The organism is Streptomyces bohaiensis, from assembly GCF_012033785.1.
Taxonomy (GTDB): domain Bacteria; phylum Actinomycetota; class Actinomycetes; order Streptomycetales; family Streptomycetaceae; genus Streptomyces; species Streptomyces bohaiensis.
The window spans coordinates 1-47,967 of the sequence record NZ_JAAVJC010000011.1 but is presented as its reverse complement, the minus strand read 5'-3'; the positions used below and the strand labels follow the sequence as shown (position 1 = coordinate 47,967).

Sequence of the window (47,967 nt, the reverse complement as noted above, 5' to 3'; positions counted from 1 at the left end):
GCACGGCGCCGCGCCGCCCGGACACCCCCGGCGCACCGACCGGAGCCGACCCGGCCGTGCGCCCAGCCCCAGGAGACCCATGACCCAGGAGATGGACGCGGGCACCTACGAGGTGCTCCGGGACCGCATGAAGTCCGCGGCGGCCGACCTCGCCGGCCGCGCCCGCAGCCTCAACGACGACCGGGTCGAGACGTTCGGCGGCAGCGAACTCGCCCTCCGCACCACCGACCGGATCCGCACCGAGCACAACTGCGTCCCCCGCGACGTCGTGCAGGTCCGCGGTCATCTGCTCGCCGGCTACACCGTCCGGTTCGGCCTCAAGCAGTCCACCGCCGTCAGCGACGTCTTCGGGCTGCACCGCTACCAGCCCGAGGCCGAGGGCGCGCACTTCACCGCCGTGCCCGAGAACGCGGTCCCCGGGCTCCTCGACGACCCCGGGTTCGTCCGCGACTTCGAGACCCTCTTCCGGTACTACCGGCAGGCGCAGCTGCTCCAGCTGCGGACCGTCGGCCAGCTGCTGCTCGCCGTCTTCCAGACCGGCGACCGCGTCAGCGACATCCGGGTCCTGCGCTGGCAGCTCGCCGCCGACGGCACCCCCTCATACCTCGACGCCAAGGGCGAGCGCGACCACGTCTTCCCGCCCTCGCACGACTTCGAGTGGACGCTCACCGGCCGGGAGCACCACACCTCCGGCCAGCACCCCACCGTCGCCATCGACGGCGAACTGTTCGTCGACGCGACCGGCGGCCACCTCACCGTCCGGGTCGAGGACTCCACCGACACCGGGGAGGCGATCCACAGCGAACCGGTCGAGGCGCCGCTGCAGTCCCTCGCCGACGCGGAGATCTCCTACGCCCGCCGCGGCCCGCTGATCCTGCTGAAGGTGCTGCCGTACGGCGAGAGCGACCACCGTCACCTGGTGCACAACACCCGCACCAAGGAGGTCGTGCGACTCGACGGCATCGGCCAGGCCTGCCACAGCCTGCCCGAGGACCAGGGGCTGATCTTCCCCGGCGGCTACTACATCAGCGGCGCACCCGCCGGTGCCGCCGCCCGGACCTTCGACACCGACACCACCGACCTGGAGTACAAGTCCGCCGTCCGCTCGCCCAACGGCGAGGACGTGCTGTACGTCTTCCACGCGCGGGCCGAGGGCCGCACCCTGCTGCTGCCCTACAACCTCATCCGGAAGGAGGTCGCCAACCCGATCTCCTCCCACGGCTACACGCTGTTCGAGGACGGCACCATGGTGGTCTTCCGCGCCGCCGGTGAGGAGGCGACCCGCGTCCACCCGATGCAGGTCTGGCACACCCCGTTCGTCTCCGACGCCCACGCGGCCGCCCAGCCGCAGGGCGACGGCCCGCTCGCCCGCATCGGCAACGCGGAACTGGTCCGAGGCGTCTCCGACGCGCTGACCGTCGCCCGCATGGCCGACGAACTCGCCCCCGGCACCGCCGTCTTCGAGGCCGTCGTCGCCGCCTGCACCCGACTTGCCGAGCAGTACCACTGGCTCGGCGTCGACGGCCTCCACGGTCTCGACCAGCCGCTCGCCACGCTGCGGACCGCCGCCGAGCAGGTCATCGACGAGTACGAGCGCGTCCTCGAACTGCGCCGGCAGGCCCGCGAGGCCACCACCGCGAACGACGCCGAGGTCACCGCCCTCGTCCGCCGCTCCCGCGGCGAGGCCCCGAAGTCCGCCCCGCAGTGGGTGGCGCTCCTCACCGAGCTCCGCCGCGCACAGGGCCGCACCGAGTCGCTGCGCGACATGCGCCACGCCGACCTCGACGCGCTCACCGCCACCGCCGAGCAGCTCTCCGAGGCCCTCGCCGCCACCGGCCGCCGCGCCGTCGCCTTCCTCTCCCGCGCCGACGCCTTCGACGACGCACACGCCGCCGTCGCCGAGCTCGCCGACCGCGCAGCCGCCGCGGAGACCGTCGCGGACGCCGAGCCCGTCGCCGAGGAGATCGCCGAGCAGGCCGACTCGCTGCGGACCGTCACCGACGTCATCGGCGGCCTGCAGATCTCCGACGCCACCGTCCGCACCGGACTGCTGGAACGCATCGGCGAGGTCATGGGGGCGGTCAACCGCGCCCACGCCGTGCTCGACCGCCGCCGTCGCGAACTGCTGGAGACCGAGGGCCGCGCCGAGTTCGCCGCCGAGTACGCCCTCCTCGGCCAGGCCGTCTCCGGCGCCCTCGCCGCCGCCACCACCCCCGAGGAGTGCGACGAGCAGCTCGGCAGGCTGCTGCTCCAGCTGGAGAACCTCGAATCCCGCTTCGGTGCCTTCGACGACTACCTCGCCCAACTCACCGAGCAGCGCGAGGAGATCTACGAGACCTTCTCCGCCCGCAAGCAGGCGCAGCTCGACGAGCGCGCCCGCCACGCGGAACGCCTCACCGAGTCCGCCAACCGCATCCTCTCCACCGTCGAACGCCGCACCGCCTCCCTGGGCAGCCTCGACGAGATCAACGCCTACTTCGCCACCGACCCGCTGGTCGAGCGGGTGCGCGGCGCCGCCGACGAACTCCGCTCCACCGGGGAGACCGTCCGCGCCGAGGAGCTGGAGGGCCGCGTCAAGGCCCTCCGCCAGGAGGCGGGCCGCGCCCTGCGCGACCGCGCCGACCTCTACGGCGCCGACGGCAGCGTCCGCCTCGGCCGCCACCGCTTCGGCGTCAACACCCAGCCGATCGACCTGACGCTGGTCCCCCAGGACGGCGCCCTGGCCTTCGCCGTCACCGGCACCGACTACCGGGCCCGCGTCACCGACCCCGCGTTCGCCGCCACCGCCGAGTTCTGGGACCAGCCGCTGGCCTCGGAGTCACCCGAGGTCTACCGAGCGGAGCACCTCGCCGCGACCGTCCTCGCCGAGGCCGACCCGGCACGGCTCACCACCGCCGCGGCCGACGACCAGCTGATCACCCTGGTACGGGAGTTCGCCGGCGCCGCCTACGACGAGGGCTACGACCGCGGCGTCCACGACCACGACGCCGCCACCATCCTGGCGACCGTGCTCAGGCTCCGCGAGGCCGCCGGGCTGCTGCGCTACACCCCCGAGGCACGGGCCGCCGCCCAACTCACCTGGGCCTTCGGCACGGACACCCACCGCGCCACCGCCTACCGCACCCGCGCCCGCTCCCTCGCCAGGGCCCGCGCCGCGTTCGGGACCACCGCGGCCGTCACCGACCTGGCCGCCGAACTCGGCCGACACATCGCCGACTTCCTCACCGAGGCAGGGCTCCCCACCGCGCTGACCCCGGTCACCGTCGCAGCGGCCGGCGACTACCTCTTCGAGGAACTCGCACTCGGGGGAGAGGACTTCGTCGCCGGAAGCCTGGCACGCGAACTGCTCGGCGACTTCCGCAGCGCCCTCGGCCGCGACGGCAGCGAGGAGTTCACCGCCGACACCAAGGCGCTGGGCGAGGACCTCACAGCCCGCCACCAGCTGGTCGCCGCCTGGCTCGCCGCCTACGCCGAGTCCGCGGGGCGCCCCGTCGAGGACCTCGCCGAGGCCGTCGCCCTGCACCTCTGCGACGGCAGTCTCGTCCACCGGAACCACGACGCGCCCTTGCGCGCCGCGACCACCGGGCTGCTCGGTACCCACCCCCGCGTCCTCGGCGGCGAACTCGACGTGCGGATCGACGAGTTCCTGGCGCGGACCACCGCGTTCCGGACGGTCCGCGTCCCCGCGCACCGCGCCTACACCCGCCAGCGCAACGCGCTGCTGGAGGCGGAGCGCGGGCGGCTGCGCCTGGAGGCCTACCGACCCCAGGTGATGTCCTCCTTCGTCCGCAACCGGCTCATCGACGAGGTCTACCTCCCGCTCATCGGTGACAACCTCGCCAAGCAGCTCGGCACCACCGGCGAGGACCGCCGCACCGACAGCCAGGGCCTGCTCCTGCTGCTCTCCCCGCCCGGCTACGGCAAGACGACGCTCATGGAGTACGTCGCCGCCCGCCTCGGGCTCGTCCTCGTCAAGGTCGACGGGCCTGCGCTGGGGTACGGCACCACCTCCCTGGACCCGGGGGCCCCCCCCCCCCCCCCCCCCCCCCCCCCCCCCCCCCCCCCCCCCGGCGGGAGGTCGAGAAGATCAACTTCGGCCTGGAGATGGGCAACAACGTCTTCCTCTACCTGGACGACATCCAGCACTGCTCGCCCGAGCTGCTCCAGCGCTTCATCCCGCTGTGCGACGCCCAGCGCCGCATCGACGGCGTCCGCGCCGACGGCACCGCCACCACCTTCGACCTGCGCGGCAAGCGGTTCGCCATCTGCATGGCCGGCAACCCCTTCACCGGCGGCGGCACCCGGTTCCGTGTCCCCGACATGCTCGCCAACCGCGCCGACGTCTGGAACCTCGGCGACGTGCTGTCGGGCCGCGAGGAGCAGTTCGCGCTCAGCCACATCGAGAACGCGCTCACCTCCAATCCGGTCCTCGCCCCGCTGGCCGCACGCGAACGCGGCGACGTGGACCTGCTGGTCCGCATGGCCCGCGGCGACGACTCCGTCACCGCCGACCGCCTCTCCCACCCCTACAGCGCCGCCGACCTGGAGCAGATCACCTCGGTCCTCGCCAAGCTGCTCCACATCCAGGGCACCACGCTCAAGGTCAACGCCGCCTACATCCACTCCGCGACCCAGGACGACGCGCACCGCACCGAACCGCCGTTCCTGCTCCAGGGCTCCTACCGCAACACCAACCGCCTGGCCGAGCGCATCGTGCCGGTGATGACCCAGGAGGAGGTGGAGTCCGCCATCGACGACCACTACCTGGCCGAGGCGCAGACCCTCACGCGCGGCGCCGAGGCCAACCTGCTGAAACTGGCCGAGCTCCGTGGGCGGATGAGCGAGGAGCAGCGGCAGCGCTGGACGGAGATCCGGCAGGCGTTCCGCCCCTCCTGACAGGCTGATCCTGTGTCGGGGGGGGGGGGGGGGGGGGCCGGGCTCCGGCCCGACGCGACACAGGAAGGCCCCGGCGGTGGTGGCCCGAGGGGCTCACCGTCCCGCCGGGGCCTCCCCGGGCAGCGGCTGCTGTTCGGCTCAGTCGGCCCGGCTCAGCAGGCGCAGGCTGCCAGTGATCGTGTCGAGTGTCTCCTCGTCCAGCTCGCCCTCCACGTCCGCGTCCAGGATCGCCAGCCACACCTGGACGTCGTGCGAGCTGTCGAGGTACGCGACGGAGACGACCGTGGCGTCGGTGGCGTAGCACTCCGGGTCCTGACCCTCCTTGAGATCGAAGCCGGTCAGCTCGCCCACCGAGATGTGGCCCTCGAACCCGTGGTCGTTGGTGAACGGCTCGGGGTCGCTGATCACCAACTCGCCTGTGAACGTGGGGTCGTAGACCGCGCGCGCGTACTCCAGCGCATTGCTCCGGGCGGCCTCCTCCGTGCCGCTGGAACCCCTGGACCCGGTGATCCCGATGACGCCCCGGGAGGAGTTCGCCCCGCAGACGCCGCCCTCGAACACGGCGCCGCCGCGGACGACGTACAGCAGCTCCTCCTCCTCGCCGTCATCGTTGATGATCACCGGGCGCCACTCGACGTAGCTCTCCGCGTTGACCACCTCCCACTCCTCGCCGGGCGGCACGTCGTAGGCGAGGTCGCGGGCGGGGAGCGCCTGCACCTGCCAGTCGTCGACGACGGGGTCGGCCGGCGGCCCGGTCGAGCCGCGGGGGTCGCTGCCGCGGTCCTCCGCGTCCTCCTCGTCGGTCTCCTCCGGTTCCTCGCCCCCGCCGAGCACGTCCTCCCCGTCGCCCTCGGCACCCCCGTTCTCCTCGTCGTCCCCGCCGGGGGCGGCGACGGCGGGCTCGCCGCCGTCACCACCGGTCAGCAGCACACCGGCGACGGTCGTCCCCGCCACCATCGCCACCGCCGCCACCACGGCCAACGCCATCCTCGTGCCGTGCGACAGCCCGCCACGGCCCTTCCCGGGGGACCCCCCGGGCACCAGCGTCGCGTCCGGCTCCGGACGCCCGGGGTGCTCCGGCCTGCCGTACTGGCCGGCCGGCGGCGGTGTCTGGTTCGGGCCGTCGGTCATGTCCTGCTCCCCCTGGGGATGGCGCGACCGGTGCCGTACCGGGCGCGTGAGTCGTCAGTTCGTGCGGAAGTGCCGGAGGCTGTCGGTGATGGCGGCGAGGGTGTCGTCGTCGAGCGCGTCCTCCACCTCCTGCTCCACCACCGCGAACCACACCTGCGCGTCGGCCGATCCGTCGAGGTAGGCCACGGCGACCACGGCACCGCTGGTCGCGGCGCACTCGGGGTCGGCGTCCTCGGACGGCTCGAAGCCGGTGACGAGACCGGTGGCGATGTGCCCCTCGAAGCCCTGCTCGTTGCTGAAGGGCTCGGCGTCGACGAACGTGTACTCACCGGTGGTGTCGGGGTCGAAGATACCGTTGACGTAGATGTGGGCGACGTGCTCGGCCGCCTGCGCGGTCGAGGTGGCGCCCCGGGCGCCCGTCACGGCCGTCACCGCGCGGCTGTTGTAGCGCCCGCAGGCCTTGTCGTTGAACAGCGCCGTGCCCCGTCCGACGAACTCCGGGGTCGAGAAGCCGTCCTCGTCCTCGGGCTCCTTCGAGCCCCATCCCAGGATCGTGTCGGGGGAGGGGACGTCCCACTCGTCGGAGTCGGGCACGTCGTAGACCACGTCCCGGTCGGCCAGGAACTGCACCTGCCAGCCGTCGCCGGAGACCGGCTCGGGGCCGCCGCCCGTCGGGCCGCGCGGGTCGGCGGGACGCTCCTCGTCGGGCTCGTCCTCGTCCGCGTCGTCCGCCGCGCCGTCGTCCTCGCCGGCGGGCTCCGACCCGTCGGCGTCCGCGTCGTCCGCCCCCGGGCCGGCGGCCACCGGCGGTGGCGGGTCCCCACCGTCGTCCCGGGTCAGCAGGACACCGCCGACGGTGGTCCCCGCGACCATCAGCGTCGCCGCGGCGATCGCCAGCGACATCCTGGTGCGGTGCGACGTCGAGCCGCCGTCCTTCGCCGCGCTCAGCTGCGCGGTGTGCTCGCCGGGTCCGTCCCAGCGGCCGGCCTCCGCGGCGCCGTAGGGCGACCCGGAGACGGGGCCGGGTGCGTCCGGGCCCTGGCCGTGGGGCGGTCCGTCCCCCGCGGGTGGCTGCGGTCCGTGGCTCACAGGTGTTCCTCTCGCCGGCTGGCTGCGTGGTCGACGGCCGGCGGTGGAGACACCGTCGTCCCTCGGGACGCCCCCCGGCGCGTGGCTGAATTCAGACTGCCACGAGACCGACCGTTCGCCCCCGGCAGCCCCCAGGCTGTTCCGGAGCCGTTACTGATCCACGACCTCGGCGCAGCCCGACGGCCGCGCGGGGCGGCCTCGGCGCGGCCGCCCCGCTGCGGGGCCTCACCGGCCGACGTTCTCACCGACCGCCGGCGCCCGTCGGCGCGGCGCCGCCGTCGACCACCCGCCAGCGGCTACCGGTGGCGCAGGGACCGGCCCTCGGCGATCACGGCGAGCAGCGCGAGCCGCCGATCGAGCACCTCGGCCCCGCGTTCCGTGAGATACGCAAGGTCGGCGCCGGTGGACGACATCAGCAGCGAGGTGTCGGCCCGCCTGCCGGTGTCCTCGGGGGCGGTTGTCCAGTCGAGGCTGCGACCTCTGGTCCAGCTGTCCTGGCCCGGGACCGAGGCGCCGACAAGATGCCCGAGGGGAAAGCGGTCGCCCGGGCCCCGGGTGAGCAGCCCGCGGGCGGCCCATACGTTCCTGCCCTCCACGACCGCGCCGTCCGGTGCGTCGATGCGCCAGGTGTGCTTCAGGCGCCGGTGCGACGCCGGAACCCTGGTGACGGTGCCGAGGGTGCTGCCGCGGTCGTCGACCGCGGTGTACGACAGGCTGCCGTCGTCGGCCGCTTCGGGTTCGAGGGCACGGCAGATCGGACGCAGATGGTCGGGATCGGTGAACAGGCCGAAGGCGCCCTCAGCGGGCTCCCCCTCGACCTGCTGATCGACGAACGCGGTGACTTCCCACTTCGGCAGGGTCCCCCGGTCGGTCGTCGCGAAGACCACGGTCGACCCCGGACAGGTCCGAGACACCCCCGGCTCCACCATGAACCCGCCACGGTCCCCGGCCGCGCAGAACTTTCTGATCTCCCGCCAGTCCAGGGTGGCCGGGGCCGGTCCCTTCGAAGGCCTTCTCTTCTTGCCGAACACCCTGATCTCCCTCCGGTGGTGTGCCTCTGCCTCTGGCGGCCGGGGCAGGAGCGGCGCCCGCGCCCTTCCGCCTCCGGCGGCCGTGTCGTGCGATGGACCCGCCGGGTGGTGATCCCGGAGTCCGCGTCAGCTCGAGCCCAGGTGCAGTGACCGTCCCTCCGCGATGACAGCCAGCAGCGCGAGGCGCCGGTCGAGTGTCGCCGGACCCTGGTCCGTGACGCTGGCGAAGTCCGCGCTGCACGACTCCATGACGAACGTCTTGCGGGCGCGCTTGCTGTTGTCCGCCGGATCGATCCAGAAGAGCCTTCGGCCTCGTGGCCCGCCTTCGGTGCCCCCGCCGTCGTCCAAAGCGCCGAAGAGGTGGTTGAGAGGGTTCAAGATCTCGCGAGCCGCAATGTGATGCGCCTGCTTGGTGGCGGCATAGTTCCTGCCATGGATGATCTGACCCGCAGGAGTCTCGATACGCCATGTGTGCTTGAAGGGGCGGTGACTTGGCGGCACCTTGGTCAGGGTGCCTATGGTCCTGCCCTGGTCGTCCGTGGCGGTGTAGACAAGGCTGCCGTCCTTACCGGCGTCGGGCTCGAGAAGCCGGCAGATCGGCCGGAGGTGCTCCGGGTCGGTGAAGACCCCGAACGCGCCGTCCACCTTGTCGCCTTCCACGGGCTGGTCCACAAAACCCACCAGCCCCCACTTCTGGAGATAACCTTTCGGAAGAATTGCCCAGATCGGTGTGAGCCCCGCGCATCGCTGACGCATCTCGGGGCTGATCGCCGTCGAGCCCGCGTACGGAGCCGCTGAGAACCTCCGGATGTCACGCCAGTCCAGAGTGGCCGTCACTGGCCCCTCGTCCTGCTTCTTCTTCTTGCCGAACACCCTCATCCCCCTCCGGTGGTGTGCCTCTGCCTCTGGCGGCCGGGACAGGAGCGCCGCCGGCGCCCTTCCGCCTCCGGCGGCCGTGTTGTGCGGTGGACCCGCCGGGTGGTGATCCCGGCGTCCGCATCACCTCGCGACCAGGTGCAGTGACCGCCCCTCCGCGATGACAGCCAGCAGCGCGAGGCGCCGGTCGAGCGTCGCCGGACCCTGGTCCGTGACGCTGGCGAAGTCCGCGCTGCACGATTGCATGACGAATGTTCTGTTGGCTCGCCTGCTCTCGTCGGTGGGATCGATCCAGAACAGCCTTCGGCCTCGCGGCCCACCGTCGCTGCCAGTGCCCTCGTCCAAGGCGCCGAAAAGGTGGTTGAGTGGATTCAGGATCTCGCGAGCCGCCAGATGGTGCGCCTGCTTGGTGGCGCGAGAGTTCCTGCCGTGAATGACCTGGCCTGCCGGGGTGTCGATACGCCATGTGTGCTTGAAGAGACGGCTACTGGGCGGCACCTTGGTCAGGGTGCCTATCGTCTTGCCCCGGTCGTCCGTAGCGGTGTAGACAAGGCTCCCGTCCTTACCGGCGTCGGGCTCGAGAAGCCGGCAGATCGGCCGGAGGTGCTCCGGGTCGGTGAACAGCCCGAATGCCCCGTCAGCCTTTTCTCCCTCCACCTCCTGGTCAACGAAAGCCACCAACGCCCATTTCAGCGTGTGGCCCTTGGGGGTCTTTGCCCAGACCGGATTCAGGCCCGCGCAGCGATGGTACATATCCGGGCTGATGCCGTACGAGGCGCCGAAAGGGGCCGCGGTGAACCTCCGGATGTCGCGCCAGTCCAGAGTGGCCGTCAGCGGCCCCTCGTCCTGCTTCTTCTTGCCGAACACCGCGTCCCCTCCCCGCAGCGACTCTCCGGGGAGCCCTGCCTCTCGCCGCCCTCCGACCGGAGGGCGAATCGGCTCGGCGAACATACCCCGGGTCGCGCCGCCACCGGTGGCCGCCCAGGGAGGTGCTCACACCGGAGGCGTCGGTGGCTTGAGGTCGAGGGACCGGGCCTCGCCGATGACGGCGAGCAGCGCGAGTCGGCGGTCGAGCAGCCCGGCCCCCTGGTCTGTGAGACGGGCGAAGTCAGCGCTGGTCGAGGACATCAGGTACGTGGTGTTCGCACGTCTGCTGTCGTCGGCCGGATCGACCCAGAAGAGCTCCCGGCCCCGGTTGCCCGTGGCCCAGCTGCTGTCGTCGGCCGCACCGACAACGTAGTTGAGGGGATTCAGGTAGCCACGCGCTTCGCGGACGTGCCGTTGCTTCGTGGCCCAGGCGTTTCTGCCCTGGACACTGAGTCCGTCCGGGGTGGTGATTCGCCACGTGTGCTTGAACGGCCGTCGCGTGGGCGCCACCTTGGTGATGGTGCCGATGGTCTCGCCTCGCTCGTCGGTGGCGGTGTACCGAAGACCGCTGTCGCCGTCAGATTCGGGTTCGAGCAGCCGACAGATCGGGCGTTGGTACTCGGGGTCGGTGAACAGGCCGAACGCCCCGTCGGCCTTGGGCCCCTCCACGGGCGCATCCACGAAGGCCGCCAAACCCCATCGGGGGACCATGCCTTTCGCGGGGGCGGCCCAGACCGGCGTGAGGCCGGCGCATCGTCGGCGCAGCTCAGTGGTGATGCCGACATCACCGCCGCCGGGGGCTGCCGAGAACATCCGTATGTCACGCCAGTCGAGCGTCGCCACCAGCGGCCCCTGCTGCTGGTGCTTCTTCTTGCCGAACACGCGAAGGTCCTTCCCGCCGCGGCTGCGCCCCGTGCACCACCTGAGGCAAGCCTAGTGTCCAGCTCCGCGTCAGCGGCGGCCCTGGGAGCGGCAGGGTGGCACGGCTCGCCTTGGGGCAGGCGGCAGTGGGTTCCGCGGGCTCCTGCACTGTTGTCATCGAGGACCCCACGTAGCGGCCCGCGCTCTCGACACCCGTGACGAGGAGCGCGGTGCGCTCCGGGCGATGCTCGGGGTCGGCGGCGAGACTCTTCGCTCGCTGGGTGTGAACCTGGCGCTCTCGGGGCCGGGCTTCGTGGTCGCGGGCCCACCGAGATCCTGACGGTCCGGTGTGCTGCTCTGCGCGGCGGACAGTCTGTGGGAGATCGGAACACCGCTCGTGGTGATCACACCCGAGGCGTTCCCTCTTGCGGGGGCTGCACGGGAGAGCCGAATGGCGGCCCCTATCGAGGGTGAGGCAACGGCGGGTCAGCCGGCCGAGGCGCCGGCGCCTGTGGCGGGCGACCCGTTCGTTGTGGTCGCGGACGATGCCCAACTCGTCTGCGAAACGGGGATCGACAAGCCTCCGGAAACACTGATCCGGTCGGGAATGGACGGAGGGCACGGGCTTCTCGTTGCCGGTACGACGGACCCGCTCTCCTCGCAGTACCGGGGCTTCGTGGCCACGGCACGAAAGTTCCCGCACGGGCTCGTGCTGCGACCGTCGGCGCCGACTGACGGCGAGATGTCCGGCGTGCGGATGCCTTCCAACGCCGGCGCCGGGCCGGTGGGTAGCGGCATCATGGTGCTCGACGGCAGCCTGGCGCCCGTGCAGAGCGCTTCGGTCGGGAGTGAGGCGTCTCGCCCAAGGCTGTCACGGAGAGGGGAATGGCCGGCAACGGAGGGAGTCCCGAGCCGTTGAGGGAGGCGCTCGACACCTCGCTCAACGGCACGGAGACCTTGCCGTATGCCGAGTCGACGGGGTCATGCCACCGAAGCAGAGCGTGTGGCGGGGGATTCGGCGACGGCTTCGGTTGGTCAGCGCGCAGCTCAGGCCGTGAAGGGGCTGAGGTTCAGAGAGCGGGCCTCCGCGACGGCGGCGAGCAGCGCGAGTCGGCGGTCGATGGTTGCGGCCCCCAGTTCGGTGATGGCGGCGAAGTCGGCGCTGCGCGAGGACATCAGGTAGGACCGGCGGACTGGCTTGTTCTCTCCGGCGGGGTCGACCCACAGCAGCCTACGACCCCTGGGGCCGATCTCGCTGCCGCCACCTTCGTCCAACGCAGTGGAAACGAAGTTGAACGGATTCAGCGTCTCGCGGGCTGCCTGAAGGTGTGCCTGCTTCGTGGCGATCGAGTTCCTGCCGTGGATGATCCGGCCGCCCGGGGTGCCGATACGCCACGTGTGCTTGAAGGGGCGGCGGCTGGGTGGCTCTTTGGTGATCGTGCCGATAGTGGCGCCGTGTTCATCGGCGGCAGTGTAGGTGAGTCTGCCCTCGTCACCCGTCTCGGGCTCGAGGAGCCGACAGATCGGGCGGAGGTGTTCGGGATCGGTGAACAGACCGAACGCGCCGTCCATCGTGCCTCCTTCCACCTGCTGGTCCACGTAGGCGACCAGGCCCCATCTCTGCACGAATCCCTCTGCGGCCGTGGCCCAGACCGGTGTGAGACCGGCGCATCGATCGCGCATCTCTGGAGTGATGCCACTTGATCCGCCGTACGGTGCGGCGGAGAACTTCCTGATGTCTCGCCAGTCGAGAGTCGCCGTCAGTGGCCACTCATCGTGCTTCTTCTTGCCGAACACGCCCATCCCCTCCCGCAGCGACTCCCCCAGGAGTCCCTGTCTCTTCCGCCTGGACAATAGGCGAATCGGACCGACAAGCAGGGAGGCGAGGGTGAGCAGGGCCTGGCGCCCCGTGTTCAGGCGTCGCCAGCGGGTTCCGATCACCTCCCGGCATCGGCGGAGCTCGGTCGACAGCAGGTGCAGGGCAGAGCTGTACACGTCAGCCCGGGCCGGCAGACAAGCACGTGAAGCCTCTGGCGGGGCGAGGGAGGTCGTGAACCCGTCTACCGGAAGCTTCACCACGTTGCCGGCCCAACCGCACTAGCTCAGTGAAGCCAGAAGTGCTGTCACGCGGAGTTCTGACAGGCGGAACCGCCCTCGTGAGGTCGTACGAAGGCACCGCATACTCCACAGTCGTCGTTCTGGCGAAGAGTGGACACGGCAGACGTTCATTGGGCGGTGCCTCTGCTCTCCGCCTCCCGGAGCCGCGCCTCCGCCTCGGCGCGAAGGGCGCCGCCACGGTCTCGCAGGTGCGTTGCCAGAAGGTGAGCTCGCCCCGCACCTGGACGGCATGCGGACTCCGTCAGGAAGTCATCGTTTCACCGGCGTAGCTGCGGGCGGATCCCAGGAGGTTCTCCACATGAGACGCACGCAGGCGGAGTTGGTTCGCCCGGCATCACAGATCACCCGAAGTCGTCAACGTGATTGGCCCCCCGGCCTCGCTTCGGTGTCGGTCCTGAACACCGGGTAGCGGCGCCAATACTACAATGGCAGCGTCCCCCGGGGGAGGGGTGGTGCAGAAGCCGCGCGCACGCGCGGTCGGTTGGGAGTCCGAGGGGTGCTCGGCCACCGCGGTCGAACTCCCCCTGGCCGTTGTTCCCCCGTTTCAGCGCCTGGTAGCGTCATGGCGACTTGCGAGTAATTCTGTTCAGCGCGGTCGGCGGTTCGCGAGATCGGATTCCCCGCTCGACCGTCGAGTGCTGTGATTTCCACGGGGGTGGTGGCGTGAAGACCCAGGACCGTTCGTCTGCGATCGCCAAGAAGTCGGTCGCGGCCGGACCGGCGATGGGTGATCGGCTGCCGGTGCCGCCGCGGGAGCGGAAGCCCGCGCTCGCCGCGCTCGCCGTGCTGCTGATCCTCGCCGGTGCCCTCGGCGCCACCACGCTGGTGATCCAGGCCGGCGACCGGGTCGAGGCCGTGAAGATCACCGAGCGCGTCCCCGCGGGGCAGCCGGTACCCGAGAGCGCGATCACCGCCGTGCTCGTGGCGGAGGACTCCGCCGTCAACTACTTCGAGTGGCGCAACCGTTCACGCCTCCAGCAGGACCTCATCCCCAGCGTCGACCTCGTACCGGGGACCGTCATGGTGGGGGAGATGCTGACCGCGGAGGAGACCCTCGACCGCGACCAGGTGCTGGTCGGCCTCAGCCTCTCCCAGGGCCGCTACCCCTCCGGGCTGAGCGCCGGCGAGACGGTGACCGCCTACCGGGTGGGCCGGGACAGCGGCGAGGACGAGGCCGTCACCGGCACGTCGGGAACCCTCGTCGACGCCGCCAAGGTCCACATGGTGGAGAGCGGCGCCGGCGGCGGGGACCGGCTCGTGACCCTGCGGGTCTCCGCCTCCGACGCGGCGGATCTCGCGCGGGCCGCTGCAACCGGGGACGTCACTCTCGTCGTCGTTCCCGGCAGCGCCGACTGAACCACGGCCGGCCCCCGGCCGAGCCGAACGCGACCAGCGACGGGACGGCGGACACCCGCCGGTGCCCGTACCGACCGCGCACCACACCACCGACGACGGGCCGGGCGAGCACCCGGTCGAGGGGCTGAAGCAGAGAGATGGCGCTCATCGCAGTGGCGGCCGACAAGGGATCGCCCGGAGCCACCACCACCGCCGTGGCTCTCGCCGCGCTGTGGCCGCGCCGCGCGCTGCTCGCCGAGGTGGACCCCGCCGGCGGCGACCTCGTCTACCGCTCGGCCCGCGAGGACGGGCGGCCGCTCGACCCCGGCACCGGGCTGCTGTCGCTCGCCGCCACCGCTCGCCGCGGTATCGCCGCCGAGCAGCTGTGGGACCACTCGCAGCGTGTCTCCGGCGGCCTCGACCTGATCGTCGGGCTCACCTCCTCCGACCAGGGCACCGGCGTCTCCGGCCAGTACGGGGCCCTGGGCAAGGCGTTCGCCGAGCTGGCCCGCTCCCCGCACGAGGAGGCAGCGGCCGACGTCGTCGCCGACTGCGGCCGCCTCGGCCCGGACTCGCCCGCGCTGGCGCTGCTGCCGCACGCCGCCGTCGTGCTGCTCGTCACCCGCACCCAGCCCGAGAACCTCGCCCACACCCGCGAACGCGCCCTCGCGCTCAGCGCCAAGCTCCACGGGCAGCACCGGGGCGCGGCCCAGCACGGCCGCCCGCCGATCGGGCTGCTCCTGGTCACCGAGCCCTCCCAGGGCGGCCGGATCGCGAGCCAGGTCAACGAGATGCTGACCGCCGCCGGCAGCGGCGCCCGCGTCGCCGGACTGCTGGCCGAGGACGCCGCGGGCGCCGACCAGTTGGCCGGCCGCCGCCGCGGCCGCGTCGACAAGTCCCTGCTGGTGCGCTCCGTCCGCAAGGTGGTCTCCGACCTCCACCAGACCTACCGCGAGCTCGCCCCCGCCGTCACCGGCGCGGTCGGGACGCTGCCGCCGCAACCGCCCGCCGGCGCCGCGCCGCCGTCCCACGGCCGCGCCCCGGTGCCGCCGCAGTACGGCGCGCAGGGTCCCCGCACCCCCGCGCCCGTGCCGCCCGGAGGGCCGTGGCCCCCGCCCACCGCACCGCCGGCGAGCGGCGGGTACGGCTACCCGGCACCGGGCAACGGGTACGGCTACCCGGCTCCCGGCCACGGCCCGCACGGAGGCCACCGGTGACCGACGTCAACCACCAACTGGTCAAGCGGTTCCGGCAGGACGCCGGCGACCGCATCGCCGAGCAGCGGCGCATCGACCAGGCCGGCGGCATCCGCGCCATGACCCCCGAGGACGAGCGCCACTACGCGCGCGCCGTCATCGCGCAGGTCCTGGAGGAGTACGTCCGCGAGGAGATCTCGCAGGGCAGGGCGCCACTGGACGCGCAGTCCGAGGAGGACTACGCCGCCGCGGTGCACGCGGCGCTCTTCGGCGTCGGCCGGCTGCAACCGCTCCTGGACAACCCCGACATCGAGAACATCGACATCAACGGGTGCGACCAGGTCTTCGTGGGCTACGCCGACGGCCGGGAGGAGCGCGGTGAGCCCGTCGCCGAGACCGACGAGGAACTCGTCGAACTCATCCAGGTGCTCGGCGCCTACTCCGGCCTCTCCTCGCGGCCCTTCGACGCCGCCAACCCCCAGCTCGACCTGCGGCTGCCCGACGGCTCCCGACTCTCCGCCGTCATGGACGTCACCCGCAGGCCGGCGCTGTCCATCCGCCGCGCCCGCCTCGGCAAGGTCTTCCTCGCCGACCTCGTCGGCAACGGCACCGTCACCCCGGAGATGGGCCGCTTCCTGGTCGCGGCGGTCCGCGCCCGCAAGAACATCATGATCGCCGGCTCCACCAACGCGGGCAAGACCACGCTGCTGCGCGCCCTGGCCAACGAGATCCCCTCCGACGAGCGCCTCATCACGGTGGAACGGGCTCTGGAGCTCGGACTGGACCAGTTCCCCGAACTCCACCCCAACGTGGTGGCGTTCGAGGAACGGCTCCCCAACTCCGAGGGCCAGGGCTACATCTCCATGGCGGAACTCGTCCGCCGCTCCCTGCGCATGAACCCCTCCCGCGTCATCGTCGGCGAGGTCCTCGGCGACGAGATCGTCACCATGCTCAACGCCATGTCGCAGGGGAACGACGGCTCGCTCTCCACCATCCACGCCAACAGCTCGGCCGAGGTGTTCAACCGCATCTCCACCTACGCCCTCCAGGCCAGCGAGCGGCTGCCGATCGAGGCGAGTCAGATGCTGATCGCCGGTGCCGTGAACTTCGTGGTCTTCATCCACCGCCGCAACAACTACGCCACCGGCGGCCGGTTGCAGCGGTTGGTGACCTCCGTACGCGAGGTCAACGGCGTCGACGGCCGCGTGCTGTCCAGCGAGATCTTCGCCGAGGGCCCCGACGGCGTGCCGCGGGCGCACGCCGCCATCTCCTGCGCCGACGAACTCGCTGCCTTCGGCTACCAGCCAGGGTGGGGGTGAGACGACCGTGCCCACCACCGGGATCCTCGCGCCGCAGACCCTGCTTGCGCTGGCCTGCGGCCTCGCCGCCGGCGGGGGCGTCGCCCTGCTGGTCGTCGCCCTCCGCGGGCTGCCGCCCCGGACCGCCGACGAGATCGCCCGCGACGAACGCCGTCGCGCGGAGATCGCCCGGTTCCTCGGCCAGCGCTCCATGATCGCTGTGCTCCTCGCGGTGGTCGTCCTCGTCCTCACCGGCTGGCCGGTGGCGGCACTGGCCGCGGCGCTGCTGACCTTCGTCTGGGACAGGCTCTTCGGCGGCGCCGCCGAGGAACGGGCCTCGATGGCGCGTGTCGAGGCGCTCGCCTCCTGGACCGAGTCGCTGCGCGACACCATCGCCGGCGCCGTCGGACTGGAGCAGGCCATCCCGGCCTCGGCCCGCGCCGCGGCCCCCGCGCTCCGCGAGCCGCTCAACAACCTGGTGGACCGGCTGCGTTCGCGGACCACCCTCCCCGACGCCCTCCAGGAGTTCGCCGAGGAACTCGACGACTCCTCCGCCGACATCATCATCGCCTCGCTCATCCTCAACGCGCGGCTGCGCGGCCCCGGCCTGCGCGAGGTGCTGGGCGCGCTGGCCAAGTCGGCGCGCGAGGAGGTCGAGATGCGGCAGCGGGTCTCAGCGCAACGCGCCTCCACCCGGCGCAGCGTCCAGATCGTCGTCGCGGTCAGCCTCGCGTTCCCCGTGGGGCTCTCGCTCTTCAACTCCGCCTACGTCGAGCCCTACGGCGACGCCCTCGGCCAGCTCGTACTCGGCCTGGTCTGCGTCCTGTTCGGCCTCGGCTTCTGGTGGATGCGCAGCCTCTCCCGCATCGAGGTCCCCGACCGGTTCATGGTCCGCCCGGCCCCGGCGACCCAGGCGCGCGACGCCCAGCGGTCCGGTGCGGACGCGGCACCCGCACGTGAGCAGGGCCCGGTGGTGCGGCGATGAACTCCACGGTCACCTCCGCCGTCATCGTCGGCGCCGTGCTCGGCCTCGGTGTCTACGCCCTGGTCAGGGCGCTGGTGCCCACCCGCCGCGGCGCCGTACTCACCATCCACCGGGTGGACGCGGTCCGCGCCCGCGGCGGCCACGCCTTCGCCGTTCCCGCGGCCCGCTCCGCCGCCGGCGAGCAGCGGCGCTCCCGGCTCGACGCGCTGCGCGACCGGTCGGGCGAGTGGCTGGCCGAGGCGTACCTGCGGCGCGGCTGGGTGCAGCGGTCGCTCCGCGCCGACCTGGCGTTGCTGGACCGCAGCTGGGAGAACTTCCTCGCGACCAAGCTCGGGCTCGCCGCCGCGGGTCTGATCTTCGGCCCCGCCGTCTTCACCGGCATCCACCTCCTCGGCGTCGGCAGCAGCCCCTTCGTCCCCGTCTGGCTCTCGCTCGCCTTCGCGGCGCTGTTCTTCTTCCTCCCCGACCTGGAGGTGCGCCGCGACGCCGCCGCCAAGCGCCGCGACTTCCGGCGGGTGGTCGCCGCCTACCTCGACCTGGTCGCCATGAGCCTGGCGGGCGGCCGGGGGCTCCCCGAGGCGCTGAAGGCCGCGTCCGAGGTCAGCGACGGCTGGGCGCTGATGCGGATCCGCACCGCCCTGGCGGACGCCCGGATCACCGGCATCACCCAGTGGCAGGCCCTCGGTAAGCTCGGGGACGAGGTGGGGGTCGAGGAACTGCGCGACCTGTCCAACTCCCTCGCCCTGGTCGCCGACGACGGCGCCAAGGTCCGCGACAGCCTCGGAGCACGTGCCGAGACCATGCGCGGCAGGGAGATGGCGGAGATCGAGGGCGGCGCGGGGGAGAAGTCCCAGTCCATGCTCATCGCCCAGCTCCTGCTCTGCGCGGGATTCCTGGTGTTCCTCATCTATCCGGCAGGCATGCGGGTCTTCGGCGGCTTCTGACGCCGGCCCGGAACGGGAAAGGAAACGACATGCGTCACTCCATGGGGTTCTCGCACCCCGCGATCGGCTATCTACAGGCGGCACTGCGCACCCGGCTCCAGCGCGCACGGGCGGCCGAGGACCGCGGGGCGTCGGCCATCGAATGGGTCGTCATCGCCGCCGTGGTCGTCGGCATCGTGCTCGCCGTCGGCTTCGTGATCTCCAACGCCCTCACCTCCAAGGCCAACGACGTGCAGGACTGCATCGCCGGCGCCAGCAACCAGAGCGGCAACTGCTAGTGCCGTCACCGGTCACCGCCCCGCGCCGCGCCCGCGGCTCGGCCCACCGTCCGCCCGGGACCGGCGAGCACCGCGCCCGGCCCCGCGGACCGGTGCGCCCGGGGGCGGCCGACCGTCCGGCATCGGACCGCGACGGCCGGGCGGCACGGTTCCGTGCCGCGCTGCGCGACGACTCCGGGGCCTCCGCCGTCGAGTTCGTGATGCTGACGCCGATCATGTTCTTCCTGATCTTCGGCGCGGTGCAGTTCGCGCTGTACTCGTTCGCGGCCGATGTCGCCAAGGCGGCGGCCCAGGCCGGCGCCCGCGAGGCCCGCCGCGAGGCGGACGTCTCCGCGGGCTGGCAGGACAGCGCCCGCGGCAAGGCCCGCGACTACGTGCGCCAGTTGGCGGGCCCCGGGCTGCTCTCCAACGTCTCGGTACCGGTCGGCCGCAACGGCGACATGGTCAGCGTCACCGTCACCGGGGACGCGCCGGCGATCCTGCCGGGGATGTCGCTGCGGGTCACCGCGGTCTCCGAGGGGCCGGTCGAACGGTTCGTACCGGACGGGGGGTGACACACCGTGCGTGACACAGGAGCAGCGGTGCGCCCGACGCGCCTTTGGCAGCGGCAGGACCGCGACCGGGGCATCAGCGCGGTCGAGGTCGTGCTGCTCGCACCGCTCATGATCCTGTTCATCCTGGTGCTGTTCGTCCTCGGCAACCAGGTCTCCGCGCGCGCCGCCGTCGACGGCGCCGCCCGTGACGCCGCACGCGCCGGCTCGCTCGCCCGCGACCAGGCCACGGGCCGGGCGCAGGCCGCCGCGGTGCTGGCGGACCAGCTCAAGGACGTCTGCTCCTCGTGGAGCGGGCCGTTCCTCGGCGGAACGGACTTCAGCGAGGGCGGCCTGTTCGTCGTCCGCGTGGAGTGCGAGGTGCAGGGCATGCACCTCGTGGGCCTGCCGACCGTCAACCGCGTCAGTGGCACCTCCGTCGCACCCATCGACCCCTATCGGCGGGTCGGATGACCGCCCCCGCGCGCCCCGCGCCGCCCCGCGCCACCGCGTCTCCTCTCGCCACCACGTCTCCTCTCGCCACGGCTCCTGCCCCCGCCGCCGCGCCGGCCGGAGACCGGGGGGCGTCCCCCGGCGCCCGTGCGCGCGGCCGGCACGACCGCGGAGGCGGCGGCGACCGCGGCTCGGCGGCCATCCTGGTCGTGGTCTTCGCGCTGACCGTCATTGCTCTCGCCGCGTTCGTCGTCGACGGCGGTCTTGCGATCTCCAACCGGGAACGCGCCGCCGACATCGCGGAGCAGGCCGCCCGGTACGCCGCGCAGGACCTCGACGAGGACGCGATCCGCGCCGGCGCCGGCGGAGCCCCGATCAACACCGCCAACTGCGACGCCCGGGTCCGGGAGTTCGTCCGCCACTACGACCTCACCAGCGCCGAGGTCTCCGGCGCCCACTGCGTCCGTGCCCGCACCAGCGAGACCCAGGTCGTCGTGCAGGTCCTGGTCGACTACCGGCCGCTGTTCTCCTCCGTCTTCACCTCCAGCGTGCGGGTCACCGGCGAGGCCACGGCCGTCGCCGAGGCCGGCTGAGAGCACCGCCCGGCCTACCGGCTACGCGGGCCCCACCACGACCACCGCCGTCACGACCATCCGAACAGGAGCAGACGCCATGGCGCGCACCACTCACTCCGGCAGCGGCAACCGCTCGCCCGTACCGGTGAAGGTCGGGCGTTCCCTCGGCGACGTGCTCAAGGCGTTCGCCGCCTTCCTCGCCCTCGCCTGCCTCGTCGTCGGCGTGCCGCTGGCGCTCGCCTGGTTCGTCGGCTGGCCGCTGCCCAGCAGCGCCCCCGACCTGGAGATGCTCCGCCGGCCGATCTCCACCACGGTCTTCCTGAAGATCCTCACCGTGCTGGTGTGGGTGGCCTGGGCGCAGTTCACCGCCTGTGTGCTGGTGGAGGTCAAGGCTGCCGTCTCCGGCGTCGGCATGCCCGCCCGCGTCCCCGCGGCCGGTGCCAGCCAGGCCCTCGCGCGGCAACTCGTCGGTGCGCTGCTGCTGCTGGGCACCACCGCGGCGGGCTTCACCCCCGGTCTCAGCGCCGTCGGCAGCGGTTTCGACTCCCCGTCGCACCACGGCGTCGTCGCCGAGGCCGAGTACGCCCCCGGCCAGAGCACCGCGGGGCCGGCCGCGCTCACCCAGGCGGCCCCGGCCGTGGCGCTGCCGGAGGAGAGCGCGGGGACCGAGCAGCGGGAGGACGCCGACGCCACGAAGTACTACCGCATCCAGCCCCCCGACGGCCGGCACCACGACACCCTGTGGGGCATCTCCGAACGGCATCTCGGCGACGGGCTGCGGTACAAGGAGATCTACGAGCTCAACAAGGACCGGGTGCAGCCCGACGGCTCCCGCCTCACCGAGGCCTCCCTCATCCGACCGGGATGGATCCTGGAGATGCCGGCCGACGCGGAGGGCGGCGACCTGGTCGAACTGCCGCACGACGCGGCGGAGCTGTCACCGGACGAGGTCGAGGAGTTCACCGACTACGGCAACGACCCCACCGGCCCGGGGCGCGACGCTGCCCCCGACCACGGAGGGATGGAGGTCGCCCCCGACACCGCCGGGGGGCCCGGCGCGACACCGGACGGCGAGGCCGGCGCGCTGCCCGACACCCCGGACCTCGGGAACGAACGGCGCAGCCCCGGCGCCGACGCGGAGCACGGAAGCACCCCGAACGCCCCGGACCACGGCGGGATGGACGTCACCCCGGACGGCCCCGCGCGGGGCCCGCAGCCGGGCCCCGGGGAGGGCGCCGGTATCGCCGGCTCCGGCCCCGACCATGGCGGGATGGAGGTCACCCCCGCCCCCGCGCGCAGCAGCGACTCCGCACGGAACGCAGCCGCCGCCGACCCCGCCGGGGACGCGCCGGCCACCGCCCCCGCCGTCACCGACGGGGAGTCGGCGGAGCCCGCGTCGCTGCCGCCCGCCGCTCCGGCCGCCCCGGCACCCTCGGGTGAGGACGACGGCCCCGGCCTGCCCGACGCCCTGATGGCCGCACCGCTGCTTGCCGCGGGGCTGCTCGGTGCCCTCGGCCGGACGCGCCGCAACGCCCTCTGGCAGACCGCCGCAGGTGCCCTGCGACGTGGCGCCGGGGACGACCTCGAACCCCGCGACGTCACGGGCCGTGACGCCCAGGACGCGCTGCTGGCGGGCGCCGACCCATCCGCCGTGGCCTTCCTCGACAGGGCGCTGCGGCGCCTCTCCGCGGATCTCGACGCGGCGGGCAGGTCGCTTCCCGTCGTCTACGCCGCGTGGCTCAGCGACGACGACCTCCACCTCCAACTGGCCGAACCCGCCGATGTGCCCCCTGCGCCATGGCAGTTGGGGCAGAGCGACGCGTACTGGACCCTGGAGCGGTACCGGCTGGACGCGGTGCGCGACGTCCCCGCCGACGCCGAGGCGCCCTACCCCGGGCTGGTCAGCCTCGGCACTCGGGACGACATCCGTCTGCTGCTCAACCTGGAAGCCGTACCCGGCCTGGTGTCGGTCCTCGGCGCCCCGGCGGACCGGGAGGCGGTGCTCTCCTCCATCGCGGCCGAACTGGCCACGAGCGGCTGGGCGGACCGGATGACCGTCAGCATCGTCGGCTTCGCCGCCGACCTCACCGCGCTCGCGCCCACCCGCGTCCGGCACCTGGAGGACATCACGGGGTTGCTGGAGGTCATGGAGACCGAGACCCGACTGCGGCACGGCAACCTCCGCCACACCGGCCAGGACTCGGTGCTGCGGGGTCGCACCGGCCCTGCCCGAGGCCACCAGTGGGCTCCCCACCTGGTGGTGGTGGGTGTCGCCCCGACCGAGGAGGAGGCCGAGCGGCTCGGTGCCCTCGCCTCCGTCTCGGCCCCCCTCGGCATCGGCTACCTCGTGGCCTCCGACCGCCCCGACCTCCCCGGGCTGGCATGGGAGTTCCGCATCGCGGCCGACGGGCGGCTCACCGAGCCCGACATGGGTCTCCAGCTGGCAGCCCAGCTGCTTCCGGCCGCCGAACGCGCCACCGTGGTGACGATGTTCGCCTCCCTCGGCGAACCGGGCACCACCGCCGGGGACTCTCCTGCCACCGCGCCGGCGTTCCTCGTCGACCTCGGGGCGGGGGGCAAGCCGGAGGTCTACGCGGAGATCATGGGCGGCTACACCCTCACCGGGCTCGCCGACCCCGACCCCGAGCGTGCCGCGCAGCTGCGGGAGGCCCTGGCCGTGCTGCTGCTGCGGCGCTCCGGCGTCCATCGCCGCGTGCTGGCGGCGGCGCTGTGGCCGCGCGGCGTGACCGACGACGTGCGTGACGCCTTCGTCGCCCGGCTCGGGGAGTGGCTCGGCACCGAGACCGCCACCGGTCGCCCCCGGTTGACGACGGCGCCGGACGGCCGCCTGGTCCTCTCCGAGCGGGTCGTCTCCGACTGGGACGTGCTGCGCACCCTGCACCACGGCGCGGTCGCCGCGCCCGGGCCCGGGCTGCACCCCGCGGACCGTCGGCGGCGGCTCACCGACGCGCTGAGCCTCGCGCGGGGCCCGCTCCTCGACGGCCAGCGGGAGTCCGGCCGGTTCGACTGGCTGCGGCACGAGGTCGTCGACGCCCAGTACCCGCTGCTGGTGGCCGAGGTGGCGCTGGCCCTCTCCGGCGCCCACCGCGAGGCGGGGGAGGGGGAGCCCGCCTACCTGGCAGTGCGGACGGCGCTGGGCGCCGCTCCCGCCGACGAGCGGCTGTGGAACGAGCTGCTGCGGGCCGCCCACGCCACCGGTCGCGCGGAGTGGCTCACCGGCGCGGCCCAGTGGCTGGCCGCCCACCACGGTCAGCTCTTCGGCGCGGACCGGCCGTTGCCGGCCGAGACCGAGGCGCTGCTCGACGAGTTGCTGCCCGGCTGGCGGCAGCAGGTCGCGGCCGGGTGAGGCCGCGAGGGTGAGGACGGGGCGGCGGCCCGCCATCGCGGGACCCGGTGGGTGCGGTCGGGCGACGGACCGGCCCCACCCGTCCGGCTCGACCGCCGCCGGTCAGCCGTCCCGGCCCGCACCGGCGCGCGGTCGGCGGGGAACGGTCACTCCCCGCCGGCCAGCAGGGGTGCCGCCCAGGCGCTGATCAGCGCCGCGGCCCGCTCCGCCCCGGCCCGCCCCGTCAGCAGGTGGTCGGTGCCGTGCAACCACACCAGGGACGCGCCGTCCCCGGCGGTGTGCTGGATCTCCCGGGCCTGCGACGGCGGGACCAGGGTGTCGTCGGGGGAGTGGAGCACCAGCAGCGGGGCGGGCAGCGCGGCGATCCGCTGCTGCTGCGGCTGCTCCGCCACGTCCCGCAACAGCCCTGCGCCCACCCGGAACGGCCGGCCCGCCAGCATCACCTCCGCCGCCCCGTCGCGGGTGATGCGCTCGCGGTCGGCGGCGGTGAACTGCGCCCGTACGTGGCCGGGGTGGGCGGGGGCGCCGATGGTCGCCACGGCCCGGACGCCCGGCACCCGGTGTGCCGCGGCCAGGACGGCGGCGCCGCCCAGCGAGTGCCCGACCAGCAGGGTCGGCGGCCGCAGGCGGGTGCGCAGCGCTTCCGCCGCGAGGACGACGTCCGCCACGTTCCCCGAGAAGTCGGTGTCGGCGAACTCGCCCCCCGAGCCGCCCACTCCGGTGAAGTCGAAGCGCAGCACGGCGAGCGACCGCCGGGCGAGGAACCGTGACGTGCGGGCCGCCGCGAGTCCGTCCTTGCCGCAGGTGAAGCAGTGCGCGAACAGGGCGACAGCGGTCGGTTCGGCGTCCACCGGGAGCTCCAACCGGCCCGACAGCCGGTGCCCCCGCGCGCCGGTGAACTCCCAGGGCTCCGACCGGGTCCGGGCCGGCGGGGCGGTGGCACGGACCGGCGGGGGCGCATGGGTGGTCATCCCCGCAGCGTAGGCCGGTCCGGCCGATCCGCCCATGCCCATGACGGGCGGCACATCGACGGGCAGCCTCGGTGCGGCCCGCCATGACGAGGCGCCGGTGCCGGAGGGACGACGTCCCTCCGGCACCGGCGCCTGGCGGCGGGGTCCGTCGACCCCGTCAGTCCGGCCGGGTCATCGGCCGAGCAGCCTGCGCAGCCAGTCGTGCAGGTCGCGCACCAGCTCCTTCAGCCGCTCCTTCAGACGGTCCTTCGCACTGCCGCCGTCGCCGTCGCCGTCGCCGTCGTCGCCGCCGTTGTCGCCACCGCCGGTGGCGATCCGGACCAGCTGCGGGTCGTGGTCGCTCGCCTGGTCGGCGAACTCGGTGTTGATGTGCAGCACCTCGTACTCGAACTCCTCGATGGTGGAGCTCATCAGGATGTTGTCCAGCGACTGCGAGTTGCCGTCGAAGATGTACGTGTAGCGCTTCTCGGGCGGCAGCGTCAGCAGCAGGTTGGTCATGGCGCCGTCGTCGGCGAGGATCTCCAGCGTCCGGGAGAACTCGAAGTCGTTGAAGTCGCCGAGGTTGACCACCTTCGCCCGCGGGTCGGCGGCGTGCAGTTCGCGGACGAAGGCGGCGACCTCCTCGGCCTGGCGGTGGCGCTGCACCTCCGAGCTCCGGTTCGGCGGCTGGAACCGGCCGTGGAGCGACTGGTCGCCACCCTTGGAGTTGAAGTGGTTGGTGATGAGGAAGTAGGTCTCACCGTTGAAGACGAACTCGCCGACCAGCGGCTTCCGGCTGCTCGCCCAGGCGTCGGAGCCGGGGTTGATGCGACCGGGGGAGACGGACAGCTCGGGGCCGTCCGCACCCGCGACCACCTGCGCCGCGGTGGTCGCGTCGCCACCCTCGCGGTCGGTGAAGTCCACCCGCTCCGGGTTGTAGAGGAACACGTTGCGGATGTTCCCGCCCGGCTGGCCGCCGTCGCGGTTGTTCTCCGGGTCGATCGAGCGCCACGTGTACCGAGGGCCGCCGGCCGTGACGATGGCGTCGGTGAACTTCTCCAGCGTCCGCTCGGCGGTGACCGTACCGTCGTTCACGGGGCCGTTGTCGTCCTGGATCTCCTCCAGCGCGACCACGTCGGGCGAGGCCAGGTTGACGGCGACACCCTCCGCCAGGGCGGCGAACTTCGCGTCGGGGTCGGTCGCGGCGAGGTTCTCCACGTTGTAGGTGGCCAGCGCGAGTTCGTCCTCCGCCTGGGCGCGCGTCGCAGGGCGGGTCAGCCCGTTGTCGACGTGGGAGCCGAGCTCGGTCGCCTGCAGCGTGTAGCCGCCGAACTGCGCGTAGTCCAGTGGGCCGACCGTGGAACCGGCCAGCAGATCACCCGCGTTGGCGGCGGGCAGCGGCTCCGGGGCCAGGGACATGACCTTCAGCCGCCCGGTGTTCGGTTCGTCGTACGAGCCGTAGACCACGCCGCCCCGCGCCGAGGGGTTCTCCTGCGGCTTGACCGTCACCCAGAGCTCGTCGTAGTCGGTGGTGCGGCTCACGATGCGGGTGTCGTTGATCTCGACCCGCTGGCCCTCCAGCGACTCCAGCAGGTCCAGCGCGAACGTGTCCGGCTCCAGCGGAAGGTCGTTGAGGGAACCACCCGCGTCGGGCGCCCAGAGGTCCGGCACGGAGTCGGCGTCCAGCACCACCGGCGCCGGCAGCGCGTTGTCGCGCGAGAGGGTGGTGATGCGCGGCGCCGTGATCTGGGTGATCGACTGCGCGCCGGTCGCCGGGTAGTACTCGGACACCTGGCCGGAGACCAGCACCTCGTCGCCGACCGCGACCGTCGGGACGGCGGAGCCGGTGTAGACGAACACGCCCTCGCTGGTCCGGGGGTCGCCGTCGCCGGTGGCGTCCTGCATCCAGAAACCGCGCGACCCCGACGGGCGGACACCGGTCACGACGCCCGGCACACCGGTGACCTGCCGGCCCGCCAGCGGCGACCACCGAGTGGTCCCCTGGATGTCGTGGATGCGCACATCGCCGGCCTCGGGCGGGCCGCCGGGCTCCTCACCGTCGTCGCCCCCGTCATCGCCGCCCTCGTCGACGCCGTCACCGGCGGAGTTGACGGGGGTCGGGGCGCCGGAGGTGAAGTCCGCGGCGTTGTCGTCGGTGTCGGTGAGCGCCGCGTCACGGAAGACCGAGGTGGTGTTGCCCGCACCCGCGGCCGGGCCGGACCCCTCCCGCACGACCGCCGAGCCGTAGCCCACCAGATCGACGACGCGTGCGTCCGCCGCGCACTCCGCGGCCGTCCGGCAGTCCAGCGGGGTCGTGCCGTCCACCAGCGCCACGGTCCCGGTCGTCGCGCTCATCGAGATCGAGCCCGTGGCGTCCGGCGTCGGCAGCTGCACACTGCCGCCGTTGCCCGCGGCCTGGGCGACCAGGTACAGCCCGCCCGGCTCCACGGCACCGGTCAGCTCGGTCGCCTGCCAGCGGCTGTTGGGCCCCGGCGCGCCCGGGAGGTACTGCACGCTGTGGCCCGTCAACGCGTACGGGTCGGCACCGGGGTTGCCCAGCTCCACGAAGTCACGGATCAGCGTGGCACCGGAGTTGCCCCCACCGCCGTACACCTCGCTGATCACGGCGCCCGCCGTCACGGCCGGCGCGTCGGCCGGGGGAGCGGGCTCGGCCGACGCCCGCGGCAGCGGGGTCAGGACCAGCGAGATGGCGGCGCCGGCCGCCACCAGGGCGGCTCTGCGGCGACGGCGGCTGTCGTGCGGCACGGTGGCTTCTCCTCAGGTACCCGGCGCCGCGCCCGGTGGCACAGCGAGAAGCGGGGGTCACCCTAAGCTACGCGCGTAGAAGAGTCCATGACAACGGCCGGTACGTAAATTCCCGGTCGCGTTCCGGTGGACGTCGGGTCACGGGCGCGCCGCGCCCCGGGACGGCCCGCGGCGAGATGAACGCCAGGCGAACGGATGCTGGACGAACGGTGACGCCCCTGGCGCGCGGGGGTCGGTCGCGCGTTAGGTTCTGACCATGTCCGGGCAGGGTGCCCGGGGCACGCGTGCGTGCGGTGGTTGCAGGTTTGTTGAGGAGGCGGCAGTGCGGATGATCGGCAAGATCCTGCGGTTCGACGAGGTTCGCGGCTATGGCTTCATCGTGCCGGAAGAGGGGCACGAGGACGTGTTCATGCACGCCAACGACCTCATGGGCGAGAAGTACCTCTACCAGGCAGGCCGCGAGGTCGAGTTCGAGCTGGAGATGGGCGACAAGGGGCCCAAGGCGTCCCGCATCCGCCTGGTGGAGCCGGGCTCCGCCGAACCGGCGCTCCCGCAGCGCGGCGCCACCGCGCCGCGCGGGGCCGACAACGCCGGCGACCAACTGGTGGACGGCGAGGTCTGCGACATCCTGACCCGCACCGAGTTCCGCACCGAGCTGACCGAGGCGCTGATCGCCGCCGACGGCGACCTCACCGCGCAGCAGATCCGCCGGATCCGCGACCAGGTCGCCTCCCTCGCCGCCTCCCACGGCTGGGTGGACAACTGACCCGCTGACCCGGTCCAGCGGGCCCGCCCCGCCGACCGCCGACCCGTCTGGCTCGGTCGGCGGGTCGGCAGGCGATGAGACCCGGGTGCGGTGCCGTCCCGGACTTCGCGCGGAACGCCCGTGACGGACGGACGGACAGGCGGACGGGCGGGCCGGGTGCGGGGCGGGCGTGCCGCATCCGGCCGTCGCCCGCGCACCGTGACGCGCCCGCGCACCGTGACGCCCGCGACCACGGGCGCCGCGCCCCGGAGGCGCAGGCCGCCGCACGGTGTCCGTCGCCCGTCGCCCGTCGCCCGTCGCCCGTCGCCCGTCGCTCGCCGCTCGCCGGCCGTGGCGTCCGGCCGTCAGTCCGCAGCAGGTTCGAAGACCCGGTGCCGCCCGATCGGCAGCATCAGCGGGCGGCCGGAGGTGGGGTCGGTGATGACCCTGCTCTCCAGCCCGAAGACCGCCCGGACGGTCTCCTCGGTCAGCACCTCGGCCGGTTCCCCCTGGGCGTGCACCCGCCCGCCCGCCATGGCGACCAGCCGGTCGGCGTACCGCGCGGCCAGGTTGAGGTCGTGCAGCACCATCACGATCGTCGTGCCGCGCGCCTGGTTCAGGTCGGTGAGCAGGTCGAGCACCTCGACCTGGTGGCTGGGGTCGAGGAACGTCGTCGGCTCGTCCAGCAGCAGCACGTCCGTCTGCTGCGCCAGCGCCATCGCGATCCACACGCGCTGCCGCTGGCCGCCGGAGAGCTCGTCGACGGCGCGGTCGGCCAACTCGGCGGTCTGCGTGGCGTCCAGCGCCTCGGCCACGGCCGCGTCGTCCCGCTCGTTCCAGCGCGAGAACACCCCCTGGTGCGGGTGGCGGCCCCGACCCACCAGGTCGGCCACGGTGATGCCCTCCGGCGCGATGGGCGACTGCGGCAGCAGACCCAGGGTGCGGGCGAGTTCCTTGGCCGGCATCCGGTGTACCTGCCGGCCGTCGAGCACGACCCGGCCGGCGCGCGGTGTCAGCAGCCGGGACATCGCGCGCAGCAGCGTGGACTTGCCGCACGCGTTGGCTCCCACGATGACGGTGATCGCGCCCGGGGCCACGGCGAGGTCCAGGTCGGAGACGACGGTGCGGTCCCCGTAGCCGAGGCACAGTTCCTCGGCGGTGAGAGAGGGGGTGGTGGTCACAGTGAGCTCCCCGCCCGGTGGGTCCGGACGATCAGATAGACGAGGTAGGGCGCGCCCAGCACGCCGGTGACGACACCGACGGGGTAGCGGGTGCCCAGCGCGTACTGGCCGACGAAGTCGGCGACCAGCACGAGGAGGGCGCCCACCAGGGCGGAGGGCACCAGCAGCGAGCCGCCCGGGCCGACGATCCGCGCGGCGATCGGGCCGGAGAGGAACGCGACGAACGCGATGGGCCCGGCGGCGGCGGTGGCGAAGGCGATGAGGCCGACGGCCGCCACGATGAGGACGATGCGGGTGCGTTCCACCCGGACGCCGAGCGCGGCGGCGGTGTCCTCGCCCAACTGCAGGGCGGACAGGTTGCGTGACTGCCACAGCAGGACCGGGGCGAGCACCAGCACCGCCACCACGGTGGGGACGACCTGGTTCCACCCGGCGCCGTTGAGGCTGCCGGTCAGCCACCGCATCGCCTCCTGGAGGTCCCACTCCGCCGCCCGGGACAGCGCGTACGCGGTCACGCTGTCGAGCATCGCGGCGACGCCGATGCCCATGAGGATCAGCCGCGTCCCGACGACCCCGTCACGGAACGCCAGGACGTAGACGAGCAGCGCCACACCGAGCGCGGCGACGATCGCGAGGACGGAGACGGCGGTGCCGTTGAGCCCGAGGACGATGATGCCCACGGCCGCGGCGGCGCTCGCGCCGGAACTGATGCCGATGACGTCGGGGCTGGCCAGCGGGTTGCGCAGCATCGTCTGGAAGGTGACGCCCGCCAGGCCGAACGCGAACCCCGCGAAGACGGCCAGCACCGCGCGTGGCAGCCGGAGCCGGCCCACCGTGAACGAGGCACCGGGCACCTGCTCGCCCAGCACGACGCGCAGCACGTCGGAGGCCGGGTAGAAGGTGCGGCCGAACATGAGCGACACCGCGAAGCCGGCGACCACCAGCACGAGCAGCACCAGCGTCACCGTGCGGCGGCGCCGGGCGCGGCGGGTCCGGCCGCGCGCCACGTCGGCCGCGCTGGTGACGGGGCTCCCGGTGGTGGGACGGAGGAGGAGGTCGGCGCTCACAGCTCACGCACCTTCTGCCGGCGGACGATGTAGAGGAAGAACGGGGCGCCGATCAGCGCGGTGATGATCCCGACGTCCACCTCGGCGGGGCGCGCCACGATGCGGCCGACCACGTCCGCGGCGGTCAGCAGCGAGGCGCCGGTCAGCGCGGAAAACGGCAGCAGCCAGCGGTGGTCCGGCCCCACGAGCAGGCGGCACATGTGCGGGACGACCAGGCCGACGAAGCCGATCGGCCCGGCCGCCGCCGTGCAGGTGCCGCAGAGGACGACGGCGCCCAGCGCGGCCAGCGCCCGGGCCCGGGCCACACGTTCACCCAGCCCGGCCGCCAACTCGTCGCCCAGCGCCAGCGAGTTGAGGGCGCGTGCGGAGAGCAGGCAGAGGGCGAAGCCCGCGGCGAGGAACGGCAGCAGATGGCCGATGCGTTCGAACGAGGCACCGCCGACACCGCCGATCTGCCACAGCCGGATGCCGCCCGCGATGTCGTTGCGGGGGAGCATGACGGCGGTGACCAGCGACGCCAGCGCCGCCGACGTCGCCGCCCCGGCGAGCGCCAGTTTCAACGGCGTCGCGCCGCCCCGCCCGAGGGAGCCGACCGTGTAGACGAACACGGCGGCCACTCCGGCGCCCGCCATGGCGACCCACACGTAGCCGGTCGCGGTCGAGAGCCCGAAGAAGGCGACGCCGACGACGATGGCGAGGGAGGCACCCATGTTGACCCCGAGGATCCCGGGGTCCGCCAGCGGGTTGCGGGTGACGCCCTGCATCACGGCGCCGGAGATGCCGAGGGCGGCGCCCACGATCACCGCCAGCACGGTGCGGGGGATCCGCTTGGTGACGGCGGCTTCCTCCATGGAGCCGTCGGCGCCGCCCAGCGCCGCCCAGACGTCCGACCAGGCGACGGACCGGGAGCCCAGCGCGACGGAGGCGATCATCAGGAAGGCGAGAAGCGCCACGACGGCCAGCAGCCACAGCAGTCGTACGCGGGCCGGACGCCGGGTGGCGGCGTCCGGCCCGTCGTGGGTCGTGGTGGTCACTCGACCTTGCCCGCCGCCTCGGCGAGTGCCTTGACGTAGTCCTCCAGCACCCAGGAGAGCGAGAGCGGGGTGGGGTTGGCGGCGGTGGCCAGCGGGGTGCTGCCGGGCAGCAGGTACGCGGAACCGCGGCCGATCGCGGGGATCTTGGAGACCAGCGGGTCGTCCATCAGGGTCTGCAGCAGCTCGCCCTCCTCGTCGCCGTAGCCGGTGATGATGTCGACGTCGTCGAAGACATCGATGCGCTCCGCGCTCTGCCGGAGCGCGAACTGGTCCGTCCCGGCCGACAGTTCCGCGATGGAGCCGGGCACGGTCAGCCCGAGGTCCTCGAAGAACTGGCTGCGGGTGTCGTGCGCCGTGTAGAAGCCGATCTCGCTGACGTCACCCGGGTCGACGTGCGTCATGAACATCGCCGACCTGCCCTCCAGTTCGGGGTAGTCCGCGACGGTCTCCTCGATCTGCCGCTCCAGGTCGGCGATCAGCTGCTCGCCTTCCTCGGCCATGCCCATGGCGGTGCTGTTGAGGGTGATGGTGTCGCGCCAGGCGGTGCCCCACGCGGTCTCCGGGTAGGCGACGACGGGGGCGATCTCGCTCAGCGTCGCGTAGTCGTCCTCGGTCAGCCCGGAGTAGGCGGCGAGGATCACGTCGGGGGAGGTGTCGGCGACGGCCTCGAAGTCGATGCCGTCCGTCTCGTCGAAGAGGACGGGGGTCTCGGCGTCGAGCTCGTCCAGCCGCTCCTTGGTCCAGGGGAGGATGCCGTCGCCGTCGTCGTCACCGAAGTTGGCCTTGGCCATGCCGACCGGCACGACCCCCAGTGCCAGCGGGACCTCGTCGTTGGCCCAGTTGACCGTGGCCACCCGCTCCGGGGCCGACTCCACGACGGTGGTGCCCAGCGCGTGCTCGATGGTGACGGGGAACTGTCCCGACTCCTCGGCGGCGGCGTTCGCCGAGCCGCCGCCGGAGTCGTCCCCGGAGTCGTCGCTGCCGCAGGCGGTGACGGCGGTGAGGCCCATCAGGGTCGCCGCGGTGACCAGAACGCGAGTTGCTCGCACGGGAACACGCTCCACAGGTGTGCCGGTCGGGCGCGCTGCTCCGCGCTGGTTCCGTTCCGGGGGTGCCGTGGTGAAAGCCGTGCGCGAGCCGCCCAACAAGTTAGGTAAGGCTGTCCTTGGTAATCTATGGGCAGGGTGTTCGATGACGCAACCGAGCAGGATGGACAGGCGCTGTAGGGAAACGGACAGCGGGTCGGGTGCCCGGGACGGCTCGCGCCGGCGCCCTGCGGGGCGCGGTCGGCCGGTGCGGGGGGAAGGTGCCGCCGCGGGGACGCCGCGGCGCCGGGTCGCCGCTCCGGATTCGGACTGCTCGACTGGACTGCTTCGGCCAGCAGTTGGGAGAGGTCCACGGTGAACGGGGGCTGCCGTCGGCCGCTCCCGCGTGCGGCGGTGGCGCGGACCGCTCGCACCACCGCCCGCTGAGGCGGGGCGCGATCGCCCGTCCGGTCGTGGCGGCGCCGCCGAGTACGGGTGTGGTGCGGACCTCACTCCGCCCGGAACCGGCCGGGCGTCAGGCCGGTGGCGCGGCGGAAGGCGACCCCGAAGGCGCTGGCCGACCGGTAGCCGACCTCCGCCGCCACCCGCTCCACGTCCCAGCCGGCCGTCAGCAGCCCGATGGCGTGCTGCGCCCGCACGCCCGTCACCCAGCGACCGAAACTCGTCCCCGTCTCGGCGCTGAAGGCACGGGCCAGCGTGCGCGTACTGACCCCCAGCTCCCGCGCCCACTCCGCGGGGCCGCGCCGGTCGGCGGGGTCCTCCCGCACTGCCTCCGCTATGCGCCGCAGCAGCGGTCCCGTCGGCAGGTGCACGGACAGCCCGTGGGCGGCGGGGGTCATCACGTCCAGCACCATCGCCTCGGTCACCTCGCGTGAGCGGTTCGCCAGGCCCGGCTCGTCGAGCCGGTCGAGCAGCAGCCGCAGCAGGGGGGTGATCTCCACCGTCACCGGTCGCTGCGAGATCGACGGGGTGGTGCGGTAGCCGAAGAAGGCGGCGCGCATCCGGGTGCCGGCCGAAGCCGACCCGGCGTGCACCGTCCCGGCCGGCATCCACAGCCCCATCGTCGGGGTGATGGTCCAGACCCGCGCACCCACCACCGCCGAGGACGCGCCGCGCTCGTTCCACAGGAGTTCGCCCCAGGCGTGCGAGTGCTCGCCCCAGACGGTGTCCCGGGTCAACTGCTCCCCGTAGCCCCGAATCACAAAGTCGACCCCGTCGGAGCCAGGCGCGCACAGCGGCAGCTCCCGTCGCTCCCGGCGCGGGGGCCGCGGTGCGTCGGTGTCGTCGGAACGGGGGCGGTGGTCCGGCATCCCGCCATCCTCCCAGTCCGGGCCGCCCGCGGGTCGGTCGCAGCCTCTCCGGCCGGGACCCGGTCCGCTTGCGCCGTTATGCGCCCACCTGTCCCCGTCAGAACAGAACAAGTCAGCGAGCATCGCCTCACACGGCTGGAAACCGGGGAACGTACCGGCGAATCTCGGCCCCGTGCCGGTCAAGAACCCCGATATCCGGCCAGGTGGTCCGTAATGGGTACCGCTGTGCGTCATCACACGTCAACGCGGTACCCGTCGCGCCGCGTCGGCGTCTGACGACCCTCCGTTCCCACGGCCTGCCCGCAGCGCGAACCAGGAGTCCCGCAGGTCGCAGCGGCACCGGCATCCCCAACACGTCCCGCCCCGGCCCAAGCAGGCCGGATGGGTCGTGGCCGGGATTCGCTCCGCACCGACCTGTGGCCGGAAGCAGTGCACTGTCCGCACCGGCCACGGGCACCCGGGAGATGCGGCCGTGAGCGTGAAGAGCACGTGACCCGAGTGGCCGCCCGAGTGGACGGGGCTATGACCGAGAGCGAGAAGAGCGGCGGACGCCTCCCGGTGTCGCAGATCGTGCAGCAGGCGGCGAGTGAACTCGCGATGCTCCTGGACCGCGAGGCCCAGTCGGTCTCCTCGGTCCGGCGGACCGACGACGGCTGGACCGCCCAGGTGGAGGTCCTGGAGCTGGAACGCGTACCGCCCACCACCAGTGTCATGGCCACCTACCGGGTCGACCTCGACCACCAGGGCCTGCTCCTGGAGTACGAGATGGTGCGCCGCTACAGCCGCGGCGAGGTCGAACGGCGCCGCTGACGGCGCCGCGGCCGCCCGCGAGGCAGCCCGACGAACGAAGGAGTACGACGTGACCGTGGCACAGCAGCAGAGCCCCACCGGCGGTGGCGGCTCCGGCAACCTCTACGACGTCCTCGAACTGATCCTCGACCGAGGCCTGGTGATCGACGCGTTCGTCCGCGTCTCCCTGGTCGGCATCGAGATCCTCAAGGTCGACGTCCGGATCGTCGTCGCCAGCGTGGACACCTACCTGCGCTTCGCCGAGGCGTGCAACCGCCTCGACCTGGAGTCGGGCCGAAAGGCCCCCAGCCAGCTCACCGACATCGTCGGCGAAGCCACCGAGAGCGGAGCCCGCGGCAAGTCCAAGGGCGTCCTCGGCGGCGCGGTCGAAGCGATCAGCGACACCCTCGGCGGCGGGGACGACTCCGAGGACGACAAGCAGGAGGAGAAGCGCACCGCCCGCAAGTCCTCCGGCCGACGCCCGGCCAGGCAGAAGGAGCAGTGAACACCGTGCCGTGCTACCTGTACGCCATCACCGCCGCCGACCACCCGGCGCAGACCGACTCGCTGGTCGGGGTGGGCGACCCGCCCGCCGAACTGCGCGTGGTGCAGGGCGGGGAGGTCAAGGCATACATCAGCGACGTCCCGGAGGACCTCAAGGCGCGTCGCCGCCACCTCCTCGCCCACCAGGAGGTACTGAACGCGCTCCTCGCCGACGGGCCCGTGCTGCCGATGCAGTTCGGCCACATCGCCCCCGACGAGTCGCAGATCCGTGAGGTGCTCGGCGAGCGCTCCGCCGACTTCGTGGAGCAGCTGCAGCGCGTCGGCGACTGCGTCGAGTTCCACGTGAAGGCCACCCGAGCGGAGGCCGACCTCATCCGCGAGGTCGCCGAGAACTCCGACGAGATCCGGCAGCTGCGACAGCGAGCCCAGCGCCCCGGCGCCTCCCACGAGGACCAGGTCGCCCTCGGCGAAGCGGTCTCCCGGGCCGTCGCCGACCGGAGGGCCGCCGACGGCGCCGACCTCCACAAGCGACTGGCACCCGCCGCCGGCGACAGCCGCTCGGCCGACCCGGCCGCCGAGGAGAGCCTCGCCGCCTCCTACCTGGTGCCGGCCTCCGGCGCCGAGGAGTTCGGACGACTGGTCACCACCGAGCAGAACCGGCTCGGCGAAGGCTGGGAGGTGCGGCTCTTCGGGCCGCTGCCGCCCTACAGCTTCGTCTGACGCCGACGCGTCCGACGCCGACGACCGCAGCCGTGCAGCCCGGGGGCGAGCAGCCCCCGGGCGGGCGGCCGCCCGCCGGCCACCAACGACGGGAGGCGACATGGGACTGCTGTCGGAAGTGCTCCTGCTCCCCCTCGCCCCGCTCCGGGGATCGGTCTGGGTGCTGGACCAGGTCGTCCGCGTCGCGGAGGACGAGTACTACGACCCGGCACCGGTGCGCGCCGAACTGCGGCGCCTGGAAGCGGAGCTGGTGGCCGGCCGCATGACCGAGGAGGAGTTCGAGGAGCAGGAGGACCTGCTGCTCGACCGCCTCGAGCAGCTGGAGGAGATCCGACGTGCACGCAGACGGGGCTGACGGGCGCCAGGGGCGCCCCGACCGGACGATGAGGAGACGGCCGTGAACAACTCCGCCGGTATCGGCGCGGCAGTGGCCTGCGGCTACCTGCTGGGACGGACCAAGAAGGCGAAGGTGGCGCTCGGGGTGGGGCTCTACCTCGTCGGGCGACGCGCCGCCAACGGCGGCCAGGGCGGCATCGCCCTGCCCCCGGCCCTCGCCGACCTCGGCGGTCAGGTGCGGGACGAACTGCTCCCGGCCGTCCGCGACGTCGCACGCCAGGCCGTGGCCCAGCGCGTCGAGCGGTTCTCCGACTCCCTCACCGCACGCCGCAACGCCCCCGAGCCCGAGGAGGAGTGGGACGAGGAATGGGACGAGGAGGCCGAACTCCTCGATGACGAACCCGAGGACGAGCCCGCACCGCGCGACCGGAAGACCACCACCGATGCCTGAGAACGACCGCCCCACCCGCCCCCGCACCGCCGAGGAGGTGACCGACCGTGTCGCTCTTCGGTGACGGACCCGGCCCGGCCGCCTCCGGGCAGGGATCCTCGGCCAACCTGGCCGACATCCTCGAACGCGTCCTGGACAAGGGCGTCGTCATCGCCGGGGACATCCAGATCAACCTGCTCGACATCGAGCTGCTCACCATCAAGCTGCGCCTGCTCGTCGCCTCGGTCGACAAGGCCAAGGAGATGGGCATCGACTGGTGGGAGCACGACCCCTCGCTGTCCTCACGGGCCCGACCGCAGGCTGACGCCGTGGACGGCGCCGCCACCCCCGCCCTGGAGGCGGAGAACCAGCAACTGCGCGAGGAGCTCCGGCAGCTGCGCGGTGAGCTGCGCGCGAGGGAGCTCGACCAGAGCCCCTCCGGCGCGAAGACCCCGAAGGACGACCAGGCTCCATGACCACAGCACCCCTCCCCGACGACGACCTCGACACGCCGGACACCGGCGGACCGGTGTACCTCTACGCCGTCACCCGCGCCCCGGCCCGCGCACCCCGCGACGAGACCGGCGAGCCGCTCGCCGGTGTCGCCGACGCCGCGGTCCGCGTCGTCGCGTCGGACCGCATCGCGGCACTGGTCAGCCCCGTCGACCCGCGCCATCTCGAAATGGTCGGACAGCGCCCCCAGGAAGCCGAACTCGCCTGGCTCGAACATGTCGCACGCACGCACAATGCCGTGGTCGAGTCGGCATTCCGTGAAACAACCGTACTTCCCATGAGAATCGCCACCGTCCACCCCGCGGAGGAGAGTGTCCGCGCATTCCTGCGGGAATCAGCGGACGCGATCCACGCGGAACTGGCGCGTCTCGACGGACTCGTCGAGGTGGGCGTCAAGGCCTACCGGACCGCGCCGGCCGCGGCCGCCGGTACGGACGCCGAACCGTCCGGGAACCCGCCCGCTGCCGCACCCCGCCCCGACAGCCCGGGCCGCGCCTACCTGGAGGCCCGCCGCGCCCGCCGCCGGGCCCGCGCGGACGCCGACCGGGACGCCGCCGCCCTCGTCCGGAGCGTCCGTGAGGCCGCGGCCCCCCACGCCGTCGACCAGCGGGCCCACCGGCTCCAGACCGGTGAACTCGCCGCGGGCCCCGGCGAGAACATCGCCAACGACGCCTGGCTGGTGCCCCGCGCCGCGCTCCTCGAACTCCACGCGGCCGTCACCGTCCTCGCGGACCCCGCCGCCGGCCGCCACGTCGAGGTCACCGGCCCCTGGGCCCCCTACTCCTTCGTGCGACCGGTGACCGCCGATGCCGGATGAGCTCCTGCCGGACGACGTCGCACCCCGCCAGGTCGCCCTCATCGACCTGCTCGACCGGCTGCTGGCCGACGGTGCCGTCCTCACCGGCGACCTGGTCCTCTCCATCGCCGACGTCGACCTCGTCCACATCGACCTGCGCGCGGTGATCCGTTCCATCGAACCCGACCACCCCGCGCCGTGGTGACCCCGGACGGCGGCCCGGACCCGGTCGGGCGCCCGGACCCGGTCGGGAGCCAGCACCCGGTCGGGAGTCGGGACCCGGTCGACGAGGTGCTGCGCGAGTCGGTGCGCGCCCTCTCGCTCGCTCCGGTCACCCCGGCCGACCACCACCGTGCACCCGGCGCCGAGGCGACCCGCTGGGAGACCGGACCGGACACGGTCGACCGCGACCTCATCAAACTCGTCCTCACCGTCGTCGAACTGCTGCGACAGCTGATGGAGCGATCCGCGCTGCGCCGCGTCGACCACGGGGACCTCAGCGAGGACCAGGAAGAACGCGTCGGAATCACACTCATGCTGCTCGAAGAACGCATCGAGGAACTCTCGGAGCGCCACGGCCTCACGATGGACGACCTGAATCTCGATCTCGGGCCGTTCGGCACCCTGCTGCCGCGCCGCGACCAATAGCGGAATTGTTTGCGCTCGACATCGCCGGAAAGCAGAACCTGTAGGCAAGTAGCAATAGGAGCAGGAGGAATGATGGCTCAGGAGAAGAGCGACGACGCCAGCAAGAACGGTGGCCGCAGCAAGGCGCAGAACGCCAAGAAGACTGCGTCGAGCACCACGCGCCGCGCCAACACCAAGGCCTCGTCCACCGCGAAGAAGACGACCGGCAGCGCCGCCTCCAAGACGTCCGCCGTGACCGACAAGGCCTCCGGCCTGGCGGACAAGGCGAGCGCCGCGCCCGCCGCAGCCAAGGACGCCGTGTCGGGTGTCGCCGGCAAGGCAGCGGCCGCACCCGCCGCCGCGAAGGAGACCGTCGGGGACATCGCGTCGCAGGCCGCGACCGGCTGGACCCTGCTCAAGCACCGCAAGACCGTCGCCGCCGGCGCGGCCGCCGGGCTGGCCGGGCTGGTCGGAGGGGCGTTCGCCGTCGGACGCGCGACGGTCATCCAGCGCCACGGGCCGCTCACCCGCATCACCCGCGGTCGTTTCTGACCGTCCGTCCCGCCCGACGTGCCGCCCATGGCCCGGCCGTTGTTCGCCCGTGGCGGGGAAACCGCCGCGGACCAACCGCGGTAGGGGCGACCCCCAGGCGCACCGGTGTCGTCCGGCGGCGTCCGTCCGGGTGGCGCCCGCGGTGGACACCGACTCGCCGCGTCGCCGGAAGCCCCGCCGTTCCGCCGGCTGCGTCACTGCTCCTGGACCGTTCGACAGCCGACCGGTCCGCGGGGCTCGCCCGCGCCGCACCGCCCCCGGCCGTGTGGGGCACCACCTCCTTCCCGAGGTGGTGACCCACACGGCCGGGGGTTTCTTTCGTCGGCAGGCCGCACGGCTGTCGGACGCCCCGGCCCTGTGTGACGGGGCGGCGGCGCACCCCACGGGGGTGGCGCGGGGGCGAGCCGTGACGCGTGCGTTGCGCCGCCCGGGTCGACCGCCCGGCGCGCTGCGGTCGACCGCCGTGCGCAGCAGGGGGGAGTGGCGGTGGGTGAGGCACACAGCCTGCCCGGGTCGGACGTCCGGGAGGCGCCGCCGCCCGTACGGTCGGGCCCGTCCGGATCGTTGACGGGGGCACCGGCCACAGCGTGGCGGGGCCCGGGGGGCGCCCCACGGAGGCGGTCGGGAGATGCGGCGGGTTGCGCGGTTGCGCGGTTGCACGCCCGAGACCGGCCGGTGCCCGGAGCTCTCCACGCGCACCTGTCCACCACGTGCCGCCGGTCGCACGGGTCGACGCGGCGGTGGCGGGACGGCCGGCAGCGGACCGGGCGCACGACAGCGGGCGCTCCACTCGACGTGGAGCGCCCGCTGTCGGGGATGTGCTGCTCCGGCGTTCCGCTGCGGTGCTGCCGGAGCGAGGGCCGTCGATCCGGCCCTCGGGGGCTACTTGTCGCCCGAGATGGCGTCCTTGGCGGTGCCCTTGGCCTGGTCGGTCTTGCCGGAGGCCTTCAGCCGGTCGTTGCCGGTGACCTTGCCCACGGCCTCCTTGACCTTGCCCTTGACGCTGTCGGTGCTGCCTTCGGCGCTCATCTGTGCCTCCAGGATCGGGACATTGCGGTGACGAAGCGACAGGGGAAGGATTCATCATCTTTCCGGCCTAGTTCGCGTATCACCCGTTCGTCGTATCGCATGCCCGGGGATAGCCCACCTATGCAGGGTTGCCGGAAAAGAACTCCGGGGCGGGGGAGCGTCGTGGGGCGTCGGCCGGCGGGGTCAGTGGGCTCGACGGGGGCGCCGGGGCGGGTCACCCGCCGGGTCGCGACGTGCCGGGGCCACCGGCCGCCGTGCGTGCGCGCGGGCTCGTGGGCTCGTGGGGGCAGGGGGTCAGGGGTGACGCGCGGAGAGGTCGGCCGGCGCCGCGACGACGGCCAGGGGTACGTCCCGTCGTCGCCGCCCGCCCCGGGCTTCCGTCCGGGCCGCGGCTCCGCCAGGTGGTGCGAGGGTGACCGCGCGGTCCGGCGGGCCGCTGGGCGGGGTCGGGTGGTCCGGTGCGCGCGGTCGTCGGCGCGTCTGGAGTAACAGCCGAACGGGTGACGCTGTCGCGTCGACCTCGCGCGCGCCGGGGGCGCGCGACCGGCCTCGTTCCAGGGGGGTCGCCGCGCTGCTCGGCCCGCCGGGCCCCGGCCGTGTCGGGTGGCCGTTCGGGTGTTCTCCGGAGGCGGCGCGCGGGCCGGCCCCCGTGCCGATCGCCCGAACGTGGTCGGCCGCGGCTGCGCGCCGGTGGCGGTTCCGGGTCGGCGTCCGAATGATCCGCACCGACCTGCGCGGACGGGGCCAGTGACGGCGGAGTGATGGCGCCCCCGGCAGGACTCGAACCTGCGACCAAGTGCTTAGAAGGCACCTGCTCTATCCGCTGAGCTACGGGGGCATGGGACGTCAGCCCCGTTGCCGCGCCGTGCCAGGGCACAGGATAGGGCGTCGGGGAGATCGCGCCGGGCGCTTCGCCGGGGCTCCCAGGTGTGGAGATCCGGTGAAGCAGCCCCGATAATCGCAGGCGGTTCGGATCGGCGCAGCGATTTGGGCGGCTCACGCGGGTGGTGTTGCGCAGTCGTTATGGCTGCGAGAGCGGGCCGCCGCACGCGATCGGCGCGTTCGGCGGGAAATGCTTCAGAAAACCGCAGAAATTGGGCATTCTTCGCATGTGGCGATCTTGGAGGCTCAGTCCGAACTGCTGGACACGCTCACCGCACTGCGGGAGCGTGTCGCCGCCGCGCGCTTTCCACTGGCGCTGCCCGGAGCGGAACGCGCACGCCGGTCCCGCGCCGAACTGCTCGCGCAGCTCGACGGCTACCTCATTCCGCGTGTGCGCGAACCCGACGCTCCCCTGCTCGCCGTCATCGGCGGCTCGACCGGCGCGGGCAAGTCCACGCTGATCAACTCACTTGTCGGCAGACGGGTGTCCGAAGCCGGTGTGCTGCGGCCCACCACCCGGACACCCGTCCTCGTCTGCCACCCCGACGACCACCACTGGTTCGCCGGCCGCCGGGTACTGCCACAACTCGACCGCGTCTGGATGCCGCGCCAGGACGACGACGAACTCGCCCCCGCCGCACCCCCGCACGAAAGCGCGGACGGTCAACCCACCCTCCTCGTCGAGACCTCACGCTCCGTCCCCTGCGGCATCGCGCTCCTCGACGCACCCGACATCGACTCGCTCATCGCCCACAACCGCGACCTCGCGGCCGACCTGATCTGCTCGGCCGACATCTGGGTCCTGGTCACCACCGCGGCGCGCTACGCCGACGCCATGCCCTGGAACCTGCTGCGCAGCGCCCGCGACCGCCAGGTCACCCTCGTCACGGTGCTGGACCGCGTGCCGCACCAGGTCGCCACCGAGGTGTCCCACCACTACGAGACCCTGCTCGACCGTGCGGGCCTCGGCGACGTGCCCTGCTTCACCGTGCCCGAGCTGCCGGAGTCCGTCCGGGGCGGCACCGGGGTCCTCCCCTCCACCGCTGTCGCCGGTTTGCGCAAGTGGTTCTCCCAGCACGCGCAGGACCCCGCCGTCCGGGCGGTCGCCGCCTCCCGCACCGCCATCGGGGCTCTCGGGGAGCTGCGGGCCAGGGTCACCGCGCTGGCCAACGCCGCCGCAGCGCAGACGGCCGCCGCCTCCCGCCTGGACCAGCACCTGAGGACCGCGTACGAGACAGCGGGGCGGCGGGTCCAGGACACGCTGACCGACGGAGGGCTGCTGACCGGACAGGCACGCACCCAGTGGCTGGCCTTCCCCGACGACTCCAGCAGCGACGAACTGCTCGACGCCTTCACCGACGGCATGACCAGCATGCTCGCCGAGGCCGTCATGGCGGCCGACGAGGAGACCACCGACCACTGGCTCACCCAACCCGGGGCGCCGACACCGGACGGCGACGACCTCGAAGGCGCCCGGGAGCGGGCCGGGATCCTCGTCCGCCGGTTGCGGCGCTGCCTCGAGGAGCTCGCCGAGGAGGAGGTCCGCATCGCACTGGACGCCGGCCCGTCCCGCTCGGGAGAGGCGGACGCCCGGAAGGACCGGCCGGCACCGCCCGGGGACGGCGGCGAGACCTCCGCCCTCCTGCTGGCGGGACTCCTCGGTGCCAGGGACGCGACCCCCGCGACCGAGGCCCTGAGCGCCCTGCTCGGCTCGTCGGCCTCCGGCCGCCTCCGCAGCAAGGCCGAGGGAATGATCGCCGACTTCGTGCAACGCGTCATCACCTCCGAACGCGACCGCAGGGGAGCCCCGCTGCACCGGCTGGAGGTGAGCGTCGACCACCAGGTCCAGCTGATCGCGGCCCTGTCGGTCCTGAAACGGCACACCCCGGCATAGCGGCCCGCCCGCGCGAGACCGGCGAGCAGCACGCAGCGCCGGACCCACGACGAGTCGACCGCGCCGCACCGACCACCCCGCCCCTCGACCCGACCCGGCTGAGACCGGCTCGGCCCCGGCGGACCGGCCCGTCCCAGGGGAGCACCACCCGGCCAGCCCGAGCAACCCGCCTCCACCCGCCCCGGTACGGCCGCGACGCGTCGGCGCCTGCCACCGGCGGGGACGGGAGGCAGCACACGCACCGGGCTGCGCAGCGGCCCCAGGGTGCACCCCCGGGGAGCCGCCGCCCCGCGCTCAGCACCACGCAGCGACGAGACCTCTCGACGACCCATCACGACGACGCACCCCGACAAGCACGCAGCCCGGCGACACCACGACAGGCGACACCCGGCACGGCCCGGCGGCATCGCGGCTCCGCCCCGGCCCCGGCCCCTCACTCCGACACCACCGGCCCGCACCGTCACCCGCGCAGGCCGGCCGGCCCACCACATGCCCGACGACCACCGGCAGCACGAGGAGGACACCGTGCACGAGGACACCCCCGAGGCTCCCGCCCCGCGGCCGACCGCCAACTGGGACGACGGAGTGATCGCCAGGAGGGCGCGCGTCGTGGAGGCACCCCCGCCCCCCGAGCAGCGGACGTCCTCACGCGTGGACGCGTACGGCGAGGAGTTCGTCCCCGAGCCCGAGCCCGTCATCTCGGTCCCCGCCCCCACCCGCCCCGGCCCCGTTCCGACCGAGGACACCCCGCCCACCCCGGCCGACCACGAACTCGCCGCGCGCCTCGCTGCGCTCAAGGAACTCGTCGGCCTCTCCCGGACCCGGCTGGAGGCATCCGCCCTGGCCGAGGCCGGCCGGCTGCTCGACGAGGCGGAGAGCCGCACCCGCCTGCCTCGGGCGTGCACCACCGTCGCCGTCGCCGGAGCCACGGGCAGCGGCAAGTCCACCCTCTTCAACGCGCTTGCCGGGGCCCAGCTCTCGGAGGCCGGGGTGCGGCGCCCGACCACCGCCGCCGCCGTGTCCTGCACCTGGGAAGCCGGCCGTTCCAGCAGGGCGGAGGGGCTGCTCGACCGGCTCGGAGTACCCGCGCGCTCCCGCCGCCGGGCCCACCTGGTCGATCCGGGCCTCCACGGACTCGTCCTGCTGGACCTGCCCGACTACGACTCGGTCGCCGCGGAGCACCGCGAGCAGGTCGACCGGTTGCTCGCGCTGGTCGACGCGGTGATCTGGGTGGTCGACCCCGAGAAGTACGCCGACGCGGTGCTGCACGAGCGCTACCTTCGTGCCTTCGCCGGGCACGCCGAGGTCACGGTCATGGTGCTCAACCAGATCGACCGGCTGCCCGCCGACGCGAGCGAGGCGATCATGGACGACCTCCGCGGCCTCCTCGACGACCGCGGGATCGCCCTCGGCGAGCACGGCGAGCCCGGCGCCGCGGTACTCGCCGTCTCCGCGCTCACCGGAGAGGGAGTGGGGGACCTCCGCCAGACCATCGGAGACCTCGTCCGGACACGCACCGCCGCGGCACGCCGCCTCGGAGCCGACCTCGACGGAGTCACGCGCCGGCTGCGCCCGGTCTGCGTCGCCGACAGCGTGCAGGCGCCCACCGGGCTGACGCCGCAGGCGCGGGAGGAGTTCGAGGAGCGGCTGGCCCACGCGGTCGGGGCGCCCGCCGCCGGCCGAGCCGCCGAGCGCGGCTGGCTGCGACGCTCCGAGCGGGCCTGCGGAACACCCTGGGCGCAGCTGACCAAGCGGATCGCGGACCGCAGGGCCAGCCGGCGGGGCGAGCCGCCCGCGCTCAGCGCCCGCGCCGGCCGCCTCGGGGAGCCCCCGGTCGTCTCCCGCCCGGTGATCGCGGAAGCCGTGCGCACCGTCGCCGCCACCGCGGCCACCGAACTGCCGCCCCCCTGGGCCAAGGCGGTACGGGACGCCGCCTGGAAGGGCGCCGAACGGTTGCCGGGCGCGCTGGAGACAGCCCTCGCCGCGCGGCCGGGGTTCGGTCCGGAGGCGGCGGTCCGCCCCGGCCCGGCCCGCCCGGCCTGGTGGACCGTGGCCATCGTGGGCCAGGCGCTGTTGATGACCGCTCAGCTGCTCGGCATGTGCTGGTTGCTGACGGCAGCCTTCGGCTACCCCGTGGCCGCGGGGTGGCTCCCCGCCGGTCTGCTGATCGGCGGGTCACTCGGTGCGCCGCTGCTGGCCTGGGCCTGCCGGGTGGCATCGCGCGGACCGGCACGGGCGTGGGGGCAGCGGGAGGAGGAGCGGCTGCGGAGGGTCGCTGCCGGCTGCGGCCGGTCACTCGTCCTGGAGCCCGTCGCGGCCGAGTTGCTGCGGTACCGCGAGGTGAGGGAGCAGTTCGTCGCGGCCGCGGGCGGCGAACCCCGCTGACCGGCCCCGGCCGTGGCGGCGGGGCTCATGCTCCTGACGGCCCGGGTCTTCCCGGGCGGGCCCCGTCGGGCCCCTGCGCTGCCCGCCGTCACGGGGAGCGGTTCTGCGGCACCCCCGGGTCGGTCTCGGGGTGGCCGTGCGGCGGTCCTTCCGCCGTGCGGTCACGACGCTAGGGGCTCGGCGGCGTCGGCGGAAGGGCGGCACCGGCCCGTCACTCGCGAGGGTGAGGAAGTTGTCCACAGGGGCGGAGTTGTCCACAGGGCGGAGCGGGGATTCGCGTCCTGCGGCACGGTGCGGTCATGAACGAGACGTGGACGACCCTCACAGGGCATGCCGCCTCGGCGGTGGAGCGGCGGACGACACCACGCGGCGCCCGGGTGGTGTGCTTCCGGTTGGACGTGGCGGAACGCCGGTTCGACACGGAACTCGGCGCCTGGCGCGACCGTTGGGTCAGCGGCTACACCGTCTGGGCGCGCCGCGAGCTGGCGGTCAACGTGCTGGAGTCCGTGGTGTGCGGGGAGCCGCTGGTGGTTCACGGTCGGCTGCGGTTGCCGCCGGGACTGTGCGTCGCCGCAGCGGGTAGAGGTACGGACAGGAACTCCGGCGCGGTGGCGGCACGGGCAACGTGCGCACACCTCGAAGCGGTTGCTGTGGGGCACAACCTCGCCCACGGGATCGCCGTCTTCCGTCGGGCCGGCAGGGCCCGCCGCCCGCGGCCGGCGCGTGGCAGCGCTGACAGGAGTGGCCTGCGTACGCAGGAGCCAGATATATGCGCTTATCTGACCGGGCGTAGGTAACGATTGGACCTCGGTGCGCGTGATCACCCGGCACCGGGGGGACATCAAAAGATCGGCTCTCTACGATCCCGGCGTACGCACGGGTGTACTGACCGGCCTGCCCAAAGAGTTGCGGCCGTGACTCCGTGCCCTGTCGTGGAGGGGACATACATGATTTCTGTACGCAGGCGGCTGGTTGCCCGCCTCGCGGCGACAGCGGTCGCCACGGCGCTGTTCGCCGGTGGCGCTCTCGCCACCGCCGGTACCGCCGCGGCGGACGAGGACAATGCCCCGAGGTCCGGCGGTGCCACCGCCACCCTCAAGGAGCTGGAGACGTACGACACCGTCAAGGTCGACCAGGAAGGTCACTACAAGGCCGGCCTGTTCACCATGGATGTCCACGGTGGCGGCACGATCAAGACGTACTGCATCGACTTCGGCACCAGCGCGAAGACGAACCACAAGTACCAGGAGACCGGCTGGGGCAACTCCTCGCTCGCCGGTAAGCCCGAGCAGGCCGGCAAGATCCACTGGATCCTGCAGAACTCGTACCCCCAGGTCGACGACCTGGCCGGGCTCGCCCAGAAGGCCGGCGCGAACTCGCTGACCGCCGAGCAGGCCGCCGCCGGCACCCAGGCCGCGATCTGGCACTTCTCCGACGACGTCAAGGCGACCCCCACCAACGAGGACGCCCGGAAGCTGGCCGACTGGCTGCGCGACGCGGCCGAGGTCGTCGGTGAGCCCGAGGTTCCCTCCCTCTCGCTGGAGCCCAACCAGGTCGGCGCGCCGGCAGGCCAGAAGGCCGGCCCGGTCACCGTCCGCACCAGCGCCTCCGGTGCCACGGTGACGACTGCTCCCGACGCCGCCTCGCAGGGCGTGAGCGTCGTCGACGGCGCGGGCAACATCGTCGACGGCACCGCCGTCGCCGACGGCACCGAGCTCTTCTTCGACATCCCGGCCGACGCCGCCCCCGGTTCGGCCTCCCTGACCGCCAGCGTCAGCACCCCGGTGTCCGTCGGTCGCGTCTTCACCGGCATCAACACCAAGACCCAGACCATGATCCTGGCGGGCTCCACCGAGTCCTCGGTGACCGCTGACGCCTCCGCCAACTGGGCCGAGGCCGAGACCGAGGAGCCCCTCCCGAGCGTCACCGCCTCGGAGGACTGCGTCGCCGGCGGCGTCGCCGTGACCGTCACCAACAACGGCGGCCAGGACTACAGCTTCGAGCTCGACGGCCAGGAGCTGGTCGTCGCCCCGGGTGAGTCCGGCACCATCACCGTCCCGGTCGAGAACAAGCAGGCCTACGAGATCGTGGTCTTCGACGAGGACGGCACCACCGAGATCGAGCGCTTCGAGGGCGTCCTGGACTGCCAGAGCGACTCCGAGGGCGAGGGCCCGGAAGAGGTCACCGACGAGGAGGAGCCCGGCACGAACGAGCCGACCCCCGACGGTGACAGCGAGGAGCCCAACCTCGCCGAGACCGGCAGCAGCAACAACGTCGGCATGATCGCCGGTGTCGCCATCGCCCTGCTGGTGGCCGGCGGTGCAGCGGTCTTCTTCTTCCGCAAGAAGGCCAAGGCCTGACACGCACGACACGGTGAGGGCCGACCCGCCCTGACCGGACCGTGAACGGAACCGCACCCGGTTCCGCGACGCCCTCGGGCGACGCGGGCCGGGTGCGGTGCGTGGCGGGTGGCGACCGGGCGCTCCACCCCGGGCAGCAGGTTCAGCATCAGCGCCGCTGCGGCCTCGGCGAACTGCGGCGGTGTCAACCGGTCTCGGAGCGCGGCGACACGCTGCGGGTC

At 73.3% G+C, this 47,967-nt stretch carries 40 protein-coding genes, 1 tRNA gene and 2 pseudogenes; 26 read left to right on the top strand and 17 right to left on the bottom strand.

Going from position 1 to position 47,967, the window contains the following annotated elements; all coding sequences use genetic code 11:
• Window positions 1-79 precede the first annotated feature (79 nt).
• Window positions 80-4,896 (top strand): annotated as a pseudogene (locus tag HCN52_RS03090) (DNA repair ATPase).
• 138 nt (window positions 4,897-5,034) lie between these two features.
• On the opposite strand, the gene HCN52_RS03085 reads toward HCN52_RS03090, so the two are convergent.
• The 8 genes and pseudogenes from HCN52_RS03085 to HCN52_RS25150 all read right to left on the bottom strand — a co-directional run.
• Window positions 5,035-6,027 carry a DUF8017 domain-containing protein gene (locus HCN52_RS03085; protein ID WP_168086786.1) on the bottom strand — a complete coding sequence of 331 codons (993 nt, stop codon included), beginning with the start codon at window positions 6,025-6,027 and terminating at the stop codon, window positions 5,035-5,037.
• 54 nt (window positions 6,028-6,081) lie between these two features.
• Window positions 6,082-7,116, bottom strand: a complete 1,035-nt coding sequence (locus tag HCN52_RS03080) for a DUF8017 domain-containing protein (RefSeq protein WP_168086785.1) — start codon at window positions 7,114-7,116, stop codon at window positions 6,082-6,084.
• Window positions 7,117-7,412: 296 nt separating this feature from the next.
• A complete protein-coding gene (locus HCN52_RS03075) occupies window positions 7,413-8,030 on the bottom strand; it encodes a hypothetical protein (protein ID WP_168086784.1) in 618 nt (205 codons plus the stop codon).
• A 243-nt stretch (window positions 8,031-8,273) separates the two neighbouring features.
• Complete coding sequence (locus HCN52_RS03070) at window positions 8,274-9,020, bottom strand: hypothetical protein (protein WP_168086783.1); 747 nt, start codon at window positions 9,018-9,020, stop codon at window positions 8,274-8,276.
• A 126-nt stretch (window positions 9,021-9,146) separates the two neighbouring features.
• Window positions 9,147-9,890, bottom strand: coding sequence for a hypothetical protein (locus HCN52_RS03065; RefSeq protein ID WP_168086782.1), 744 nt, complete (start codon window positions 9,888-9,890; stop codon window positions 9,147-9,149).
• A gap of 126 nt (window positions 9,891-10,016) precedes the next feature.
• On the bottom strand, window positions 10,017-10,772 hold the full coding sequence (locus HCN52_RS03060; RefSeq protein ID WP_168086781.1) for a hypothetical protein: 756 nt from the start codon (window positions 10,770-10,772) through the stop codon (window positions 10,017-10,019).
• A gap of 1,026 nt (window positions 10,773-11,798) precedes the next feature.
• Window positions 11,799-12,548, bottom strand: coding sequence for a hypothetical protein (locus HCN52_RS03055; RefSeq protein WP_168086780.1), 750 nt, complete (start codon window positions 12,546-12,548; stop codon window positions 11,799-11,801).
• 69 nt (window positions 12,549-12,617) lie between these two features.
• Window positions 12,618-12,764, bottom strand: a pseudogene (locus HCN52_RS25150) (IS5/IS1182 family transposase); the annotation flags it as partial.
• Window positions 12,765-13,532: 768 nt separating this feature from the next.
• Between HCN52_RS25150 and HCN52_RS03050 the strand changes: the two are divergent.
• The 10 genes from HCN52_RS03050 (at window position 13,533) to HCN52_RS03005 (ending at window position 23,830) form a co-directional block, all read left to right on the top strand.
• Window positions 13,533-14,225: a hypothetical protein gene (locus tag HCN52_RS03050; RefSeq protein WP_168086779.1), complete on the top strand. Its 693-nt coding sequence runs from the start codon at window positions 13,533-13,535 to the stop codon at window positions 14,223-14,225.
• A 137-nt stretch (window positions 14,226-14,362) separates the two neighbouring features.
• Window positions 14,363-15,421 carry a hypothetical protein gene (locus HCN52_RS03045; protein ID WP_209314098.1) on the top strand — a complete coding sequence of 353 codons (1,059 nt, stop codon included), beginning with the start codon at window positions 14,363-14,365 and terminating at the stop codon, window positions 15,419-15,421.
• Window positions 15,418-16,719, top strand: coding sequence for a TadA family conjugal transfer-associated ATPase (locus HCN52_RS03040; protein WP_168086778.1), 1,302 nt, complete (start codon window positions 15,418-15,420; stop codon window positions 16,717-16,719). The genes HCN52_RS03045 and HCN52_RS03040 overlap by 4 nt, the downstream gene beginning before the upstream one ends.
• A gap of 7 nt (window positions 16,720-16,726) precedes the next feature.
• Window positions 16,727-17,683, top strand: a complete 957-nt coding sequence (locus tag HCN52_RS03035) for a type II secretion system F family protein (protein ID WP_168086777.1) — start codon at window positions 16,727-16,729, stop codon at window positions 17,681-17,683.
• Window positions 17,680-18,627: a type II secretion system F family protein gene (locus tag HCN52_RS03030; protein ID WP_168086776.1), complete on the top strand. Its 948-nt coding sequence runs from the start codon at window positions 17,680-17,682 to the stop codon at window positions 18,625-18,627. The genes HCN52_RS03035 and HCN52_RS03030 overlap by 4 nt, the downstream gene beginning before the upstream one ends.
• 29 nt (window positions 18,628-18,656) lie before the next feature.
• Window positions 18,657-18,905, top strand: coding sequence for a hypothetical protein (locus tag HCN52_RS03025; RefSeq protein ID WP_168086775.1), 249 nt, complete (start codon window positions 18,657-18,659; stop codon window positions 18,903-18,905).
• A 92-nt stretch (window positions 18,906-18,997) separates the two neighbouring features.
• Entirely contained in the window at window positions 18,998-19,459 is a 462-nt protein-coding gene (locus HCN52_RS03020; RefSeq protein WP_312876504.1) for a TadE family protein, read from the top strand.
• Between the two features lie 27 nt (window positions 19,460-19,486).
• Window positions 19,487-19,909, top strand: coding sequence for a TadE/TadG family type IV pilus assembly protein (locus HCN52_RS03015; RefSeq protein ID WP_168086774.1), 423 nt, complete (start codon window positions 19,487-19,489; stop codon window positions 19,907-19,909).
• Window positions 19,906-20,481, top strand: a complete 576-nt coding sequence (locus HCN52_RS03010; protein WP_168086773.1) for a pilus assembly protein TadG-related protein — start codon at window positions 19,906-19,908, stop codon at window positions 20,479-20,481. Before HCN52_RS03015 ends, HCN52_RS03010 begins: the two co-directional genes overlap by 4 nt.
• Before the next feature lie 79 nt (window positions 20,482-20,560).
• Window positions 20,561-23,830, top strand: a complete 3,270-nt coding sequence (locus HCN52_RS03005) for a BTAD domain-containing putative transcriptional regulator (protein WP_168086772.1) — start codon at window positions 20,561-20,563, stop codon at window positions 23,828-23,830.
• 146 nt (window positions 23,831-23,976) lie between these two features.
• On the opposite strand, the gene HCN52_RS03000 is transcribed toward HCN52_RS03005, so the two are convergent.
• A complete protein-coding gene (locus tag HCN52_RS03000; protein WP_168086771.1) occupies window positions 23,977-24,801 on the bottom strand; it encodes an alpha/beta hydrolase family protein in 825 nt (274 codons plus the stop codon).
• A gap of 171 nt (window positions 24,802-24,972) precedes the next feature.
• Window positions 24,973-27,546: a DUF8508 domain-containing protein gene (locus tag HCN52_RS02995; RefSeq protein ID WP_312876503.1), complete on the bottom strand. Its 2,574-nt coding sequence runs from the start codon at window positions 27,544-27,546 to the stop codon at window positions 24,973-24,975.
• 328 nt (window positions 27,547-27,874) lie between these two features.
• Between HCN52_RS02995 and HCN52_RS02990 the strand changes: the two genes are divergently transcribed.
• Window positions 27,875-28,312 (top strand): cold shock domain-containing protein, encoded by a 438-nt coding sequence (locus tag HCN52_RS02990; RefSeq protein WP_209314097.1) that lies wholly within the window; start codon window positions 27,875-27,877, stop codon window positions 28,310-28,312.
• A 344-nt stretch (window positions 28,313-28,656) separates the two neighbouring features.
• Here the strand turns inward: HCN52_RS02990 and HCN52_RS02985 are convergent, their stop codons facing one another.
• The 5 genes from HCN52_RS02985 to HCN52_RS02965 all read right to left on the bottom strand — a co-directional run bounded on the left by HCN52_RS02985 (window position 28,657) and on the right by HCN52_RS02965 (window position 33,929).
• A complete protein-coding gene (locus HCN52_RS02985; protein WP_168086769.1) occupies window positions 28,657-29,472 on the bottom strand; it encodes an ABC transporter ATP-binding protein in 816 nt (271 codons plus the stop codon).
• Complete coding sequence (locus HCN52_RS02980; RefSeq protein ID WP_168086768.1) at window positions 29,469-30,539, bottom strand: FecCD family ABC transporter permease; 1,071 nt, start codon at window positions 30,537-30,539, stop codon at window positions 29,469-29,471. Before HCN52_RS02980 ends, HCN52_RS02985 begins: the two co-directional genes overlap by 4 nt.
• Window positions 30,536-31,573: a FecCD family ABC transporter permease gene (locus HCN52_RS02975; protein WP_168086767.1), complete on the bottom strand. Its 1,038-nt coding sequence runs from the start codon at window positions 31,571-31,573 to the stop codon at window positions 30,536-30,538. The genes HCN52_RS02980 and HCN52_RS02975 overlap by 4 nt, the downstream gene beginning before the upstream one ends.
• Window positions 31,570-32,583, bottom strand: a complete 1,014-nt coding sequence (locus HCN52_RS02970) for an iron-siderophore ABC transporter substrate-binding protein (protein ID WP_168086789.1) — start codon at window positions 32,581-32,583, stop codon at window positions 31,570-31,572. Before HCN52_RS02970 ends, HCN52_RS02975 begins: the two co-directional genes overlap by 4 nt.
• Window positions 32,584-33,107: 524 nt before the next feature.
• The gene (locus tag HCN52_RS02965) at window positions 33,108-33,929 is read right to left on the bottom strand and encodes an AraC family transcriptional regulator (protein ID WP_168086766.1); all 822 of its coding nucleotides are present in this window, start codon (window positions 33,927-33,929) and stop codon (window positions 33,108-33,110) included.
• A 522-nt stretch (window positions 33,930-34,451) separates the two neighbouring features.
• On the opposite strand from HCN52_RS02965, the gene HCN52_RS02960 reads away from it, so the two are divergent.
• From HCN52_RS02960 to HCN52_RS02915, 10 genes are all read left to right on the top strand, one after another.
• A complete protein-coding gene (locus tag HCN52_RS02960) occupies window positions 34,452-34,739 on the top strand; it encodes a gas vesicle protein GvpO (protein ID WP_168086765.1) in 288 nt (95 codons plus the stop codon).
• 49 nt (window positions 34,740-34,788) lie between these two features.
• Window positions 34,789-35,223, top strand: a complete 435-nt coding sequence (locus tag HCN52_RS02955) for a gas vesicle structural protein GvpA (RefSeq protein WP_168086764.1) — start codon at window positions 34,789-34,791, stop codon at window positions 35,221-35,223.
• Window positions 35,220-35,942, top strand: a complete 723-nt coding sequence (locus HCN52_RS02950) for a GvpL/GvpF family gas vesicle protein (RefSeq protein ID WP_168086763.1) — start codon at window positions 35,220-35,222, stop codon at window positions 35,940-35,942. The genes HCN52_RS02955 and HCN52_RS02950 overlap by 4 nt, the downstream gene beginning before the upstream one ends.
• 100 nt (window positions 35,943-36,042) lie before the next feature.
• Window positions 36,043-36,297 carry a gas vesicle protein GvpG gene (locus tag HCN52_RS02945; RefSeq protein ID WP_168086762.1) on the top strand — a complete coding sequence of 85 codons (255 nt, stop codon included), beginning with the start codon at window positions 36,043-36,045 and terminating at the stop codon, window positions 36,295-36,297.
• A 42-nt stretch (window positions 36,298-36,339) separates the two neighbouring features.
• Window positions 36,340-36,729: a hypothetical protein gene (locus HCN52_RS02940; protein ID WP_168086761.1), complete on the top strand. Its 390-nt coding sequence runs from the start codon at window positions 36,340-36,342 to the stop codon at window positions 36,727-36,729.
• Window positions 36,730-36,776: 47 nt separating this feature from the next.
• Window positions 36,777-37,184 (top strand): gas vesicle protein, encoded by a 408-nt coding sequence (locus HCN52_RS02935; RefSeq protein ID WP_168086760.1) that lies wholly within the window; start codon window positions 36,777-36,779, stop codon window positions 37,182-37,184.
• Window positions 37,181-38,038 carry a GvpL/GvpF family gas vesicle protein gene (locus tag HCN52_RS02930; RefSeq protein WP_168086759.1) on the top strand — a complete coding sequence of 286 codons (858 nt, stop codon included), beginning with the start codon at window positions 37,181-37,183 and terminating at the stop codon, window positions 38,036-38,038. Before HCN52_RS02935 ends, HCN52_RS02930 begins: the two co-directional genes overlap by 4 nt.
• Window positions 38,028-38,222 (top strand): gas vesicle protein, encoded by a 195-nt coding sequence (locus tag HCN52_RS02925; RefSeq protein WP_168086758.1) that lies wholly within the window; start codon window positions 38,028-38,030, stop codon window positions 38,220-38,222. Before HCN52_RS02930 ends, HCN52_RS02925 begins: the two co-directional genes overlap by 11 nt.
• A complete protein-coding gene (locus HCN52_RS02920) occupies window positions 38,216-38,665 on the top strand; it encodes a gas vesicle protein K (protein ID WP_312876502.1) in 450 nt (149 codons plus the stop codon). The genes HCN52_RS02925 and HCN52_RS02920 overlap by 7 nt, the downstream gene beginning before the upstream one ends.
• A gap of 69 nt (window positions 38,666-38,734) precedes the next feature.
• On the top strand, window positions 38,735-39,196 hold the full coding sequence (locus tag HCN52_RS02915) for a hypothetical protein (RefSeq protein ID WP_168086757.1): 462 nt from the start codon (window positions 38,735-38,737) through the stop codon (window positions 39,194-39,196).
• Between the two features lie 882 nt (window positions 39,197-40,078).
• Here the strand turns inward: HCN52_RS02915 and HCN52_RS02910 are convergent.
• Both HCN52_RS02910 and HCN52_RS02905 read right to left on the bottom strand, forming a co-directional pair.
• The gene (locus HCN52_RS02910) at window positions 40,079-40,225 is read right to left on the bottom strand and encodes a CsbD family protein (RefSeq protein ID WP_168086756.1); all 147 of its coding nucleotides are present in this window, start codon (window positions 40,223-40,225) and stop codon (window positions 40,079-40,081) included.
• Window positions 40,226-40,987: 762 nt separating this feature from the next.
• Window positions 40,988-41,063, bottom strand: a tRNA-Arg gene (locus HCN52_RS02905).
• Between the two features lie 234 nt (window positions 41,064-41,297).
• Between HCN52_RS02905 and HCN52_RS02900 the strand changes: the two genes are divergently transcribed.
• The 4 genes from HCN52_RS02900 (at window position 41,298) to HCN52_RS02885 (ending at window position 47,746) form a co-directional block, all read left to right on the top strand.
• Complete coding sequence (locus tag HCN52_RS02900) at window positions 41,298-43,001, top strand: dynamin family protein (protein ID WP_209314096.1); 1,704 nt, start codon at window positions 41,298-41,300, stop codon at window positions 42,999-43,001.
• 489 nt (window positions 43,002-43,490) lie between these two features.
• On the top strand, window positions 43,491-45,386 hold the full coding sequence (locus HCN52_RS02895) for a GTPase (RefSeq protein ID WP_168086755.1): 1,896 nt from the start codon (window positions 43,491-43,493) through the stop codon (window positions 45,384-45,386).
• Window positions 45,387-45,685: 299 nt separating this feature from the next.
• Complete coding sequence (locus tag HCN52_RS02890) at window positions 45,686-46,183, top strand: single-stranded DNA-binding protein (protein WP_168086754.1); 498 nt, start codon at window positions 45,686-45,688, stop codon at window positions 46,181-46,183.
• A 150-nt stretch (window positions 46,184-46,333) separates the two neighbouring features.
• Window positions 46,334-47,746, top strand: coding sequence for a thioester domain-containing protein (locus tag HCN52_RS02885; protein WP_168086753.1), 1,413 nt, complete (start codon window positions 46,334-46,336; stop codon window positions 47,744-47,746).
• Window positions 47,747-47,967 lie beyond the last annotated feature (221 nt).

Bases quoted from the DNA above. Each gene is read 5' to 3' on its own strand.
- HCN52_RS03085 (WP_168086786.1), bottom strand. From the start codon at position 6,027: ATGACCGACGGCCCGAACCAGACACCGCCGCCGGCCGGCCAGTACGGC.
- HCN52_RS03045 (WP_209314098.1), top strand. From the start codon at position 14,363: ATGGCGCTCATCGCAGTGGCGGCCGACAAGGGATCGCCCGGAGCCACC.
- HCN52_RS03030 (WP_168086776.1), top strand. From the start codon at position 17,680: ATGAACTCCACGGTCACCTCCGCCGTCATCGTCGGCGCCGTGCTCGGC.
- HCN52_RS03025 (WP_168086775.1), top strand. From the start codon at position 18,657: ATGCGTCACTCCATGGGGTTCTCGCACCCCGCGATCGGCTATCTACAG.
- HCN52_RS03010 (WP_168086773.1), top strand. From the start codon at position 19,906: ATGACCGCCCCCGCGCGCCCCGCGCCGCCCCGCGCCACCGCGTCTCCT.
- HCN52_RS03005 (WP_168086772.1), top strand. From the start codon at position 20,561: ATGGCGCGCACCACTCACTCCGGCAGCGGCAACCGCTCGCCCGTACCG.
- HCN52_RS03000 (WP_168086771.1), bottom strand. From the start codon at position 24,801: ATGACCACCCATGCGCCCCCGCCGGTCCGTGCCACCGCCCCGCCGGCC.
- HCN52_RS02990 (WP_209314097.1), top strand. From the start codon at position 27,875: ATGATCGGCAAGATCCTGCGGTTCGACGAGGTTCGCGGCTATGGCTTC.
- HCN52_RS02970 (WP_168086789.1), bottom strand. From the start codon at position 32,583: ATGGGCCTCACCGCCGTCACCGCCTGCGGCAGCGACGACTCCGGGGAC.
- HCN52_RS02965 (WP_168086766.1), bottom strand. From the start codon at position 33,929: ATGCCGGACCACCGCCCCCGTTCCGACGACACCGACGCACCGCGGCCC.
- HCN52_RS02960 (WP_168086765.1), top strand. From the start codon at position 34,452: ATGACCGAGAGCGAGAAGAGCGGCGGACGCCTCCCGGTGTCGCAGATC.
- HCN52_RS02945 (WP_168086762.1), top strand. From the start codon at position 36,043: ATGGGACTGCTGTCGGAAGTGCTCCTGCTCCCCCTCGCCCCGCTCCGG.
- HCN52_RS02930 (WP_168086759.1), top strand. From the start codon at position 37,181: ATGACCACAGCACCCCTCCCCGACGACGACCTCGACACGCCGGACACC.
- HCN52_RS02925 (WP_168086758.1), top strand. From the start codon at position 38,028: ATGCCGGATGAGCTCCTGCCGGACGACGTCGCACCCCGCCAGGTCGCC.
- HCN52_RS02915 (WP_168086757.1), top strand. From the start codon at position 38,735: ATGATGGCTCAGGAGAAGAGCGACGACGCCAGCAAGAACGGTGGCCGC.
- HCN52_RS02910 (WP_168086756.1), bottom strand. From the start codon at position 40,225: ATGAGCGCCGAAGGCAGCACCGACAGCGTCAAGGGCAAGGTCAAGGAG.
- HCN52_RS02900 (WP_209314096.1), top strand. From the start codon at position 41,298: ATGCTTCAGAAAACCGCAGAAATTGGGCATTCTTCGCATGTGGCGATC.
- HCN52_RS02895 (WP_168086755.1), top strand. From the start codon at position 43,491: ATGCCCGACGACCACCGGCAGCACGAGGAGGACACCGTGCACGAGGAC.
- HCN52_RS02890 (WP_168086754.1), top strand. From the start codon at position 45,686: ATGAACGAGACGTGGACGACCCTCACAGGGCATGCCGCCTCGGCGGTG.
- HCN52_RS02885 (WP_168086753.1), top strand. From the start codon at position 46,334: ATGATTTCTGTACGCAGGCGGCTGGTTGCCCGCCTCGCGGCGACAGCG.